This window comes from Vibrio hyugaensis (assembly GCF_002906655.1).
Taxonomy (GTDB): domain Bacteria; phylum Pseudomonadota; class Gammaproteobacteria; order Enterobacterales; family Vibrionaceae; genus Vibrio; species Vibrio hyugaensis.
In genome coordinates, this window is record NZ_CP025794.1 from 2,303,673 (window position 1) to 2,360,886 (window position 57,214).

Annotated in this window: 52 protein-coding genes, 5 tRNA genes, 3 rRNA genes, 1 pseudogene and 1 riboswitch (2 of these 62 only partly in view); of the genes and pseudogenes, 44 read left to right on the plus strand and 17 right to left on the minus strand. The window is 45.8% G+C overall.

The window, feature by feature from the left end; translation table 11 throughout:
* The 3 genes from xerC to C1S74_RS11360 all read left to right on the plus strand — a co-directional run.
* On the plus strand, positions 1–461 hold the 3' portion of the coding sequence (gene xerC / locus C1S74_RS11350) for a tyrosine recombinase XerC (RefSeq protein WP_045402040.1). It extends 481 nt beyond the left edge of the window; 461 of the gene's 942 nt are visible here — the last part of the coding sequence; its start codon lies off the left edge, out of view; the stop codon is at positions 459–461.
* 13 nt (positions 462–474) lie between these two features.
* Positions 475–1,191 (plus strand): 5-amino-6-(5-phospho-D-ribitylamino)uracil phosphatase YigB, encoded by a 717-nt coding sequence (gene yigB, locus C1S74_RS11355; protein WP_045402042.1) that lies wholly within the window; start codon positions 475–477, stop codon positions 1,189–1,191.
* Positions 1,192–1,317: 126 nt separating this feature from the next.
* The gene (locus C1S74_RS11360) at positions 1,318–3,804 is read left to right on the plus strand and encodes a bifunctional diguanylate cyclase/phosphodiesterase (RefSeq protein WP_045402043.1); all 2,487 of its coding nucleotides are present in this window, start codon (positions 1,318–1,320) and stop codon (positions 3,802–3,804) included.
* A gap of 108 nt (positions 3,805–3,912) precedes the next feature.
* Here the strand turns inward: C1S74_RS11360 and C1S74_RS11365 are convergent, their stop codons facing one another.
* Both C1S74_RS11365 and C1S74_RS11370 read right to left on the minus strand, forming a co-directional pair.
* Positions 3,913–4,509, minus strand: a complete 597-nt coding sequence (locus C1S74_RS11365) for a tRNA-uridine aminocarboxypropyltransferase (RefSeq protein ID WP_045402045.1) — start codon at positions 4,507–4,509, stop codon at positions 3,913–3,915.
* Entirely contained in the window at positions 4,509–6,059 is a 1,551-nt protein-coding gene (locus tag C1S74_RS11370) for a COG3650 family protein (RefSeq protein WP_045402047.1), read from the minus strand. The genes C1S74_RS11365 and C1S74_RS11370 overlap by 1 nt, the downstream gene beginning before the upstream one ends.
* Before the next feature lie 204 nt (positions 6,060–6,263).
* Between C1S74_RS11370 and C1S74_RS11375 the strand changes: the two genes are divergently transcribed.
* Complete coding sequence (locus C1S74_RS11375; protein WP_045402049.1) at positions 6,264–6,734, plus strand: EVE domain-containing protein; 471 nt, start codon at positions 6,264–6,266, stop codon at positions 6,732–6,734.
* 71 nt (positions 6,735–6,805) lie between these two features.
* On the opposite strand, the gene C1S74_RS11380 is transcribed toward C1S74_RS11375, so the two are convergent.
* Positions 6,806–7,630: a Cof-type HAD-IIB family hydrolase gene (locus C1S74_RS11380; protein ID WP_045402052.1), complete on the minus strand. Its 825-nt coding sequence runs from the start codon at positions 7,628–7,630 to the stop codon at positions 6,806–6,808.
* A 172-nt stretch (positions 7,631–7,802) separates the two neighbouring features.
* Positions 7,803–8,792: an alpha/beta fold hydrolase gene (locus C1S74_RS11385; RefSeq protein WP_045402055.1), complete on the minus strand. Its 990-nt coding sequence runs from the start codon at positions 8,790–8,792 to the stop codon at positions 7,803–7,805.
* A 65-nt stretch (positions 8,793–8,857) separates the two neighbouring features.
* Between C1S74_RS11385 and rhtB the strand changes: the two genes are divergently transcribed.
* The 6 genes from rhtB (at position 8,858) to arsJ (ending at position 14,173) form a co-directional block, all read left to right on the plus strand.
* On the plus strand, positions 8,858–9,472 hold the full coding sequence (gene rhtB / locus C1S74_RS11390; RefSeq protein ID WP_045402058.1) for a homoserine/homoserine lactone efflux protein: 615 nt from the start codon (positions 8,858–8,860) through the stop codon (positions 9,470–9,472).
* A 28-nt stretch (positions 9,473–9,500) separates the two neighbouring features.
* Positions 9,501–10,724 carry an EAL and HDOD domain-containing protein gene (locus C1S74_RS11395; protein ID WP_045402060.1) on the plus strand — a complete coding sequence of 408 codons (1,224 nt, stop codon included), beginning with the start codon at positions 9,501–9,503 and terminating at the stop codon, positions 10,722–10,724.
* A gap of 102 nt (positions 10,725–10,826) precedes the next feature.
* Positions 10,827–11,162, plus strand: a complete 336-nt coding sequence (locus tag C1S74_RS11400; protein ID WP_009705162.1) for a metalloregulator ArsR/SmtB family transcription factor — start codon at positions 10,827–10,829, stop codon at positions 11,160–11,162.
* A gap of 27 nt (positions 11,163–11,189) precedes the next feature.
* A complete protein-coding gene (locus C1S74_RS11405) occupies positions 11,190–12,191 on the plus strand; it encodes an ArsJ-associated glyceraldehyde-3-phosphate dehydrogenase (RefSeq protein WP_005430364.1) in 1,002 nt (333 codons plus the stop codon).
* A gap of 11 nt (positions 12,192–12,202) precedes the next feature.
* Entirely contained in the window at positions 12,203–12,697 is a 495-nt protein-coding gene (locus C1S74_RS11410) for a cyclin-dependent kinase inhibitor 3 family protein (RefSeq protein ID WP_038881516.1), read from the plus strand.
* 258 nt (positions 12,698–12,955) lie between these two features.
* The gene (gene arsJ / locus C1S74_RS11415) at positions 12,956–14,173 is read left to right on the plus strand and encodes an organoarsenical effux MFS transporter ArsJ (RefSeq protein ID WP_020197735.1); all 1,218 of its coding nucleotides are present in this window, start codon (positions 12,956–12,958) and stop codon (positions 14,171–14,173) included.
* Positions 14,174–14,262: 89 nt separating this feature from the next.
* Here the strand turns inward: arsJ and C1S74_RS11420 are convergent, their stop codons facing one another.
* Complete coding sequence (locus tag C1S74_RS11420) at positions 14,263–14,643, minus strand: cystatin domain-containing protein (protein ID WP_038896757.1); 381 nt, start codon at positions 14,641–14,643, stop codon at positions 14,263–14,265.
* A gap of 250 nt (positions 14,644–14,893) precedes the next feature.
* Between C1S74_RS11420 and C1S74_RS11425 the strand changes: the two genes are divergently transcribed.
* Complete coding sequence (locus C1S74_RS11425) at positions 14,894–15,907, plus strand: acyltransferase (protein WP_045402063.1); 1,014 nt, start codon at positions 14,894–14,896, stop codon at positions 15,905–15,907.
* Between the two features lies 1 nt (position 15,908).
* On the opposite strand, the gene C1S74_RS11430 is transcribed toward C1S74_RS11425, so the two are convergent.
* The gene (locus C1S74_RS11430) at positions 15,909–16,238 is read right to left on the minus strand and encodes a DUF2500 domain-containing protein (protein WP_045402066.1); all 330 of its coding nucleotides are present in this window, start codon (positions 16,236–16,238) and stop codon (positions 15,909–15,911) included.
* A 241-nt stretch (positions 16,239–16,479) separates the two neighbouring features.
* Between C1S74_RS11430 and C1S74_RS11435 the strand changes: the two genes are divergently transcribed.
* The 4 genes from C1S74_RS11435 (at position 16,480) to C1S74_RS11455 (ending at position 19,474) form a co-directional block, all read left to right on the plus strand.
* Positions 16,480–16,845 carry a hypothetical protein gene (locus C1S74_RS11435; RefSeq protein WP_045402069.1) on the plus strand — a complete coding sequence of 122 codons (366 nt, stop codon included), beginning with the start codon at positions 16,480–16,482 and terminating at the stop codon, positions 16,843–16,845.
* 1,020 nt (positions 16,846–17,865) lie between these two features.
* Positions 17,866–18,486 carry a lysoplasmalogenase gene (locus tag C1S74_RS11445; RefSeq protein WP_045402071.1) on the plus strand — a complete coding sequence of 207 codons (621 nt, stop codon included), beginning with the start codon at positions 17,866–17,868 and terminating at the stop codon, positions 18,484–18,486.
* A gap of 69 nt (positions 18,487–18,555) precedes the next feature.
* A complete protein-coding gene (locus tag C1S74_RS11450) occupies positions 18,556–18,777 on the plus strand; it encodes a YecH family metal-binding protein (protein ID WP_045402074.1) in 222 nt (73 codons plus the stop codon).
* A gap of 112 nt (positions 18,778–18,889) precedes the next feature.
* Complete coding sequence (locus tag C1S74_RS11455) at positions 18,890–19,474, plus strand: YhgN family NAAT transporter (protein WP_045402076.1); 585 nt, start codon at positions 18,890–18,892, stop codon at positions 19,472–19,474.
* 65 nt (positions 19,475–19,539) lie between these two features.
* On the opposite strand, the gene C1S74_RS11460 is transcribed toward C1S74_RS11455, so the two are convergent.
* Both C1S74_RS11460 and rsmD read right to left on the minus strand, forming a co-directional pair.
* Positions 19,540–19,806, minus strand: a complete 267-nt coding sequence (locus tag C1S74_RS11460) for a DUF1145 domain-containing protein (RefSeq protein ID WP_045402079.1) — start codon at positions 19,804–19,806, stop codon at positions 19,540–19,542.
* Between the two features lie 25 nt (positions 19,807–19,831).
* A complete protein-coding gene (rsmD, locus tag C1S74_RS11465; RefSeq protein WP_045402081.1) occupies positions 19,832–20,431 on the minus strand; it encodes a 16S rRNA (guanine(966)-N(2))-methyltransferase RsmD in 600 nt (199 codons plus the stop codon).
* A 223-nt stretch (positions 20,432–20,654) separates the two neighbouring features.
* On the opposite strand from rsmD, the gene ftsY reads away from it, so the two are divergent.
* The 6 genes from ftsY (at position 20,655) to glpG (ending at position 26,279) form a co-directional block, all read left to right on the plus strand.
* Entirely contained in the window at positions 20,655–21,965 is a 1,311-nt protein-coding gene (gene ftsY, locus C1S74_RS11470; protein ID WP_103415282.1) for a signal recognition particle-docking protein FtsY, read from the plus strand.
* A 22-nt stretch (positions 21,966–21,987) separates the two neighbouring features.
* The gene (gene ftsE, locus C1S74_RS11475; protein ID WP_005535654.1) at positions 21,988–22,662 is read left to right on the plus strand and encodes a cell division ATP-binding protein FtsE; all 675 of its coding nucleotides are present in this window, start codon (positions 21,988–21,990) and stop codon (positions 22,660–22,662) included.
* Positions 22,652–23,620 carry a permease-like cell division protein FtsX gene (ftsX, locus tag C1S74_RS11480; protein WP_045402087.1) on the plus strand — a complete coding sequence of 323 codons (969 nt, stop codon included), beginning with the start codon at positions 22,652–22,654 and terminating at the stop codon, positions 23,618–23,620. The genes ftsE and ftsX overlap by 11 nt, the downstream gene beginning before the upstream one ends.
* 175 nt (positions 23,621–23,795) lie before the next feature.
* Complete coding sequence (gene rpoH / locus C1S74_RS11485; protein WP_038872559.1) at positions 23,796–24,653, plus strand: RNA polymerase sigma factor RpoH; 858 nt, start codon at positions 23,796–23,798, stop codon at positions 24,651–24,653.
* Between the two features lie 466 nt (positions 24,654–25,119).
* On the plus strand, positions 25,120–25,440 hold the full coding sequence (gene glpE, locus C1S74_RS11495; RefSeq protein ID WP_038872561.1) for a thiosulfate sulfurtransferase GlpE: 321 nt from the start codon (positions 25,120–25,122) through the stop codon (positions 25,438–25,440).
* Positions 25,440–26,279 (plus strand): rhomboid family intramembrane serine protease GlpG, encoded by an 840-nt coding sequence (gene glpG, locus C1S74_RS11500; protein ID WP_038872563.1) that lies wholly within the window; start codon positions 25,440–25,442, stop codon positions 26,277–26,279. Before glpE ends, glpG begins: the two co-directional genes overlap by 1 nt.
* A gap of 97 nt (positions 26,280–26,376) precedes the next feature.
* Here glpG and C1S74_RS11505 read toward each other — a convergent pair whose 3' ends face one another.
* On the minus strand, positions 26,377–26,787 hold the full coding sequence (locus tag C1S74_RS11505; protein ID WP_045402090.1) for a flagellar basal body-associated protein FliL: 411 nt from the start codon (positions 26,785–26,787) through the stop codon (positions 26,377–26,379).
* A gap of 153 nt (positions 26,788–26,940) precedes the next feature.
* Between C1S74_RS11505 and C1S74_RS11510 the strand changes: the two genes are divergently transcribed.
* The gene (locus C1S74_RS11510; RefSeq protein ID WP_045402092.1) at positions 26,941–27,480 is read left to right on the plus strand and encodes a chorismate lyase; all 540 of its coding nucleotides are present in this window, start codon (positions 26,941–26,943) and stop codon (positions 27,478–27,480) included.
* The gene (gene ubiA / locus C1S74_RS11515) at positions 27,481–28,335 is read left to right on the plus strand and encodes a 4-hydroxybenzoate octaprenyltransferase (RefSeq protein WP_038872570.1); all 855 of its coding nucleotides are present in this window, start codon (positions 27,481–27,483) and stop codon (positions 28,333–28,335) included.
* An 87-nt stretch (positions 28,336–28,422) separates the two neighbouring features.
* Here the strand turns inward: ubiA and plsB are convergent, their stop codons facing one another.
* Positions 28,423–30,849 carry a glycerol-3-phosphate 1-O-acyltransferase PlsB gene (gene plsB / locus C1S74_RS11520; protein WP_045402095.1) on the minus strand — a complete coding sequence of 809 codons (2,427 nt, stop codon included), beginning with the start codon at positions 30,847–30,849 and terminating at the stop codon, positions 28,423–28,425.
* Between the two features lie 368 nt (positions 30,850–31,217).
* On the opposite strand from plsB, the gene lexA reads away from it, so the two are divergent.
* The 3 genes from lexA to dinF all read left to right on the plus strand — a co-directional run bounded on the left by lexA (position 31,218) and on the right by dinF (position 34,526).
* Positions 31,218–31,838, plus strand: coding sequence for a transcriptional repressor LexA (lexA, locus tag C1S74_RS11530; protein ID WP_005438488.1), 621 nt, complete (start codon positions 31,218–31,220; stop codon positions 31,836–31,838).
* A gap of 213 nt (positions 31,839–32,051) precedes the next feature.
* Positions 32,052–32,846 (plus strand): class I SAM-dependent methyltransferase, encoded by a 795-nt coding sequence (locus tag C1S74_RS11535; RefSeq protein ID WP_045402098.1) that lies wholly within the window; start codon positions 32,052–32,054, stop codon positions 32,844–32,846.
* Positions 32,847–33,182: 336 nt separating this feature from the next.
* A complete protein-coding gene (dinF, locus tag C1S74_RS11540) occupies positions 33,183–34,526 on the plus strand; it encodes an MATE family efflux transporter DinF (RefSeq protein WP_045402101.1) in 1,344 nt (447 codons plus the stop codon).
* 67 nt (positions 34,527–34,593) lie between these two features.
* Here the strand turns inward: dinF and sthA are convergent, their stop codons facing one another.
* Positions 34,594–35,994, minus strand: a complete 1,401-nt coding sequence (gene sthA, locus C1S74_RS11545) for a Si-specific NAD(P)(+) transhydrogenase (protein ID WP_045402103.1) — start codon at positions 35,992–35,994, stop codon at positions 34,594–34,596.
* Between the two features lie 291 nt (positions 35,995–36,285).
* Between sthA and fabR the strand changes: the two genes are divergently transcribed.
* Together fabR and C1S74_RS11555 are read left to right on the plus strand one after the other, a co-directional pair.
* Positions 36,286–36,927 carry an HTH-type transcriptional repressor FabR gene (gene fabR, locus C1S74_RS11550; RefSeq protein ID WP_010444457.1) on the plus strand — a complete coding sequence of 214 codons (642 nt, stop codon included), beginning with the start codon at positions 36,286–36,288 and terminating at the stop codon, positions 36,925–36,927.
* Positions 36,927–37,292 (plus strand): YijD family membrane protein, encoded by a 366-nt coding sequence (locus tag C1S74_RS11555; RefSeq protein ID WP_038872582.1) that lies wholly within the window; start codon positions 36,927–36,929, stop codon positions 37,290–37,292. The genes fabR and C1S74_RS11555 overlap by 1 nt, the downstream gene beginning before the upstream one ends.
* 64 nt (positions 37,293–37,356) lie before the next feature.
* On the opposite strand, the gene trmA is transcribed toward C1S74_RS11555, so the two are convergent.
* A complete protein-coding gene (trmA, locus tag C1S74_RS11560) occupies positions 37,357–38,466 on the minus strand; it encodes a tRNA (uridine(54)-C5)-methyltransferase TrmA (protein ID WP_045402106.1) in 1,110 nt (369 codons plus the stop codon).
* A 184-nt stretch (positions 38,467–38,650) separates the two neighbouring features.
* A riboswitch (cobalamin riboswitch) is annotated at positions 38,651–38,851 on the plus strand.
* A gap of 58 nt (positions 38,852–38,909) precedes the next feature.
* On the opposite strand from trmA, the gene C1S74_RS11565 reads away from it, so the two are divergent.
* The 3 genes from C1S74_RS11565 (at position 38,910) to murI (ending at position 42,398) form a co-directional block, all read left to right on the plus strand.
* Positions 38,910–40,784 (plus strand): TonB-dependent receptor domain-containing protein, encoded by a 1,875-nt coding sequence (locus tag C1S74_RS11565; protein WP_045402109.1) that lies wholly within the window; start codon positions 38,910–38,912, stop codon positions 40,782–40,784.
* Positions 40,785–40,867: 83 nt separating this feature from the next.
* Positions 40,868–41,551 (plus strand): Dph6-related ATP pyrophosphatase, encoded by a 684-nt coding sequence (locus C1S74_RS11570; RefSeq protein WP_045402111.1) that lies wholly within the window; start codon positions 40,868–40,870, stop codon positions 41,549–41,551.
* Positions 41,552–41,591: 40 nt separating this feature from the next.
* A complete protein-coding gene (gene murI / locus C1S74_RS11575; protein WP_038882251.1) occupies positions 41,592–42,398 on the plus strand; it encodes a glutamate racemase in 807 nt (268 codons plus the stop codon).
* Here murI and C1S74_RS11580 read toward each other — a convergent pair.
* A complete protein-coding gene (locus C1S74_RS11580; RefSeq protein ID WP_038873069.1) occupies positions 42,361–42,816 on the minus strand; it encodes an RNA-binding protein in 456 nt (151 codons plus the stop codon). The two genes, murI and C1S74_RS11580, sit on opposite strands and share 38 nt — an antisense overlap.
* 607 nt (positions 42,817–43,423) lie before the next feature.
* Between C1S74_RS11580 and C1S74_RS11585 the strand changes: the two genes are divergently transcribed.
* The 4 genes from C1S74_RS11585 to C1S74_RS11600 all read left to right on the plus strand — a co-directional run bounded on the left by C1S74_RS11585 (position 43,424) and on the right by C1S74_RS11600 (position 48,486).
* A 16S ribosomal RNA gene (locus C1S74_RS11585) occupies positions 43,424–44,976 on the plus strand.
* Positions 44,977–45,281: 305 nt separating this feature from the next.
* Positions 45,282–48,172, plus strand: a 23S ribosomal RNA gene (locus C1S74_RS11590).
* Between the two features lie 88 nt (positions 48,173–48,260).
* Positions 48,261–48,377, plus strand: a 5S ribosomal RNA gene (gene rrf, locus C1S74_RS11595).
* Together the 16S, 23S and 5S rRNA genes with 1 tRNA gene alongside form the textbook arrangement of a ribosomal RNA operon.
* 32 nt (positions 48,378–48,409) lie before the next feature.
* Positions 48,410–48,486: transfer RNA gene (locus C1S74_RS11600), tRNA-Asp, on the plus strand.
* Between the two features lie 89 nt (positions 48,487–48,575).
* Here C1S74_RS11600 and C1S74_RS11605 read toward each other — a convergent pair.
* From C1S74_RS11605 to C1S74_RS11615, 3 genes and pseudogenes are all read right to left on the minus strand, one after another.
* Positions 48,576–48,860: pseudogene (locus C1S74_RS11605) on the minus strand (transposase); the annotation flags it as partial.
* Between the two features lie 387 nt (positions 48,861–49,247).
* Positions 49,248–50,588: a CDP-diacylglycerol--serine O-phosphatidyltransferase gene (gene pssA, locus C1S74_RS11610; protein ID WP_045401106.1), complete on the minus strand. Its 1,341-nt coding sequence runs from the start codon at positions 50,586–50,588 to the stop codon at positions 49,248–49,250.
* Positions 50,589–50,659: 71 nt separating this feature from the next.
* Positions 50,660–51,091 carry a GNAT family N-acetyltransferase gene (locus tag C1S74_RS11615; RefSeq protein WP_045401117.1) on the minus strand — a complete coding sequence of 144 codons (432 nt, stop codon included), beginning with the start codon at positions 51,089–51,091 and terminating at the stop codon, positions 50,660–50,662.
* A gap of 101 nt (positions 51,092–51,192) precedes the next feature.
* Here C1S74_RS11615 and murB point away from each other — a divergent pair, with 101 nt between their 5' ends.
* Positions 51,193–52,236: a UDP-N-acetylmuramate dehydrogenase gene (murB, locus tag C1S74_RS11620; protein WP_045401109.1), complete on the plus strand. Its 1,044-nt coding sequence runs from the start codon at positions 51,193–51,195 to the stop codon at positions 52,234–52,236.
* Complete coding sequence (gene birA, locus C1S74_RS11625; protein ID WP_045401112.1) at positions 52,233–53,198, plus strand: bifunctional biotin--[acetyl-CoA-carboxylase] ligase/biotin operon repressor BirA; 966 nt, start codon at positions 52,233–52,235, stop codon at positions 53,196–53,198. Before murB ends, birA begins: the two co-directional genes overlap by 4 nt.
* A gap of 16 nt (positions 53,199–53,214) precedes the next feature.
* Here birA and coaA read toward each other — a convergent pair whose 3' ends face one another.
* Entirely contained in the window at positions 53,215–54,138 is a 924-nt protein-coding gene (gene coaA / locus C1S74_RS11630; RefSeq protein WP_038873865.1) for a type I pantothenate kinase, read from the minus strand.
* A gap of 206 nt (positions 54,139–54,344) precedes the next feature.
* Here coaA and C1S74_RS11640 point away from each other — a divergent pair.
* The 7 genes from C1S74_RS11640 to nusG form a co-directional block, all read left to right on the plus strand.
* Positions 54,345–54,420, plus strand: a tRNA-Thr gene (locus C1S74_RS11640).
* 52 nt (positions 54,421–54,472) lie between these two features.
* Positions 54,473–54,557, plus strand: a tRNA-Tyr gene (locus C1S74_RS11645).
* A gap of 35 nt (positions 54,558–54,592) precedes the next feature.
* Positions 54,593–54,667 (plus strand) — tRNA-Gly (locus C1S74_RS11650).
* A 13-nt stretch (positions 54,668–54,680) separates the two neighbouring features.
* A tRNA-Thr gene (locus C1S74_RS11655) sits at positions 54,681–54,756 on the plus strand.
* Positions 54,757–54,857: 101 nt separating this feature from the next.
* Positions 54,858–56,042, plus strand: coding sequence for an elongation factor Tu (tuf, locus tag C1S74_RS11660; RefSeq protein ID WP_103415287.1), 1,185 nt, complete (start codon positions 54,858–54,860; stop codon positions 56,040–56,042).
* A gap of 266 nt (positions 56,043–56,308) precedes the next feature.
* Positions 56,309–56,689: a preprotein translocase subunit SecE gene (gene secE, locus C1S74_RS11670; RefSeq protein WP_005440549.1), complete on the plus strand. Its 381-nt coding sequence runs from the start codon at positions 56,309–56,311 to the stop codon at positions 56,687–56,689.
* 13 nt (positions 56,690–56,702) lie between these two features.
* Positions 56,703–57,214, plus strand: the 5' portion of a protein-coding gene (nusG, locus tag C1S74_RS11675) for a transcription termination/antitermination protein NusG (protein WP_005440551.1). Its footprint extends 37 nt past the window's final position; only the first 512 of its 549 coding nucleotides appear in the window; the start codon lies at positions 56,703–56,705; its stop codon lies off the right edge, out of view.

Here is a 57,214-nt window from a genome sequence, read left to right on the forward strand (position 1 = left end):
TGGTGAGTATTGATGTGCGCGATGTTCAGCTTCGCAGCGGTGAACTGCGCGTCATTGGTAAAGGCGACAAAGAACGTAAAGTCCCGTTCTCTGGCATGGCAACAGAATGGGTCGGCAAGTGGTTACGTGTACGTGGTGATTTGGCCGCGCCGGGCGAGCCTGCGTTGTTTGTTTCCAAGCTGGGTACACGTATCTCACATCGCAGTGTGCAAAAGCGTATGGCGGAGTGGGGGCAGAAGCAGTCGGTAGCGAGTCACATCAGCCCACACAAACTGCGTCACTCGTTTGCGACTCATATGTTGGAATCGAGCAATAACTTACGTGCGGTGCAAGAGCTATTGGGTCACGAGAATATCTCGACTACACAAATCTATACTCACTTGGATTTCCAGCATTTAGCGCAAGCCTATGATCAGGCGCACCCAAGAGCGCGTAAGAAAAACGACGACAAGTCGGACTAACTCAAGGAATCCCATGAAATTCTACCGCCGTATCGCGCCTGTAAAGGCGATGACGTTTGATCTTGATGACACTCTCTATGATAACTATCCAGTGATAGTTCGTATGGAGCGTGAGTTGCTATCTTGGCTTAAACACCATCATCCGGCGGTAGCACACATGGATAAGGCTGATTGGTTCGATATCAAGCATCAAGTTGTGCAAGCGCAACCAGAGTTGAAAAGCGATGTTACGCTTTGGCGTTTAGTACAGCTTAAACAAGCTTTTTCTCAAGTGGGTTATGACGACGAGGTTGCGCACGCCGCCGCTCAAGCCGCAGTAGACGTCGCGTTGGATTGGCGCAATCGTGTTGACGTCCCGCAGCAAAGCCTTGATGTGCTTGCAGAGCTTAGTCAAGCCATTCCGTTGGTGGTGATCACCAATGGCAACGTGGATTTGGACAGAATCGGGCTGACGCCTTATTTCCAACAAGTGCTGAAAGCCGGACCGGATGGCAGCGCGAAACCCGCGCCAGATATGTTCAGCAAAGCACAACAGTTTTTGGCGTTACCAAGTGAAAACATTCTCCATGTCGGCGATCATTTGGTGACGGATGTGCAAGGAGCCAAACTGTCGGGTTTCGGCGCATGTTGGTTTAATGATATGAATAAAAATGTCATTACTCACGCAAAAACGCGTACGTTACCTGATATTGAAATCAATGACTTGCAGTCGTTGCTTGCGCTTTTGTAATCACTTTCGCATTAATCCATTCTAACGTCCTACTCCCCCTAGAAAAGCCATCTAAAGCCACGTAAATTACTCACATAAAACACCATTCTCAGTGGTGGTGGCATGATGACGGCAGTGGCAGGGTAGATGCGAGCATTCTCTCAACTGGTTCAAAATGTGGATCAGCTTAATGACTTTTTAGTCACTTCTCAGTGGCGTCTAGATAAGCATTATCTGGTGCAAATCCTCTCGACTCAATCACGTGATCTTGCAACCGCTTTAGCTCGGGCAGTCTTAGATAAGCTTCCCGAGGCTCACATCATTGGTCATAGTACCCGCCATGTTATTTTAGAAGGTGAAATCATCAATCACGGTTGTTTGGTTTGTGTGATGGAGTTTGACCAAGTCACGCTGACCTCTGCGGTTCAGAACTACTCTTTTTCTCCTGACATCGATGGCTACGATTTAAAACAATCCCTTCAACTGCAAGATAACTCCAAAGCTATTATCAGTTTCTCAGTTCAACTTGAACGTCGAGATTACCCTGTTTATCGAGTCTTTAATGCTGAGGGACCGATGGTATCCGGTGGGCTTGCTCAGGCAGTTGATGATGGTTGTTGGGTTCTGCATCAAGACCTAGTTTATGACGAGGCCGTTGTTGCTGTTGCCCTCCATAGCGATACCTTAAAAACGTGGACCAGTGCGTATTCAGAATGGAACCCAATTGGTATGCCACACAAGGTGACGCACGCAAAAGGAACGCGTTTATATCAGTTGGGTGAGCGTAAAGCTCTGGATGTTTACAAACACTACCTCGCCGATGGGCGTGACTTGACCCTCAATCAGTTATTAAATTTCCCTTTGTATCGCGAATTTATCGGTCGTAAAGAAGTGTGTGCAGTGACAGAAATTCACCCTGATGGCAGCATGAGCTTTGATAAACCTTGGTGTTTAGGTGATGAAGTTCAGTTTTGTTATAACCATCCATCGCTAACACTTGAGCAAGTTCGACATGGTGTCGTCGAGTTAGCCATGCATCAGCCAGAAGTGGTCATGATTTATAACTGTGCGTCGCGGCTCGACTTTATCGATAGCAGTGATGAGGTGCAGGCGTTTACCGATGTTTCTCATACTTCGGGCAGTTATTGCATGGGTGAGTTGTACGGAGAGAATCTTCAACAAGAAATCTTGCATCATAGTCTGACGTATTTGGCGATGCGCGAGCATGATGATGTTGCCTCACTGAATTTACCGAAGCAGGAGGTCAGTGCTTCAATTTCGCCATTGTTCAGTCTGATCCGAAATGCGATTGGTGACCTGAACAACATGAATGCGCACATGGGTTACCAACTTGATCGGCAAGCGAGAAAGTTAGAGCAGAGCTTTCGACGTGATAGTCGTACTGGTCTGCAAAATCGCGTTGCGCTGCAAGAGCGCTTGATCAGCATTGATACCGATGAGCATCTTCTGACGCTGAAGTTACTGAATTTTAGCCACATTAACGAAAAGTACGGTTATCGCGTTGGGGATCAGTTGCTTAAAGACCTGTCGATGCACTTCAGTAATCGACTTCGTAAGCGTCTTGGTAAACCTGCGGCTTTGCAGCTGTATAGCATTGGTGTCGGGGAGTGGGCGTTCTTATTTAAAGCTGATACCAGCAGTGAAGCGATCAAACAACACTTCACTCGCTTTGCTGATGCGGTCGAGCAAACCAACTTTGAGCCAAGTGGCTTACGAGACATTGATTACCTTTCGATTTCATTGTGTGGTGGCTTAGTCAGCCGTCGTGATTTCCCAACTGCATCACCTGATGAATTGCTACTGAAAGGCATTGAAGCGCGAAGAGCAGGGGTGCGAAGTAATACTCACATCTGTAATGCCAAAGACATTGAGATAAATGAAGATGTGCGGAAAGAGCAGCTTGGTTGGTTGAGCTGTGTGAGCCGTGCCATCCTTAAGCAGAACATCATTACCTACAGCCAGCCAATTGTGCATGCTTATAGCCATCGTCCAGCCAGTCAAGAATGTTTAGTACGTATCATTGAAGAGGATGGCAGCGTTATTGCTCCTGGGCGTTTCTTACCAATTATCTCTGATACGCATTTGTACACGCGTTTGAGCCGTCACATGATTCGCTCGACGCTCAACTACATGCAAGACCAGCATGGTGACTTCTCAATTAACTTGTCGCCTCAGGATTTACTCAGCGATAAAACGTTGATGTTGCTTGAACATGCCATTACCCAACTTAACGACCCAAGACGGATTGGCTTGGAAGTGTTGGAATCTGAGCAAATTAAAGATTACGGAAGGATGATTGAGGTGTGCAGCCACTTTAGAAATCTGGGCGCACGCATTATTGTTGACGACTTTGGCTCGGGTTACTCCAATATTGATGAGATCCTGAAGTTAGAGCCAGAAGTGATTAAGCTCGATGGCAGTTTGATTCGCTACATCGACAAAGACCAAAAGCAGCGCAAGATTGCCTCGCAATTGGTGCGCTTGTGTCAGGTGTTTAATGCCAAGACCGTTGCTGAGTTCGTGCACAACAAAGAGGTGTGCGATATTGCTCAGGACATGGGGGTGGACTATCTGCAAGGTTATTACTTGGGTGAGCCGACACGTTTGTTCTAATGTGCTTTGCTCTAATTGTGCTTAAGTGCTCTAGAGTTTTGTTTCACGTGAAACAGCAGCTAATAAAAAACGCAGCAACTGGCTGCGTTTTTTGTACTTTTTGGGGTGTTAGGCTTTGAGCTCGTGACCACTTTTCTCGGCTTGGAAACGAGGAAGGTATTGCTCGAAGAACGCTAGCATTTGTTTCTGGTTTTGCTCTTCACCAAGTTGTTCTAGCAATTGAGCGGCCACTTCAAAGGTACATAAGTTGCCTTCTTGTTGGTTTCGACGCAGTTGATACTGGGAATCGACTTGAGTGGTTAAACCCATCATCGCAACGCCTTCTAGCCAACGGCTTTTGTTGATCATCTTGCGCGCTTCTTGCCAAGTCGCATCAAGAATGATGTACCGTGGTTGTATGTCTTGTTCGTTGCTTTGTTGCTGCACTTGCTCAAGCGTCAGGCTTTCTTCACTTGGGAAAAGCAATACCGGCAGCAGGCTTGGCTCAGCAAGCGTTTCTAATAACTCCGCTGGTGGTGCTTTTCGATCCCAAACGACTTGAGTGACATTCAATTGGCATTGGGCGAGCAGTTTTCCGGTGTTGGTATCTCGCGTCAGTTCATTGGGGTGCATCAGCAACATAAGTGTATGCTCACTGTTTAACTTTGGCAGCAGTGAACAGATGCAGTTAAACTCGAAGCCGCAAGTTGAGCACGGTTGAGCCATTATAAATGTACTCCGTCACGAACTGGGCTGATGCCATCGGAGAACAGGCGCACGCCGCTGACTTGTTCTTTGCTCGCTTTTGGCGCCAAGCTTGGGTTGATTGGGTAACTTACGCCTGTGTATTGCATCACGTGTTGCCCCGGCGTTGCGCCGCCACCGCTGATATTGAAAATAAGATCACGCCAGCCGTGCGAGGTTTGTTGACCAAGCATAATTGGGCTTTGCACTAGCGTCATACGGCTGTTGAAACGCCACTCTTTCTCGTGGTTTTCGAATATCAACAGAGTACAACCGCCAGAGCCACACCAATCAAGTTGCACCAGTAATTCTTCATCGCCATCGCCATTCAGATCGTAGGTCAGCCAACGGTATTGGTTATTGCTTGGGTTGGTTTGATTAATGAAAAAGTAGTTACGTACCGCCGCATCCACTTTTGAATTAAATTCGGCACTGGATGGAATGTCCGCAGCTGCAATTGGAGCGCTACCGCGTTCAGGAGCCTCTTGTTCAATGCCTGAGTGACGCACTGTTGCTGGGTACAGCACTAAGCCGCCATCGGCGATGGGATATACCAGGTTGCCCACTTTCTCTTTTACTGCTTTCAGTTGGTTGCCTTCGCGAGTGAAAAGACGCTCGGTCATTAAGCGTTGTTGCTGGTGGTGGGTCATCAACACTTGTACTTGCGATGGACTCAGTTGCTGCCAGTAGCCACGTTCAACTAATGGTGGTTGCCCATCTGAGTAGCTGTATTTGGTGATGGCACTGTGGTCGCTGTTCAGTGTCATTTGCACTTCGAAACCTTGTGACTGGGTCGACGTCGCGACATAAGTATTCACCCACTCCAGTGTTGAATCTACATTGGCAGTCATACCACAACCTTGGTAGGTTTTATCGCTATGCTCTAAGGTTGCCTTCCAACCATAGAGAGAGTTGCTCATGGTGTCAGAACACAAGTTCTCGGTCATGCGCAGTTCGCCGGCATCCAGTTGGTAAGTACGCTGACGAGGTTGCAATTTACTGCTGTCGATCTCGAGTGTTTGTGTCGATTTGCCCATTTGCTGGAACTTGAGTGTGTTGCCTTCAAAACTGGCAGCCCAAGACGGTTCATTACCAAATACGCGAGTAGGTTTGCTGGTCTGTTTGCAGCGATGCGGATTTTCTGTGGTGAGGAAGTTCACCTGCTCAACCACAAAGTTAGCGTCGAAATCTGCAGAAAAACCGTCGACGCCTGGTGGGTTGAGGTGACCAATCACTTCACCATACATGGTTTGATAAGGTTCGTTGGTGATGGCCACTGCACGCTGGATTTGTTGTGGTGACAGTTGCAGCCAGTATTGTTTGTCGCTGCCACAAGGTGTGATGTATTGGCTCTCGTGCCCAATCACCACTTCGCCACGCAGCATAAAGGTTTGAGGTAAGATGGTCTCTGGCTTATCTAGGGACGCAGGCGGGGTAGTTGGAGAATCTGCGTCTGACTGCGATGGTTGCATGCTACATGCTTGCAGGACCAGCAGTGTGGCTAATGCCACTGGGTTTTTCAAAGCCTTCATGTTATATCTTCCTTATTATACCAATCGTAGTAAATAACTGTTCATCACAGCTTGTTAAAACGTTCGATAACTGCGTTAAAAATTTTGACTGTAGAATAACTACTTATCGAAAATTTTTGCCTTGTTCTCAAGCGTTTTTCCTACGCTATTTCTGAGCACTTACTTACTGTGATTGGTCTTACTAAATTTGCATCGGATGGCATTATGGCATATTGGTTATTTAAAACTGAACCAGATACCTTTTCTATTGACACGCTTCGAACCCAAAAGGTTTCATGTTGGGAGGGAGTTCGTAATTATCAGGCGCGTAATATGATGCGTGACCAAGTCCAATTGGACGACTTGGTGCTGATTTACCATTCTTCTTGCAAGAACGTGGGTGTGGCTGGCATCGCAAAAGTGACTCGTGAAGCGTATCCCGATCATTTCCAGTTTGACCTAGAGAGCGACTATTATGATCCGAAATCCGACCCAGAAAACCCACGTTGGATGATGGTGGATATCGAGTTTGTACGTAAGACTGAGCGCTTGATTCCGTTGTCGGTAATGAAGGCGATGCCAGAGCTAGAAAACATGCCATTGGTTAAGCGTGGTAATCGTTTGTCGATCATGCCGGTCAGTGAGGAAGAGTGGGAAGCGATTTTGGAAAAAGAGAAGCTGCCAAGTCAGCGATAAAAAGAAAAAGGGCTGCATTGAGCAGCCCTTCGTAATTTTGTTGATAACCCGTCATTGATAACAAATGCAGGTTATAGCAAATGGTCTTGTAAGTAATGCGCAACGGCATCATTTTCATTACTGCCAATCACTTCATTGTTTGGTAGCGCTTTCATCACTTTTTCATGAGATGTGCCCATTACCAAGCCTTTACCTGCCATCGACAGCATCTCTACGTCATTCATGCCGTCACCGAATGCGATGGTGTTCTCTAGGGTTAAGCCAATCGATTCTGCCACCGCTTTTAGTGCATCACCTTTTGAGACGCCTGCGCTCATCACTTCTAGGCACCAAGGTGTTGAGAAAGCGATATTTAGCTTGTCACCAAACTTTGCACGTAATTTGTCTTCAAAGACGACTAAGTGGTCATGATCTTTTGCTGGGTGGGTGAAGAAAACTTTTGCAATGCCGTCTGTTGGCGCATTTTCTTGGTCGTACAACTTGTAAGTGAATTCTTCGTGGAAATCACGCAGTTGTTCGTCGTCTTTGTTCAACAACCAATCATCGTTTTGATACATGTGGATAAGTATCTCTGGATCCGTTTTGATCGTGTCGATCACCAATTGCACCAAATCTTCTGGTACGTTCTGGCTGTACATCTCTTGATCATTTTGGTCGTGCACACGAGCACCGTTTGAAGTGATCATATAAGCCGGAATGCCCACTGTGCGACGGATACTTGCTACGTCTACGTGGTGGCGACCCGTTGCAAAGACAAATGTGTAGCCTTGTTCATGCAGCGCTTTGAGCGTCTCTTTCGAGTAAGTACTTAGCTGGTGGTTTGGTGCGAGCAAAGTGCCATCCAGATCTGAGGCAACAATTTTAGTGATCTCTTTGCAAGGTAACGATGTGGTCATGAAGCCCTCGTAAACGGTTTGGATAGAGTGGAACAGGTTGATTGCACACGGAGCGCTGTAGGATTGACTAGGTCTTACTGCTCCGAGTGCGGGGAACACGATAAAGTTTACGCCAAAATGAGGAGGAAAAAGAGGGTAAATCGCGGACCTCGTATTTCCTCTTTAATCTCTTTTATTCGCAAAGCTGGTTCATAAAGCCAAAAATCGCATCCAGCGCTTGGTTACGATATTGATCTTTTTCGAACAAGATTTCGTGTTCTGCACCAGCAATAGAAACCAGGCTAGCATTAGGGTTAGTCTTGTTGAGCTTATCGATAAAGCGTTGCTGAGATTGGTTGTTCACGATGCGATCATTGCCTGATTGAACCAATAAAACCGGAACTTTAATTTGGCGTGTCAGCAAAATACATTGCTTAGCAGCCATTAACCCTTGCCATACCCAGCGAGTGCTTGGCCCACCAACTTGCAGTTCGGGTTTGTCGTTGTATAAACCACGGAACCAATGATAACGATCGTAGCTTTGGCTAAGGGGGTTATCTTCAAACGGTTTTGTGTAATACGCCTTATGTCCCGGAGCATAGCTTGGTTGCGGAGACACTGCGGCTAAGACTTGGCTAACAGGAATAGCGATAGGGCTGAGATACCAAGGCAGGTTGATGCCAAACATCGGTGAACTCAGAACTAATCCATCAAAGTGATGTTCTGGGTGAGTTTGTAGGTAACGTGTCGCGATTGCACCACCCATAGAATGTGCAATGATGAAGCGCTGTTGGTATCCGCTTAAATCAAGTTGCTGTAACACCAATTCCATATCTTCAATGTAATCATTAAAGTCATAGACGTGACCCATGTCTGAGTCTGGTAGCAAACGATCTGATAAACCTTGTCCTCGATGGTCAAACGAATACACGTCATAACCCTGCCTGTAAAGGTCGTAGAACAGTTCTTGATATTTCCAAGAGGCTTCAATCCGACCATTGACGATCAGTACGGCTTTTGTGTGCTCAGGGTTGGTGAGTTTGCACCAGTAGATTTTCTTTTTCTCTGTCCCTTTTATAAAGCCTTCTTGGCGTTCTTGCCAAAGTGCTGCGATTGGACCACCTATTGCTTGCTCAAATAAAGTCTCTTGAGTATAAGTCAAAGGTGAATGGTTAATAGCCATTAGTCGATTACCTAAAGATACGTTGTTACCGCGACGTATCATCGAAGAATTATTGAGGAAATGCAATGGATACCCATGTTTGGTTAGCCTATGTGGTAACAGCAATTGTTTTTAGTCTGGCTCCGGGATCTGGTACCGTCAACTCGATCAGTAATGGTCTGAGTTACGGGACGCGTAAGTCATTGGGTGCCATCGTTGGTTTACAAATTGGTTTGGCTATTCATATTGCGCTGGTTGGTGCTGGTATTGGTGCGTTAGTCGCACAGTCGGCAACGGCGTTTACCGTTATTAAATGGGTAGGTGCGGCTTACCTTGTGTGGTTGGGCATTCAAAAGTGGCGTGATACGTCTGGCTTGGTCGCTACTGAAAGCCATAACGCCATGTCAGGGACTTCTCTGTTGTACAAAGCCATTCTTATTAACTTGACTAACCCGAAATCCATCGTGTTTTTGGTCGCGCTGTTTCCACAATTTATCGATCCAGCGAAAGACCAACTAACTCAGCTGTTGGTATTGGGCGTGACGACGGTGACCATTGACGCGTTTGTGATGCTGGGCTACACCAGTTTGGCCGCACAAATGGGACGCTTTATTCGCTCAGATAAGATCATGGGCAAAATTAATAAAGTATTCGGTTCAATGTTCATGGGATGTGGTGCATTATTAGCGGCAGCTAAGTAACAAGTTATAAAAAGCACAATAATTTCGAATGAAAAACGCATATGTCGCCCGCCAGCCAATCTTTAACCGTAAAAGACAGACGCTGGGATATGAGTTGTTGTTCCGTGATGGTGAAAGTAATGCCTATCCTGCGCACATCGATTCAAACAGGGCGACATACCGATTGATTGTAGAGAACTTTCTCTCGGTCGGAACCAATCCTCTGATCGCATCGTCGCGATGCTTCATCAATTTTCCTCACCAAAGTTTGTTGCGTCGGCTGCCAAGAAGCTTGCCGAAAAACAAAATCGTGGTTGAGGTACTTGAAACCTGCCAACCAACCGATGAACTGCTTGAAGCCATTCGCGAACTGTACCGTGAAGGCTATTTGATCGCGCTTGATGACTTCACTTTGACTGATGAATGGCGTCGTTTCTTACCGTATGTCCATATCGTGAAACTCGATATCATGGCGATGGGGCTAAAAAAGGCATGCGACTTAGTTAAGAAGCACACCAAAAAGCGCACCAAATACCATTTCTTAGCTGAGCGAGTAGAAACCGAAGCTGAGTTTGAAGTGACCAAAGAGGCGGGCTTTAAATTCTTCCAAGGCTACTTCTTCAGCAAGCCCGAAGTGATGCAGACCAAATACGTGAGCCCCGAGCAAGTGTTGGCGCTCAAGCTATTTCGAGAAGTGTGTGTCCCCGATCCAGACTTTGACCGGATTGAAAACATCATTACCCAAGATGTCACGCTGTCGTACAAGTTACTGCGTTTTGTGAATACACAATCGACCACGCTAGAAGTGACCATCACTTCATTCCGCCAAGCTTTGATTTACCTTGGGCAAGAAAAGCTCAAAATGTTTGTCTCGCTGGTGGTTGCGTCTTATATCTCCGGGCAGAAGCCGCGTGAGTTGTACAATTTATCTTTGCAACGCGCTCAATTCTGCGAAGCTATGTCACGCTATCAACCTTTTGCGCATCTCAACGAGCAGGGTTTTATGGTTGGCTTGTTATCGATTCTCGACGCCATGCTCGATTTGTCTGTGGAATCTTTAGTGGGACAGCTGCCTTTAAGTCCTTCCGTGCAGCAAGCCTTGTTGCATCGCCAAGGTGAATACGGTGCGTTGTTGGCAATTGAAGAGTGCTACGAACGTGCCGATTGGGCAGGCGTGGAGCAATTCTCCCAGCAACTCGGCCTTTCTGTGGATGATGTTAAGTCTGAACTTGGCGAAGCCGTTCGCTGGAGCCAGACCTTTTCTGGCGCCTAATCTGATCAAATATTAAACTTTTATTACACTTGAGCGTGATCGCTTGACGGCATCCAATTTTTTAATAACTATATACGCATGTCCATATATAGGTATGTAAGTATGCTTCCACATCAGTTTTTCAAACTTCTTTCCGACGAGACTCGTGTGCGTTGCTTAATGCTGGTGGTTCGTGAAGGGGAAACTTGTGTTGGTGATTTAGCCCATGCGCTACAAGAAAGCCAACCAAAGATTTCTCGCCATCTGGCTCAGCTAAGATCAAATGGTATTTTAGTTGATAAACGCCAGGGGCAATGGGTGTACTACGAGCTGTCAGATCAATTACCGGGATGGATGCAAAAATTGATTGATGACTTGGTGGCCTCGAACTGCTTGAAGCAAGAGTACCAAGACGATATTTCACGTTTGCAAGACAAAGCTCGTGCAGCGTGCTGTTAACCAGCGAAAGCTTATAGGTAGAAGATTATGACGATTAAAGTAGGTATTAACGGTTTCGGTCGAATTGGTCGTTTGGCATTACGCGCAGCGTTTGATTGGCCAGAACTGGAGTTCGTGCACATCAACGATGTAGCGGGTGATGCAGCGACTCTTGGCCACTTACTTGAGTTCGATTCAGTTCAAGGTCGTTGGAACCATGCAGTGCAAGTTGAAGGCACAGACATGGTGATCAATGGTAAGCGCATCACGACTTCACAAGAGCGTGATATCGATGCTGTGAACTGGGGTCAATGTGATGTTGTGATTGAAGCAACGGGCGTTCATCGCAAAACCTCATTCCTAAACAAATACCTAGAACAAGGCGTAAAACGTGTTGTTGTTAGCGCACCAGTAAAAGAAGACGGCGTAGCTAACATCGTCGTGGGTGTGAACGACCACATCTTCGACCCTGCGCAGCACCGCATCGTAACCGCAGCGTCTTGTACAACGAACTGTATTGCACCAGTAGTGAAAGTGATTCACGAGAAACTGGGCATTGAACAATCGTCATTCACAACGATTCACGATTTAACTAACACACAAACGATTCTGGATGCGCCGCACAAAGACCTACGTCGTGCACGTGCATGTGGCATGAGCCTGATCCCAACCACAACGGGCAGTGCAAAAGCGATTGTTGAAATCTTCCCTGAGTTGAAAGACAAGATTAACGGTCACGCGGTTCGTGTTCCTCTAGCAAACGCCTCACTTACTGACATCATTTTTGATGTGAAACGTGATACCACGGCTGAAGAGGTTAACGCACTACTGAAAGAAGCTTCTGAAGGCGAGCTAAAAGGCATCCTTGGCTTTGAAGAGCGTCCATTGGTTTCTATCGATTACAAAGGCGACCAACGTTCAACGATCGTTGATGCGCAATCAACCATGGTTGTGGGCTCTCGTATGGTGAAGATTTACGCTTGGTACGATAACGAAATGGGTTACGCGACGCGTACTGCAGAATTGGTTCGTAACGTTGGTATGGCATAAGGAGTTTTAAGATGTCTCATCCTACATGGCAATTAGATTTAGAAACGGGCGCTTTAGTACTGACTCCATGTCCTGGTACCAAAGGTGTTGAACTGCAAGCTTCGCTAGAGCAGCTAAAAGCGCAAGGCGTAGAAGCGATTGTTACTGCTCTGGATAATGCTGAACTAGCAGCAAAAGACGTGTCTGCGTTGGGTGAATTGACTCAACAATTGGGCATGAAATGGTTCCAAATTGAGATTGAAGATGACTGTGCTCCGGGCGAAGAGTTCGCGGCAAAATGGTCACAAGCGAGTCCTGAACTGCACGCGATTCTTGCTCAAGGCGGCAAGGTTGCAATGCACTGTATGGGTGGCTCTGGTCGTACAGGTTTGTTCGCTGCGCACCTACTGCTAGAGAAAGATTGGGCGCTAGAAGACATCGTACGTGAAGTGCAAGCGCTGCGTCCTGGTGCTTTCACTAAACCAGTACAAGTTGAGTACATCGAGCGTGTAGCTCAAAACGCTTGATCAGCTCATAGAGCTTTTGGAACATCATGATCTAAAAGCTCTCTTTATGCCGTAATGGCTTACCAATTTATGTGATTCTTGCTTACTGATTCTATGTTTAAATCATTGTTTATTAATAAATAATATTTAGATTTCTCATCAGTTCTTGTTTCACAATTTAGCGCCAGTATTGAGATGACTCAATGCTGGTGTTCAGGTCATAGAGCATTTGGAACATCATGATCTAAATGCTCTAAACGCTGTACATCTGAGGTCGTTATGATTTCAAAACTAAGCAAAAGTATCCGTCAGTACATGCTGGTGACGTTCAACTACTGGAACTTCACTGTGACGGATGGTGCACTCCGTATGTTGGTGGTGCTTTACTTCCATGACTTAGGCTACTCAAGCTTGGCCATTGCTTCGCTGTTCCTTTTCTATGAATTTTTTGGCGTAGTGACCAACTTGGTTGGTGGCTGGCTAGGTGCTCGACTTGGTTTGAACAAAACCATGAACGTCGGCTTAGGGATGCAGATTTTTGCCTTGCTGATGTTGGCAGTGCCCAATGCTTGGTTGACCATTCCTTGGGTAATGGCGGCGCAGGCAATCTCGGGTATTGCCAAAGACTTAAATAAGATGAGTGCCAAGAGCGCGATCAAAACTTTGGTGCCAGACGAGCAGCAAGGTGCACTTTATAAGTGGGTTGCGATCTTAACGGGCTCGAAGAATGCGCTGAAAGGTGCGGGTTTCTTTGTTGGTGGTTTGTTGCTGTCGGCGTTTGGTTTCCAAACTTCGATGGTCATCATGGCAAGTGTGCTGGCTGTTGTGTTTGTATGCAGCTTGATCTGGCTAGAAGCGGATATGGGTAAGGCGAAGAGCAAACCTAAGTTCCGTCAGATTTTCTCTAAGTCAGAATCGGTGAACATTCTTTCCGCTGCACGTATGTTCCTATTTGGCGCTCGTGATGTGTGGTTTGTTGTTGCACTCCCGATTTATCTTGGCAGCGTGTTTGGTTGGGATCACTTGATGGTGGGTGGCTTCCTTGCGGCTTGGGTGATTGCTTACGGATTCGTTCAAGGTTTTGCGCCTCGTATTACCGGCAAAGCGCAAGGTCGAGTGCCAGATGGCAGCGCGGCATTAATTTGGGCAGGTATCCTTGCTGTCATCACTGGTGCGATTGCTTATGGCGTGCAAATCGGTTGGCAACCAGAGCTTGTTATTGTAGTGGGCTTGATGATTTTCGGCGCTGTGTTTGCGGTGAACTCATCTCTGCACTCTTACCTGATCGTTAGTTATGCGAAAGGCGATGGAGTATCACTGGATGTTGGCTTCTACTATATGGCGAATGCGATGGGACGTTTGATCGGTACGGTTCTGTCTGGTTGGATTTACCAAGAAGCGGGTCTAGCGGCATGTCTGTGGGTGTCATTTGCTTTCTTAGCGCTAACAACGCTAATTTCTATCAAGCTACCAAAGGCCAAAGTGGCTACGGCTTAAATCGGTTTACGACTTAGAAATAAAAAATGGCTCCATATTGGGAGCCATTTTGTTTTTACGATTCAGTATCGCAAATCAGCAAGTCTTGCTTATGGGCAAAGACGACCTTGTTGTGCTGGTTGCGTCATTTCCATATCACCTTTCAGTGAGCGGTAAACGATGGTGTTCCATACTTCACCATTGTCCATTTCGAATTCAATGGCGTAGTTAAGACCATTAACCACTTGAGTTCGTACGCTCAAGATCTCTTTTAGCTTAGCCGCGGTATTCATCTGACCAAGCACAAAGTCGAGTGCTTGCTGAGCTTCAGGTGTTACTTCACCTTGTGACCAGCCGCCAGCAAGATTTTCAGCGCTGCAGATAGGGTTCGCTTCCGGTTGCGATTGTGTTGGTGCCACGGTCTCTTCCTTTTGATTACATCCAGCTAAAGCCACTACACAAACCAGTGACGCTAATAATGTTTTCTTCATAAAGACCTCTCTTAATAATCTGTCCAGCATCCTAATGGAATAAAACGGTTAAATCTGTTTCATATCCGAGAAAGCTTAGGGGTGCTGATCCTATTTGTACAATAGGATTTATCGCTAACCATTGTGCAAATCAATGATATTGGTGCGTCATCGCTGAGTTAAAAATAAGCAAAAACAGATTGTTAACTATTTCACTGGATGAAAATTACCCTATGCTATAGACGTAAAGCCAATCAAAGTAGGTAAGGGTATGAGAGAAAGGGTTCTGTTTTTCGACTTATTACGTTGTGTCGCTGCGGTCGCGGTGATTGCCATTCATGTGTTAGCGCCATATCGTAATGAGTTGGGAGTGATTCCATTTGACCAATGGTTGACAGCGGTAGGCGTAAACAGTGTGACTCGCTGGGCGGTGCCCGTATTCATTTTGATCACTGGTGCGCTGATGCTCAGTGACACTCGTCCTTTTGATGCCAAGTACTATGTCAAACGGCGTTTAGGTAAGGTGCTTGTGCCTTTTTTAGTGTGGTCGATGTTCTATGCGTATTTGTCAGGTTGGACGGCGCAAGGTTTTGACTTTGAAACGGTTAAAGAAGTGGTCGACAATAGCCCGCATCATGCGACTTACTACCATCTCGGATTCTTCTACTATTTTATTCCGCTCTATTTTGTTATTCCTTTATTCCAATGGGTAGTCCGCAATTGTGATGACAACGTCATCTATGCGTATCTGGCCATTTGGCTGTTCACCAGTACCTTATTTTTATTCAAAATCGATGGGCCGTGGAGCAACCAATATTGGCTGTACATGGGGTATTTGCCCTTGGGTTATGTGTTGTTTAAGAAAGTACCTCTTAGCCGCGCCACAGTCAGCATATTCACAGGGCTTGGTTTAGTTGCATTGGCTGTGACCTTTACTATGGTCGTGACCAACAGCTTAGAAGCGGATAAGTACACGATAGGGCGCTGGCTCTCATATAAGACACTGAATGTGATTTTAGCCGCGTCGATGATCTTTATGTTGTGTCGCTACTTTGGTGAAGGTCTAACACCTAAAGTGCAAAAAGTGGTGAGCTTTATTAGTCAGCACAGCTTAGGAATTTATTTGTTGCACCCAATCTTCTTGTGGCCAATGAAAGCGTTCGGATGGTATCAAGGTCACCCTGCGTGGGTTATTCCTGTATGGATCGTATTGAGTGGAGCCGGAGCCTTGGCGATGAGCTATTTGTTCTCTAAATCCGCCAAGACTCGTTGGTTGTTGCCGTAGATTAGCGTTTAAGAGCGAAATGTAAGAACTTGTCGCCGCAGTAAGTCAGTGTGCCTTTATCACCCGGATTCAGAGCGTGGTAATAGTGCACACCGATTTGAAATTCACGTTTCGGACCAATCGAACCGCGCTGCACATAAATCCAGTACTCTTGATCGTCTTGGCCAGGTTCAGCATCTGGTACTTCTATCGCTTGTTTGTCGAGGATGGTGACTTGGGCGCTTTGTTCAGGCGCATCCTCGCCAAAGTAGTGCTTGCTGTAGAAGCGAAAGAACACCCATGCTCCGAGAGCAATCAGGGCGAATAAGGCCAAAATAAGTGAGATTGGCATGATAACCTCCAATGTTTCATTGGCGTCTATTTTACAGAACTCCCTGATTAAACTATGAGTTGAGATAAATTATTCGTGATCTAGTAAAAGGGATGTAGATTTTATTCGGCACACTTCACATTTTATATGCGTGCAAGAGCACAATTTAAAAGGAAATTTGCACTTAACGGCTCGAAAAAGCTCTAAATTTGTAGAAGAATGAAATGACAGACACAGGAAGGGTCAAGTAAGGAGGGTTACGATGTCAGATATTGAGAAAGTAGTCATGCGTACCCGAACGATCGAAAAGCTTCTGCGTACCCAATACCACGCAGAGGGGAAAGGGTTACATCAACTGATCACCAGTTGTGAAGAGCGCTTGCCGCATGACGTCGTTGCAAAGCTGCGCTTTATTGCGACAGTTCGTAACAAAGTTGTCCATGAAGAGGATTACAAACTGGACGATCGAAAAGGTTTCTTGGCGGCATGTGATGCATGTGAAAAGGAGCTTACACCGAGAAGTTCACGTTTTATTTGGCGAACTGCGATTTTGTTAATGGCTTTGATTACACTCGCCGCACTCGGTTTTTACTACATGCATTGGGACATACTAGTTAAGCATCTGTAGACGGCAAAATTTGAATAATAAAAAAGGGACGCGAAAGCGTCCCTTTTTTATTGGAAACAGTAACTTAGTACATCATTGGCAGTGTCATTAAACCAACAACCACTGCAATCATTACCAGCCCTTGTTTTTGAGAAGAAGAAATCATAACACTACCCCTAAAATCATTGATGAACTCGATGTAAATAATATAGCACTGTTTTTGAGCTTTGATCAACTTCAAAGCGGAAAAGTTTTCAAAACTCGCACTTAACTAGGGTATTTTTACCCTAAATTGACTAATAAAACTGTGTTTTTTGTGCTGCTCTTTAAATGTTCGACTTGTTGGTTTTATCTTCTTTTTGTTTTTAAGTTGCTGATTTTAGTGTGTTAAATATGAGTAATCTTATGATGAAATAGTGTTTCTTGTATCAGTGTTGATGTTGGTTGACTATTTTTGCTGAATTTCTCAAAAGTTGAGAAAATTATGTTTTGTGTTAACGAGAGTCACTCTTGTAGACGTCTATCGTGCTCAACTTTTCCTATCTGATGAGAAAATCTCAATGCGACAAGGGTGTAGCTATAATCCATGCTGGTTAAGGTTAGGTTTTGATGGTTTTTCTTATTTATACTTATTTATATCAGTTACTTATGTGTTTTTGATTGAACTTTTATACTCTCGGATTATTGGGCTAATCGCGGTTTGTATTGTTGATAGGAGGCATTTTTGCCTTTCTGAGTGGTCAGAGGTGGTGGATCTGACTTTTGTGTTGGTTATTTGCCCGCAATGGTTGTATGGCGAACAAATTGGTGGTTTGTTTTTCAATTTCTGAAGGTTAGAGTTCTGATGAAAGTATCGATAACAAACAGATTCAGATAGCTCAGTTCAATGATTGTGAGAAAAACGATAATCAGAAATTGAGCCAGTTACGTTTACAAAATGTTGTGATTCGCTAGCGAGATCCAACTTTCGCCGATAATGCCTTTACATCAAGATTGGTCTACCTAGACTAGCGGCGAGGTTAAGTGAAAGGTGTATACGGCATGTGGAGTTGGTTAGCGATTGGGCTATCAGGGTTATATTCCGTGTTGGGGGCGAAGCAAGCCAATCCGACGCAGTCTCTGGCATTTAAAATCTTTACTCTATTATTGCTGCTGGTTCTTGCTCTTACTGAAGGTGCATCAGCTCCTTACACCTATTGGATCGCAGGTGGCTTATTGGTATCGATGTTTGCAGATACCCTTCATTCGTTTAAATCTCGTAAGCCCCTCTATTTTGCTGGCTACCTGCTTGCTCAAATTTTTTATAGTAAGTCGTTCTGGGTGCAACTCAATGGCGAAATTGTCTGGTGGTTGCTGGCATTGTTGCTTGCCGCCAGCGTGGTGGCTTTCTTCTTATTACTTCCGCAGCTAGATTCATTGGTTTTTCCGGTGGTGATCATGGGCATCATGCTGGTTCAGTTGGCTTGGGCTGCAGGAGAGGTTTGGCTGCAAGTTCCAAGCCTTGCCAATGCGCTCGGTTTTAGCGGCACCTTAGTCATGATTTATTCTGCTTTGGCCTATGCAATACATGGCTATCGTAAGCCGATGAAACGTGCCTATGTATGGGTGAGTGGCAGTTACTTCTTTGCGCATGCTTTAATTGTTGCCTCAATCATTTACTAACTCAGGTCAAAGCAGCAGGCGAGGTTTTGAGTAAACTGGTCTGACTTAATTTGATGACTGGAGTCGATGATGGCTGAAATTCATGCTCATAACCTATTAAACCTCCTACGTGAAACGCCAATGAATCGTGATGAGCTTGCGGCTCACTTCGGTACGGGTGTGCGTTTTCATACTTGTAAGCTGAATGATCTAGACTTAGATGCATTGCTAGAGTTTTTGCTAAAGCGCGAAAAAGTACGCGAGCTTGAAGGCAAGTTTGTGGTAAACATAGCGCGCGTTTGCAATCACTGAGCAGCGGCTAGAAAATCTTTAGTGAAGGTGAACCACTCATTTCACCTTCAATCATATCTTCCCAAAATGACTTTGTTATACTGGCCGCCATTTTTTTAGTCGAGGTCAGAACATGGATATTCTTTCAGCAGCGACCATGCTGTTTCTTATTATGGACCCACTCGGAAATCTTCCGATTGTGTTATCCATTCTCAAACACCTTGATGCAAAACGCCGCCGTAAGGTGCTGATCCGTGAATTACTGTTTGCCTTGATGATTCTGATGCTGTTCCTTTTTGCGGGACAAAACATCATGAGCTTCCTTCATGTTCAACCGGAAACGTTGAGTATTTCTGGCGGGATCATTCTTTTCATCATCGCGATTAAGATGATTTTTCCAAGCGCAGGTAGCATTACTGGCCTTGCTGCAGGTGAAGAGCCGTTTATTGTGCCGATGGCGATTCCTATGATTGCTGGCCCTTCAGTGATCGCAGCGTTGCTTTTATTGTCTTCTCAGCATCCAGACAAAATCATGGAGCTGTCTGCTGCTGTGTTGATCGCTTGGGGTGCAACTTTCTTCATTTTGATGTTCTACAGTTTCTTCCACCGCATTCTTGGTGAGCGCGGTCTGAAAGCGATTGAGCGTTTGATGGGTTTACTGTTGGTGATGATCTCAACCCAGATGTTCCTTGATGGCGTGAAGAGCTACATGGGCTGAACCTCCGTCAATTTGATGAATACAAAAAAGCCGCTCTTGTGAGCGGCTTTCGTTTATTTGTCTTTTTACATCATATGCTTGCGGCGAATGTCGAGCAGAGCAAAGATGCCGAAAATCAAAATCGAATACTTTTCCCAACTGCTCATCTTAATCTTGTCGCCAAATGCGCCAATGAAGATCGCCATTTGCAATCCATGCATGATGAACAGAAAAGCCGTCATGATGTACAACGCAATGGCCGCTTTGCCAGGGAAGGGTATAAAGAAGTTGAGGATCAATATGAACCAGACGAAGGCGATGGCTGCTTTAGCCAGTATCAATAATGCTTTCATTTAACTATCCTTTTAAATTGAGGCTTTAAGCTGATGTGCGTTCATACAGACGGTAACTGACCTGGCCTGCGGTTTTCTCTCGGTGCAGTCGCCAGTTGTCAGGAAGCCCAGCAATGCTTAGCTCTTTTTCAGTTTCAATATAAATCATCGCATCTTCTGCAAGCCAGCCGTTTTGCTCCAGCAAGGTCACGGTTTCATCTAATAAGCCTTTGCGAAACGGCGGATCAATGAATACTACGTGATGCGGTGTACCTGGTTGCTTTAAAAAGCTCAGTGCGTCGGTGTTGACGACTTTAATGTTGCTAGTATTCAACGAGGCAACATTTTTCTGCAATTGCTGAAACGCTTGTGGGTTCAGTTCCACCATCGTCACTTGGTCTGCTTGGCGAGAAGCTGACTCAAAGCCTAAACCACCAGAACCTGCGAATAGGTCGAGACATTTCGCTTGCGGCACATCTTGAGCTAACCAGTTAAATAGGGTTTCTTTCACACGATCCGTGGTTGGGCGTAATCCTTCTGCACCATGAACAGGGAGTTTTCGACCTCTCCATAAACCACTAATAATGCGAACAAAGCCCGTTGTTGGCTTTTTTTGTGATGAGTTTTGCTGGCGACGTCTTACCATAGATTTTTTGACCGCTAATAAAGTGATACTATATCCAATCGCCCAAGCTTTGAGCTTGGATATAGCCCAGAATATTCAAGATGACAGAGTGTAACACTAATAAGATTAGATTCACCTAATTGGAAAGTTTTCACAACTTTGTCATTAGCCTTTTCTGTAAAGATAATAATCTTGTCAGAAAAGAGTCATTAATAGATAAGAGCACAATCTAGGATAGCCCCAGATGACGGAAAAAAAGAAGCGCGGATTACTTTCGTGGCTAGGTTTTGGTGATGAAGAACAGACCCAAAAACCGACAACAGATGAATCAGTAAAAGAAGAAGTAGTAGAAGCGCCTGCTGGTGAGCAACTGCCGGTGGAAGAGGCTGTCGAACAAGCAGAAGAGAAAACCACGCTTGAAGAAGAGCCGGAGAAGGTTGAACCTGTCCTAGCAGAAGCAGAAGCAGAAGCAGAAGCAGAAGCAGAAGCAGAAGCAGAAGCAGAAGCAGAAGCAGAAGCAGAAGCAGAAGCAGAAGCAGAAGCAGAAGCAGAAGCAGAAGCAGAAGCAGAAGCAGAAGCAGAAGAGCCACAAGTACCGGTTGCGCCTCGTGTTCAAGAACAAGAAAAACCAACGGAGAGCTTTTTTGCTCGCCTTAAGCGCAGCCTAAGCCGCACCAAAGCGAATATCGGCGCAGGCTTCTTCGGGCTATTCAGCGGTAAAAAAATCGATGACGATCTTTTTGAAGAATTAGAAGAGCAACTGCTTATCGCTGACGTGGGTATGAACACCACGACGAAAATTATCAATAACTTGACCGAAAAAGCGTCTCGCGGTGATTTGAAAGATGGCGAAGCACTCTACGGCCTGTTAAAAGAAGAGATGGCAGAAATTCTAGCGAAAGTAGAACAGCCACTTGAAATTGATAGCAGCAAAACCCCTTACGTTATCTTGATGGTTGGCGTTAACGGCGTCGGTAAAACAACCACAATCGGTAAGCTGGCGAAGCAGTTCCAAAGCCAAGGCAAGAAAGTCATGCTGGCGGCGGGTGACACCTTCCGTGCTGCAGCGGTTGAACAGCTACAAGTATGGGGTGAGCGTAACAACGTTCCTGTGATTGCTCAGCACACTGGCGCAGACAGTGCTTCGGTTATCTATGATGCGATTGAAGCGGCAAAAGCGCGTGGCGTCGATGTGGTGATTGCCGATACCGCAGGTCGTCTACAAAACAAAGCTAACCTGATGGAAGAGCTGCGTAAGATTGTTCGTGTCATGAAGAAGATTGATGACTCTGCACCACATGAGATCATGCTGACGCTAGACGCAGGCACTGGGCAAAATGCCATTAGCCAAGCGAAACTTTTCAGTGATGTTGCCCCTCTAACCGGGATTACATTGACTAAGCTGGATGGTACAGCGAAAGGTGGCGTTATCTTCGCTCTTGCTGATCAGTTCGAAATTCCAATTCGCTACATTGGTGTTGGTGAAGGTATCGAAGACTTGCGTCCATTTGAAACTCAAGAGTTCATTGACGCTCTGTTTAGTCGTGAAGAGTAATTAGAGTTAGAGGAAATCAACGGTGATCAAATTTCAGCAGGTAAGTAAAGCTTACCGAGGTGGGCGACAGGCATTACAGAAAGTCGACTTTCACCTTCGACGCGGAGAAATGGCTTTTTTAGGCGGGCATTCCGGTGCAGGTAAAAGTACCTTGCTGAAACTGATATGTGCGATAGAACGTCCTACTGATGGCAAAATCCATTTTAATGGTCATGACATCACACGTATTTCTAACAAAGACATTCCGTTTTTGCGCCGCAATATCGGGATTGTTTTCCAAGATCATCGCTTATTGATGGATCGCAGCGTGTTCGATAATGTCGCGCTGCCGATGCGCATAGAATCGATTTCTGAAAATGAAATCAAACGTCGTGTTTCTGCGGCGCTAGATAAAACGGGCTTGCTCGATAAAGCCCGTTGTTTGCCAAGTCAACTATCAGGTGGTGAGCAACAACGTGTAGGTATTGCACGCGCTGTCGTTAATCGACCAACGCTGCTAGTGGCGGATGAACCAACCGGCAACCTTGATCCAGAACTGTCCAACCGTGTGTTGCGATTGTTCGAAGAATTTAATCGTGCTGGCGTGACGATTCTCCTCGCGACGCACGATATCGGGTTAGTAAATACTCGCCCACAATATCGTCATTTCGAATTGAACCAAGGCTTCCTAAGTGAGGTAGAAGACTATGGTAGGTAACAAGCGCACCCAAAAGAAAGGGAAAGGTCGCAGTGCCACGCGTGCTAATACCGATGGTTTTTTCTCTGTTCATATCAAACAAGCTAAATCTTCTTTCGGCGCATTATGGCGTCGTCCTCTAGGTAACATTCTGACCTTGGCTGTTATCTCCATGGCGTTAGCAATGCCAGCTTGTTTGTATTTGTTAGGTAAGAATGTGGCTGGCGCAGCGCAAGATGTTGCATCACCATCGCAAGTTAGTGCCTACTTAGTCGAAGGGATGCCTGACGCGCGCGTTATGGTGCTCAAAGATCAGATTGAAACATGGCCTTCTGTAAAAGAGGTGGAATATATTTCCCCGCAACAAGGTCTATCTGATTTAAGCCAGTACGCAGGGTTTGACCAAGCGCTAAGCCTATTAAGTGGTTATGCCTTGCCTGGCGTGTTGGTGATTACGCCTGATTCCGAACAAAAAAGCGCAATTCAGTCGCTTGCTAAACAAGTTCGTGAGCAACAAGACGTGACAGACGTTCGACTAGATGAAGATTGGTTGGCACGGCTTGATGCGATAAAAACCCTTGCTGGCATTATTGTCATTACCCTGACAGTGCTGATGTTGGGTGCTGTATTTTTAATCGTCGGCAATACATTGCGCTTTAATGTGCTGGCGAACAAAGAAGAGATTCAGACGATGAAGCTGATTGGTGCGACCGACAGTTTCATTCTTCGTCCTTACTTATACACTGGCATGTGGTTTGGTGTGCTTGGGGCGACCATTGCATGGTTAGTGACGGCATTGATTACGGTTGTCATGAATAACGCAGTTGAGCAATTGGCATCGTTATATGATAGCCAATTTCGTTTGATTGGCTTGAATTGGGATGAATCTCTACTGTTGATCATCACTGGTAGCTTGCTAGGTTGTATCGCCGCGCGCTTTTCAGCGCAGCGTCACTTGAAAGAAATTGAACCAGTTTAGGTGATAAGGGTCTTATACTTGGAATTTATTAGCACAAGCTAATTTTTACCCCTTGTATAGACCATTTGTTTATGGATAATTACTCGCCCTTCTTGAAACTTGTTCATTTTGAGTTCAAGATGGCCAAGCTAAATTGCAATGTAATGCTCCAGATCAGAGATTGATGAGGAATTGAATGACAAAAGAAGCGTATCCGATGGCTCTAGTCACGCAAGATAGCCTTGACAGCTATATCCGTTCTGTAAACAGCTACCCAATGCTGACACCAGACGAAGAGCGTGGGCTGGCAGAACGATTACACTACAACGGTGAGATAGATGCGGCGAAAGGCCTGATCTTGTCACACCTACGATTCGTTGTTCACGTTGCTCGTGGCTACTCAGGCTACGGCTTGCCAATGGCAGACCTAGTTCAAGAGGGCAACATCGGTCTTATGAAAGCGGTCAAGCGTTTCAACCCAGAAGTGGGTGTGCGTTTGGTGTCTTTCGCTGTTCACTGGATCAAAGCAGAAATCCATGAATACGTGCTACGTAACTGGCGTATCGTGAAGATTGCGACAACCAAAGCGCAGCGTAAACTGTTCTTCAACCTACGTAAGTCTAAGAAGCGCTTAGGCTGGTTTAACAACGGTGAAGTAGAAACAGTAGCACGTGAGCTAGGTGTTGAGCCTTCAGAAGTACGAGAAATGGAATCCCGTCTAGCGGCAGTGGACTCAACGTTCGATATGCCAATGGATGATGACGACAGTTCAAATTCGTACACAGCACCAATGGTGTACCTAGAAGACAAATCATCTGATGTTGCCGATAACATTGAAGCAGCAAACTGGGAAACACACACCAATAACCGTCTAGGCCATGCGCTTGCAAGTCTGGATGAGCGCAGTCAACGTATTGTTCGTTCTCGTTGGTTAGACGATGAGAAAGCAACACTGCAAGACCTTGCTGATGAGTTTGGTGTTTCTGCTGAGCGTATTCGCCAACTAGAAAAGAACGCAATGAAGAAACTGAAACTTGCTGTTGGTGAGTTCTAACTTCTGCTTCTAATATAAAGTAAGATTTTCATAGAAAGCCGAGATCATGTGATCTCGGCTTTTTTATTTCCGATCCAAAATCGATAGCGTTTGCGATCTATTTTATCTGTGCTACCTGTGCATAACTCTGTGAAGTAATTATTCATCAACTGTTCGAAAGCCGGACAAAATAAGGCTTTGTCGTGGTTTTACTGCTGGGGATAGTTCTAAATATACACACAGTTAGATCAAGATCATCACTACATCTTGTGGATCAAAAGATCAAAATATACTTTATCAACGCAATTCACAGCTTTATCCACAAATGGTTGGAATGTGAACAGTTTAGAATGACCGGACTATCTCTGTGTCTAAGTTTGGCTTTGGATAGGTTACAATGGCGTCACTATACGCAAGTGACTTTAAGCGCCTAAATTTCGGTGCCATGAGGTTGCTTGGGTATATTAATAAGACAATGAGAAAGCAAATGGACCAGTTTCAGCATATCGATGTACAAGGCGCGCAAACATTACTTGAGCAAAGTGAAGCTCGGCTTGTTGATATCCGCGATCCTCAATCCTTCGCAGTCGCTCATGCAGAATCGGCATTTCACCTTACTAACGATTCGATCGTGTCGTTTATGGACGAAGTCGAGTTTGAACAGCCTATTCTAGTAATGTGCTATCACGGCATTAGTAGCCAAGGTGCAGCACAATATTTGGTTAACCAAGGCTTCGAACAGGTGTACAGTGTTGATGGTGGCTTTGAAGCCTGGCAACGAGCAGAACTACCGATAGTGAGAAGTTAATGAAGAGATTGGTAACGTTAAATAACCCACGTATGGCGCAAGCCTTCATCGATTACATGGCATCACGCCAGGTTGATATCCAAATCATGCCGGAAGGTGAAGGGCAGTTTGCGCTTTGGTTGACGGATGCGCAGCACGAAGTTGAAGTTGAAGCAGAGCTCAAACAGTTCTTAGCCAACCCTTCTGATCCTAAGTACAGTGCCGCTTCGTGGAACGTTGCCGATACGCGAAAAAGTAAGTTTCATTATGCTAGTCCAAGCATCATGGGCATGATCAAAGCGAAAGCAGGTCCGGTTACGCTCGCGATAATGATCACTTGTGCTGCTATTTATTTGCTTCAACTACTCGGTTTTGGACGAGGTGTATTTGATTGGCTGCACTTTCCTGCATTTGAAGGACAGCAATGGCAATTGTGGCGTTGGATAAGTCATGCACTGTTGCACTTTTCGATAACACACATTGTTTTTAACCTGCTTTGGTGGTGGCAATTTGGTGGGGACATTGAACGTCGCTTAGGTTCCGGTAAGCTCTTACAGCTCTTTGTTATCTCAGCTGCCCTATCTGGCGCAGGTCAGTTTTATGTCGAAGGTGCAAACTTTGGTGGCTTATCTGGCGTGGTGTACGCTTTGTTGGGGTACTTATGGATTCTTGGTTACCGCTTACCTCACCTTGGATTAACGTTACCAAAACCGATTATTGGTTTTATGTTGGTGTGGCTGGTATTAGGTTTTGTACAACCATTTATGGCCATTGCCAATACGGCGCATTTAGTGGGGTTAATTTCTGGAATGGCCATCGCGGTATTCGATTCTGGTAAGCAGAAATACCAACAAGCTTAGGTATGTAAAAGCATTCTAAGGTTACTGACATAGAGATGCTTTGCTGACAATAAAAAAGACCGCCGATTGGCGGTCTTTTTTATTTTGAAAAGCGGACTTATTGGTAAAGGTATTTGGTAAACAGTAAGTCGGCAATGATGGTTTTGCCTGTTTCTGGTAGTAAGGTCTCGTTGAGTTCTTGGACCAACGTTTTTCGTAGGTCTTCACGACCAGACAACGACTTAATCGTATCTTCGGTTTGCTTACCGAGCAGTTCAATTGCTGCATCGCGGATTAATGGTTGATGATGCTCTACCACAGCAAGGTCTTGCTGGCTCATGACCATAATATCGATACGTACCTGCACATAGCCCAGTTTATTCCCTTTGGTGTAGAAGTTGGTGGTTAAGTCTGGTTCTAAGGTGAAGTACGCGAGCTGTGGTCCAGTTTCTTCTTTTTCGGCCCATGTAGGGGATGAAATAAGCAAGCTTAACGCGACAATAATTTGGGCTACATAACGTTTGTACATATTTATAACTTTTCTTTCTCTGGATCGCGATATTCGAATCGCTTCAGTCTTGGTACAATAGACCGTCTAAAACAAATAACGGAACTTACAGTTTCAATAAGACGGTAAGTTGTTGCTTTATTGTACGCATAAAGCCACCAATTGAATACTAGTATGAATCAGCCGACATCACTCTATCTTACTTCTTTATTGGAAGTAGAGTGGCAAAACCCCGAAGAATTTGAATTCCCTAACGAATTCGCCAAGCATTGGCTTGAAGAACAGGGCTCTTTGTCACGTCGTTTAGGTCAGCATTGCCAACGTTTAACGGTGGAATTGCTGCATAATCAGATCGTCACTGCTAAGACGTTAAAACAGGATGAGAGCCAGCTATTGTCTGAGCAAGATTGCCTATTGAGAGAGGTGATTTTATGTGGTGACAATACGGATTGGGTCATTGGACGCACGCTTATCCCACGTACAACTTTGGTCGATCAGCAATATGACTTGGCTCAGCAAGGTGATATCCCGCTGGGCTTAACGGTATTTAGCGCTGACAATGTCGAGCGTGACGCATTACAGATGGGCTGGGTAAGTCTACCTCATGGCCGTTTTTTGGCGCGTCGCTCACGATTGTGGATGAATCACAAGCCGATGTTGGTTGCCGAGGTTTTCCTACCTAATTCACCAGTTTACGCTAAGGAGAAGGTGTAAATGTCCGCAGAAAAAGCCAAAGCATATTGGCAACTGATGCGAATGGATCGTCCAATTGGCTCACTATTGCTCTTGTGGCCAACAGTCTGGGCGCTTGTCATCGCCGCTCAAGGCATGCCTAGTTGGAACGTTCTGATTGTTTTTGTGTTGGGCGTATTTCTGATGCGTAGTGCAGGATGCGTGATTAATGATTTTGCTGACCGTAAGGTTGACGGCCATGTAAAACGCACCAAGCAACGCCCATTGCCCTCAGGTAAGGTGACATCAAAAGAGGCCATTGGCCTGTTTTTAGTATTAGGTGTGAGTTCTTTCTTACTCGTCCTCACCATGAACCCACTAACGATTCAACTTTCGTTCGCGGGCATCTTCTTAGCCTTCATCTACCCATTCATGAAGCGTTATACCCACTTACCACAACTGTTTTTAGGCTTAGCATTTAGCTGGGCAATCCCGATGGCATGGGCAGCACAAACCGGTGAACTGCCTTGGATTGTATGGTTTGTCTTTGCGATTAACGCACTGTGGACTATTGCTTATGATACCCAATATGCGATGGTTGACCGCGATGACGATTTGAAGATTGGCATCAAATCAACGGCGATTTTGTTTGGTCGTCACGATAAGTTGGTGGTTGGGATCTTACAGCTCATTACGCTGGCAATGCTGGTGTTGTTAGGCCAACACTATGAACTTGGTCAAAGTTACTATTGGATGATTTTGGTGGCCGCTTCGTTGTTTGTTTACCAACAGCATTTGATTCGTCATCGCGATCGCGATTTATGTTTTAAAGCTTTCCTCAATAACAATTATGTGGGAATGGTGGTCGCTCTTGGGTTGTTTATCGCATTTTGGTAAGCGCTCAGAAAACGCTCTGTGGCCAGTCCTGATATGAAAAAGGCATCCAATTGGATGCCTTTTCTGTTTGTATCGAGGTTCTGCTATTTATGCGTGAAGTTGGTGGATGCTCTCTTCGATGGTGAGCTTCACTTCCGGATAAAGTAGAACAAACAGCAGTTTGGCAAATTGCTGCGTCTTTTCTAGGTCACAGTTACCATCACAATCTAAGTACTGCTGTTCTTTCAATGTATTGAACATTGCAGTGAACACACCTTTGTCGAAGAACTCTGGCGCGTTAATACCGTGTAGGCGACCCAAACGCTGTGCAATATCTTGGCTCTTCTGTTCAAGGTCAGATTTACCAAGTTCTTGGTCTGCAACGAGCAGGTTCATTGCAATTGAGTAGCGTTGCAGTGTTTCAGTGATAGTACGACCCAACAATACCAAGGATTGGTTGTTTGACTGGTTGATTTCCAGTTTATCGCCGTCTTGGCAAACCATCTTCTGTTCAATGAACTCGTTCAACGTCTTAACCACAAGCTCATTCAAATCCTCTTCCTTATAGCTTAAGAACAGCTCTTTTTTCAGGAATGGGTAGATTTGAGCAACGTTCTCTTGAATCTTTTCTACGGTCACGTTGCGCTGACGGATGATCATTTGAGCAATCAATGAAGGTAGAGCGAACAAGTGAATGATGTTGTTGCGGTAGTAAGTCATCAGAATTGACTGGCTACGATCCAGCGAAATGATGTCACCCATGGTGTCGGTTTCAATCACAAACTTATCAAGTGAGATTGCGTGATCCACCAACTCTTCAGCACTTTCTGTTGGAACCGTTGAAGTGTTTGAATATGGGTTGTTCTTAAGCAGTTTCAGGTAACATTCAATCTGGTTGATCAGAGAGTCACGAGACAATGCACGCTGGCGAGAAGCCAATAGCGCGGTCGCACATAGAGTTAGCGCGTTAGTCGCTGCCGCATCGTTAATGTGCGTCATCATCTTGTTTGCCAGACCGTTCACCACTGGGTTCATCCATTGTGGTTTACTGCCACCCATACGATCGATGTCTTTTGTCCACTCAGGAGCGTGTTCATTCAGGTATTGGTTTAGCTGAATCGGCTCACCAAAGTTGACGTAACCAAGGCCAAAATTGCGCAGTTTACGCAGAGTACGCAGCACAAGACCGGCGTTTTCTTTCTCTTTGCGCGAACCACGAAGTTCTTTGGCGTAAGTACCCACTTCCATTACGTGTTCGTAACCGATGTAAACAGGCACCAGTGTTACAGGGCGGTTTAGACCGCGAAGCATGGCTTGAATCGTCATGGCCAACATACCGGTTTTCGCTTGCAGCAGGCGACCAGTACGCGAACGACCACCTTCACTGAAGTACTCAACCGAGTAACCTTTAGCAAACAGTTCTGATAGATACTCACGGAAAATCGTTGAGTACAGCTTGTTGCCTTTAAAGCTACGACGAATGAAGAATGCACCGCCACGACGGAAGATTGGACCTGCCGGGAAGAAGTTCAGGTTAATACCAGCAGCAATGTGCGGCGGCACCATACCTTCATGGTACAAAACGTAAGAAAGTAGCAAGTAGTCCATGTGACTGCGGTGACATGGCACGTAAACAATCTCATGGCCGTCTTGCGCTAGGCGACGCACCGTTGATGCGTTGTTGATGTGCAGACCTTGGTACAGCTTCGTCCATAGCCAGCCGAGGATACGATCACCATTTTTCACTAAGCCATACGAAAAGTCCGCGGCAATTTCATCCATGATGCTGTGCGCTTCTTTGCGCGCTTTTTCAATCGAGATGTCTTTGCTTTGTGCTTCGTCTTCAATCGCTTTTTCAATCGCAGGGGATTTCATTAGACGTGCGAACAACACTTGGCGTTGTGGCAAGTTCGGCCCCGATGCGGCAAGCTTTTGACGAGAGAAGTGAATACGAGCCACGCGCGCTAGCTTATGCGCAATGGCGCTGTCTGTACCGTGAGAGTCCGCCATGTAGCGCAGTGATACTACGGGGCTAAAACGCACCAAACAGTCACGACCAGCACCCATTACCGCTTTCGCTTTTTGCGGACCATTCATTGGTTGCAGGTACGGCTTATGGTTTTCTTCTTTACCAGGTTTACGACCCCAAAGCACAGTTGCTGGGATCATTTGCACGTCAAGCTCGCTGTCGAGTTTGTGCAGTTCTAGTAACTCTGTAAATAGAGAAACAGACTCGCTTGGTACATCGTTATCGTTGCTCATCACGGTTGGACGAGAGGCGATAAATACGTAACGAGTTAATGTCTTTCCATTGATTTCCAATGGATTGAGCGGGTCAGGCAGACCAAGACTCAAAGCTTGTTTTTGCAGTGTCAGCAAATCCACGTTCGAACGGAACGGCAAGGCATACACAATCGGTTTAGTGAGGTCGATGTTGAGATCATCAATCGGATTCGATGGGATTGTGGTGCCCTTTACCATTACCGATAAAGGTAGTTTTAGTAATGAACGTGAAAATGATTGTCCAGAAGACATAAAGTTCACAGCCTCAATAGGTATTCAAACAAGCCTAACCTTATTTCAGTGTCCGCTTCCTTTTCATCAACAGGAAAAGAAATAGGTACGGCTATAGAAATAAGCCTAGGCGATAAATTTTAAGCGCTGCAAGGATAACAGAAACTGGTCAAACCTTTTAATTTTATTGAGTGGAAATTAGTCGAACCCATAGGTTGTTGCTTTCTTTAGACTAAGGAAATCTTCGCTGTTTAAAACGCCAGTTAACTTGAGGTTTGTGGTGGCGTTCATAAAGCGGCGGAAATAAATTAAAAAACAACCAATTGGGTTTTCATTTGTCCATTTACTGGATATACTCACAGTTAGCTGTATAAAAAGACAGGTGACATATGAAGCCGTTAACGCCACGCCAACAACAAGTCTTCGATTTGATTAAAAGCAAAATCGAAGACACCGGAATGCCACCAACTCGTGCAGAGATTGCGCGTGAGCTTGGCTTCCGTTCTGCGAATGCCGCAGAAGAACACCTAAAAGCGCTTGCTCGTAAACAAGCGATTGAAATTATCCCAGGCGCATCTCGCGGGATCCGAATCCTACTTGAAGATGCAGCTAACGATGATCAGGGGCTGCCTCTGATTGGTCAGGTTGCTGCGGGTGAGCCAATCCTAGCTCAAGAGCATGTGGAATCTCACTACCAAGTGGATCCTGCTATGTTCAAGCCAAAAGCAGATTTCTTACTTCGCGTAAACGGCGAAAGTATGAAAGACATCGGTATTATGGACGGCGATTTGCTGGCTGTGCATAAAACTCAAGACGTACGCGACGGTCAAGTTGTGGTTGCGCGTGTTGATGACGATGTGACGGTGAAGCGTCTAGAGCGCAAAGGCTCTACGGTTCTACTGCATGCAGAGAACGAAGAATTTTCACCAATCCAAGTTGACCTAACGTCGCAACATCTGACGATTGAAGGTCTAGCGGTTGGCATCATCCGCAACACTGACTGGATGTAGGTTTTTACCTCAAGTATTCTACTAAAGCCCAGCGCTCTGCTGGGCTTTGTGTTTTCTGCGCTTTCTTTTCCCATTTTTATTTTCTTCAAAGCATAGTTACGTTCGCACTGACTCAGAGTTTTTGGCTGTTACGTTAAAACTTGCAAGTGATATTGAGATTTATTATCATCTAATTCCATTTAACCATTTTCTTTTCGGCGCAAGGAAATGCCCATGTCCAAGCCTCAACATCACGTACCTAACCATCTGTTGAAACCGTTATTTTTGCGTAGCCGCGAAAGCTTGGTCGATAACGGCTTGGTGTACGATCCGATCGCTGCAAAAGCGTGCTTGAGTTGCAAGATGGCGCCAGATTGCATCAGTGGCGACGTCGATCAGAAGCAGCTACTGCACGTGACTTTAACTCAGTTGTGTGATCAGCAAGTCAGTCATTTTCTTCAACAACACTCAGATGCTTGGATCATCAACGTAGGTGCAGGCTTAGATACGCGTTTCTACCGCTTGGACAATGGCCGTTGTCACTGGATTGAACTGGATGTCACCGAGAATCTGGTTTGGCGTCAGCGTTTATTCCACAAAAACGAACGTTACGAACATCGTTGTGGCAGTGTAGAAGACATGAGTTGGTTGGACGAACTGCGCATTCCAGAAAAAGCACCAGTACTGATTTTGTGCGAGATGGCTTTACTCGATTGCGATGAATCGCGCGTTGCGACCTTTATCCAGACATTGGGTCGTCATTTTGTTTCGGCAGAAGTGTGCATGGTACTCGCGGGCGACCTAACTGAAAGTAAATGGGGCCAGAAGCTTGGCTCGGACACTTATGCTCACGGTTTTGAAGCTCCGGCAGAGCAAGTCTTGCATTGGTTACCATGGGCACAATGGGTAAAAGCCTTCTCACCATTCGACCGGTTCTGCTCGCGTTGGAAAGCATGGCAACGTTGGCTGAATAAGATCCCAATGTTGAAGCATCGCCTCACGCCAGTCCTCGTTCACATCAAGTGGTAATTGAATAGGCACGAGGGTCTGTTTACCTTTTGCGGTTAAATTTTGTTCGAGATAAAAGCGTTTTAATCGCGACGATAGGCGGACGGCTAGTTGTTAGCCGCCAGTCACTCTAAGCAAATGACCTATCAACAAAGAGTAAAGCGCTTTTAGTGGGGGCGCCCAGCTCGAACCTTTGGGCAGCTTTGTGGCTCTCCTGTACTGAGTTGCTGCATTTCAAACTTTTTTCTTTTTTTGATTGAATAGTAAGAACCCACAAACAGCTGCAAAAATAAGCTCTAAAGGTCAACAGACCCTTAGTACTCAGGTACACTCGCTGATCTAAACAACGAGGTGCCTGTGACAAACTCTATCTTTTCTCCTTTATCGAACCCTCAAGTGCATCGCCAAGTGTTAGCGCTCGCTATCCCTATGGTGCTTTCGAATATTACTGTTCCACTATTGGGCTTGGTTGACGCTGCGGTGATCGGTCACCTTGAACACGCTTGGTATCTCGGCGGTGTTGCGCTTGGTAGCACCATGATCAGCGTGACGTTTTGGTTGCTTGGTTTCTTACGTATGTCGACTACAGGGTTGGCGGCGCAGTCTTATGGCGGTGAAGACCGAAAACAACTCGCTTTGGTGCTTATGCAAGGCTCACTAATGGCATTGCTGTTTGCGTTGGTCTTTCTTATTGCTCATAACCCAATCGCGGACCTGATCTTTGGTTGGAGTGATGCCAGTGCTGAAGTGAAGCACTATGGCATGGAATATTTCTCTATCCGCGTATGGAGTGCACCTGCTGCACTGATGAACTTTGTTTTGTTGGGTTGGCTGCTTGGAACACAAAATTCCAAAGCACCAATGTGGATGGTGATCATCACCAACGTGACCAACATCGCGCTCGATTTACTGTTTGTGATTGGCTTGGGCTGGAAAGTAGAAGGCGCAGCGCTGGCATCGGTGATTGCTGATTACTCAGGCATGGCGTTTGGCTTGATGTGTGTGTGGAAAACATGGCGTGCACGTCAGTTACCATCTCCGAAGAGCCTGCTAACCGATACTCAACATGGGCTAGGGCGTTTCGTAAAACTCAATCGCGATATCTTCTTACGTTCGCTCTGTTTACAAGCTACGTTTAGCTTTATGACTTTCCAAGGCGCGAGCTTTGGCGATGACGTGGTTGCGGCCAATGCAGTATTGATGAGTTTCTTGATGATGATTTCTTATGGCATGGACGGTTTTGCTTACGCTATGGAAGCCATGGTTGGTAAAGCGATTGGCGCGAAAGACCGAGCGCAACTCAGTGCTTCGCTGATTGGTACTTTCTTTTGGAGCCTGATCATCTGTTTAGGTTTGACTGCGGTATTTGGTTTGGCAGGATCGCACTTGATCGCCATGATCACTTCGATTGACGCGGTGCAGCAGCAAGCGTCGGTGTATCTGCCATGGCTGGTGGTCATGCCATTAGCGTCGATGTGGTGCTTCCTGTTTGATGGCATTTTTGTTGGTGCTACTAAAGGTAAAGACATGCGAAACAGTATGTTCGTGGCGACTTGCTGCTTTTTCGCGATTTTCTTTTTGTTCTCTGGTTGGCAAAACCATGCGCTGTGGTTTGCGATGACCAGTTTCATGGCAATGCGAGGGATTGGACTCGGCGCTATCTTCTTCTATCAATGGCGCAAGGGAAGCTTCCTTGCCTAGTTATACATAAAAAACAGCAGGTCGAGACCTGCTGTTTTAGCTTTTGGATCATGACAACCCAATTGAATTAGAATAATCGGTTCAAACCGTTCAATGCCGCTACGCGATACGCTTCTGCCATCGTCGGGTAGTTGAAGGTGGTATTGACGAAGTATTCAATCGTATTAGCTTCACCTTTTTGTTCCATGATGGCCTGACCGATGTGGATGATTTCTGCAGCGCGCTCACCAAAGCAGTGAATACCAAGAATTTCTTTGGTTTCACGATGGAAGAGGATTTTCAAGCTGCCGATGTCTTTACCTGCAATCTGTGCACGAGCGAGATGTTTGAACGAAGAGCGTCCCACTTCGTAAGGCACTTTCGCCGCGGTCAGTTCTTGTTCGGTTTTACCCACTGAGCTGATTTCTGGAATGGTGTAGATACCTGTTGGGATGTCATCAATCAGATTGCCGTCAGCTTGTCCTTTAGTGATGGCTTGTGCCACGAAACGACCTTGGTCATACGCTGCACTTGCTAGGCTAGGGTAGCCAATCACATCACCGACTGCGTAGATGTGTTCCACTTCTGTACGGTAGTTACCATCTACTTTGAGTTGTCCGCGTGAATCACCTTCAAGTCCAACCACAGGTAAGTTGAGTTTGTCTGTGTTACCCGTTCGCCCGTTCGCATACAGTAGGCAATCGGCTTTCATCTTCTTACCCGATTGAAGATGTACGATAACGCCATCTTCGGTGCCTTCAATTTTCTCGAATGTTTCATCGTTACGAATCACCACGCCACTGTTCCAGAAGTGGTAAGACAATGCATCTGAGACTTCGTTATCGAGGAAAGAGAGTAGGCGATCGCGAGTATTAATCAGATCAGTTTTCACGCCTAAGCCGCGGAAGATTGAGGCGTATTCACAACCGATCACCCCAGCTCCGTAAATGATGATGTGGCGAGGGTCGTGTTTTAAGCTCAAGATAGAGTCGCTGTCGTAGATGCGTTCGTGCAAGAAGTCGACGTCGTTCGGTTGGTAAGGGCGGGAGCCCGTGGCGATGACGAACTTATCTGCCGAATAGATTTCTTCTGTTCCGTCACTTTGCATCACGGCAATGGAGTAATTATCGATAAAACGCGCAGTGCCGAATAATAACGAGCATGAGTTGCGATCATAAAAGCCCTGACGAAGTCGCGTTTGTTTGTCGATGACCGATTTTGCGTGGCCTAAAATGTCAGAAAATGTTGCATGAAGGCTGGTGTTATTACGACAGAATAGCGGGTTGCTATTGAATTCAATGATCCGGCTAACGGCGTGACGCAATGCTTTAGATGGTATGGTTCCCCAGTGCGTACAACCGCCACCAACACTGCTTTCCTTTTCTACGATGGCAACATTTAGGCCTGCTTTGGTTAACCCCATTGCCGCCCCTTCTCCGCCCGGGCCACTACCAATTACGATCACGTCATAGTGATTAGCATGCGCCATGATGTCTTCCTTGTTATATTTGTTTAACATTGCTGTAGCGGGATTTTAACTCATTTACTCTAGGAGGAACATGTTATGCCGACTAGAGAGTGGAAGTGATCACGCAGAATCAACCAAAAGAACGAATTGGTATGTTGCATGTCTACTATTTGGATGGAGAGGATTGCAATTAGATGCATGCCAGTAGTAACGTGCTCGCCGCTTATTGGCAGACAACGTTACTTTATACGTGGGGTCGATATGCGTTATATTGAGGTTCTTGTACCCGATAGAAAAAGAGCAAGTTTAAGAATGAAATCGATGGGAATCCGCGCGCAGCAAAAAGAAAAAACACGTCGATCACTGATCGATGCGGCATTTAATCAACTCAGTGCGGACCGCAGCTTTTCTAATCTCAGCTTGCGAGAAGTCGCCCGAGAGGCTGGAATTGCGCCAACTTCTTTTTATCGTCACTTCAAAGACATGGATGAGCTTGGCTTAACCATGGTAGATGAAGGCGGTTTGTTGTTACGCCAACTGATGCGTCAAGCGCGTCAGCGTATTGTCAAAGAAGGCAGTGTGATTCGAACTTCGGTTGAAACCTTTATGGAATTCATTGAAAGTAGTCCTAACGTATTTCGCTTATTGTTGCGTGAGCGCTCTGGCACTTCTTCTGAATTTCGTACTGCCGTCGCTCGAGAAATCCAGCATTTTGCGGCAGAATTAACCGAGTATTTAATAAGCACTGGCATGACCAAAGAAGAAGCGTTTACTCAAGCAGAAGCGTCAGTCACTTTGGTATTCAGTTCTGGTGCTGAAGTTTTAGATTTAGATCGACGCGAGCGCGATGAACTCGCCGAGCGATTGATCATGCAATTGCGAATGATAGCCAAAGGGGCCTATTGGTATCGCAAAGAACGTGAACGTAACCGATTAAAAGGCGGGATAGAATAATGTCGAATGGAAATAAATCTGAAAAGAAAACGCTGATTTTGGCACTGGTTGCAGGTATGTGTGGTGATGCTTTATTGTCATGGTTGACCATGAGTGAAGTATCTTTCTCAATCTTCCCTTTGATTGCACTCGTGCTAGCAGTACAGGCGCTTTACCAAGAATACCTTAACAACCCTGTATCAGAAGATATCCCGCTAGTTGGTTTGGCGTGTTTCTTTGTCGGTGCATTTGGCCACTCTGCTTTCATCAAAGCACAATACCCAGAAGCCGGCTCTAACTTCTTCGCGATTCTGGTTTCAATGATTCTGTTGGCTTGGGTTGGTAAAAAGCTGGGCTTTATGGAGAAGAAAGCTTCTGCTGAATAAGCAAAACAAATTCAATAAAAAGCGAGCCAATGAGCTCGCTTTTTTTGTATTTGACGCTGGTGGATTACGCTTTACGTTCTAGTAAAACGCCCGCTTCCATATGGTGTGTGTAAGGGAACTGGTCAAACAGAGCAAAACGCGTCACGTTGTGCGTTTCACATAGAATGTCCAAATTCTCTTTCAGAGTCTCAGGATTACAAGAGATGTACATGATGCGTTCGTAACCTTGCACCATCTTACAAGTATCGACATCCATACCTGAGCGTGGTGGATCGACAAAAATCGTGTTGCAGTTGTAGCTCTTCAGATCCACTCCTGCATCTTGTAGGCGGCGGAATTCACGTTTACCTTCGATTGCTTGAGTAAATTCTTCTGCTGATAGACGTAGGATTTGTACGTTATCAATCTCATTTGCTGCGATGTTGTATTGCGCAGAAACCACAGATGGCTTCGCCAATTCAGTTGCAAGAACGCGATCGAAGTTTTGTGCCAGCGCCAGAGAGAAGTTACCGTTACCACAGTAAAGCTCTAGTAAGTCGCCAGTGCTTTCTTGAGTGCAGTCGACCGCCCATTCCAGCATCTTCTCTGCTACTTTGCCGTTTGGCTGTGTGAAGCTATTTTCAACCTGCTGGTAAATGTAGCTTTGACCGTTTACGTCCAGCTTTTCGATCACGTAGTCGCGGTCTAAGACAATCTTCATCTTACGAGCACGACCAATGATGTTTAGGTTGAAGCCTTCATCATTTAAACGTTGCTTAAGTGCTTTTGCGTTTTCAATCCACTCTTCATCAAGTTGGCGATGGTAAAGCAGTGAAACCAGAATCTCGCCACTTAAGGTCGATAGAAAATCCACTTGGAACAGCTTGCGACGCAAGGATTCATTGTCTTTCATCGCATCCACTAAGAGTGGCATTAGGTCGTTGATCAGACGGCTAGCTGCTGGGAATTGGTCTACTCGATATTTCTCACGAGTTTCCTGATCGAACATGATGTAGTACAGGTCTTCACCTTCATGCCAAACACGAAATTCAGCACGCATACGGTAATGCTGCTCTGGTGATTCAAACACTTCCAGCTCTGGCACGTTGTATGGCGCGAACATATCCGTGAGACGTTCGACTTTTTCAGCCAGTTGTTCTTGGTAGCGTTGTGGATTTACATCAAGAGTAGCCATGATCTTACCTTTTATGGTGCATTCAATTTTAGAGCGCAGATTTTATTCAATCTCAACAGTATGTCCAGTTTTGTACTCTATTTGGTTTAAAGATAGTGTGTTCTGTGTCAGTTGATACGCAAATGAACCAAAACGTTACAATTGTTAGGGCTAATATTGGCTGGACAAATAATCAATAGCTTAATAGTATTTGCCCCAAGCTGGTGCTATCTAGCAATCTAGATGGCTGAAATGGGAATCTGGTGAGAATCCAGAACTGACGCGCAGCGGTAAAAGAGAACGAACGCTCATCAAGACACTGCATTAGTTTATGTGGGAAGTCGAGCAATTAGGTGGTACTGCCATGCTCTTGAGTCCGAATACCTGCCAGCAACTGAGCCACAGCACTGGACTACTCAAGATGAGTAGGGCTCGGTAGGAATTACGCGAATTAGGACAATACAATGAGAAAAACGTTTCTTGCGATCACGTGTGCATCGCTGCTTTCACCTACCTTTTATTTACAGGCTCAAGAAGCCTCTGCAGACGAAACGGTTGTGGTTACCGCAAACCGATTCCAGCAAATTGATGGTGCGGTTCTCGCACAAACCGTTACGGTAACCAAAGAAGATATTGAGCGCCTGCAAGCGAATAGTCTGTTTGATGTGTTCCGTACACTACCGAGTGTTGAAGTTGCTCAGTACGGTGGACGTGGTCAATCTGCCTCTATTTATGTGCGAGGTGGTAGTTCATCCCAAGTTCTTGTTTTAGTCGATGGTGTGCGCATGCCTCGCGCGATAATGGGCGGCGTCGATTTTAATCAATTTCCAATCAACTCTATAGAACGTATCGACTACATTCGTGGTGCGCGTGCTTCTATTTACGGTTCAGAAGCGATTTCTGGCGTCATCAACATTATTACTCGTGCGAACATTGATAGTGATGCAAGTCGTGTGTCCGCTGGTTATGGTTCGGACAATCATAAGAAAGGAACGTTTGTTGTCTCTAAGCCAGTCGGTGAAGGTAAACACTTTAAGGGCGTGTTAGGTTACGAGAAAACCGATGGTTTCAATGTGAAACCGTTACCAGGAGTGAATGACGGTGATGAGCACGGCTTTGAAACGCTCAACCTTAAATTGGGTTACCAACAAAACTTCTCTGATAACTTATCTGGCTACGTTGGTCTGAGTGCTTACAATAATGAGTATGACTACGACAACAGTAGTTATGGAAACCCAGCTTGGGGCACCGTTGATAAACACGAGAAGAAAACCGGTGAAGTTGAGTATGTTGGTGCAGACCTATCATTGGAATACAACAAAGACGTGTACTCATCTGAATTGAAACTGGCTTATGGTCAACAAGACAACTACGACCACAAATCAGGTCAAAGTAAATCGACAGGCGATCACGTCGCTATTGAGCAGTTCAATGCTATTTGGTTGAACTCGTACAGCATTAGCGAAGCATTAAGCGTGGGCGGAGGTTTGGATTACCGCACTGAGAAGCTAGCCAAGGGTTATATTGCCCCAAGTGATTGGGGACCTGCTAAAGATTACGACCCAGAAAAGAACCCAAGAACCAACTTTGGTGCTAGCGCAATTGCTCAATATGCTTATGACGTATGGACATTAGAAGCGAGCGTACGTAACGATGAAAACAACCAATTTGGTAACAACACCACTTGGCAAACTGCTGCGGGTTGGAAGTTTTACCAAGGTTATGAATTAACGCTAAGCCACGGTACAGCCTTCCGAGCTCCGAGCTTTGTTGATTTGTATTATCCAGGCTACGAAATGCCAAATCTAAAACCTGAAGAATCAGAAAATACCGAGCTGTCACTATCGGGTGCTGTATCGATCCTTGATTGGACGGTAACGGGTTACTACAACCAAATTGAGAACATGCTAATTTGGGAAGGTGCGGGCATGCAAAATGTCGGCGAAGCAGAAATCAAAGGTGTAGAACTAGAGGTGAAATTCGATACAGATATCGTTTCTCATGAGTTTTACTTAGATTACAAAGACCCAGTCGATAAATCTGGTGCAGAAGATACTCAACTGGCATACCGCGCTAAACGTGGTGCCAAGTGGAATGCTTACGCGACGTTTGACCAATGGACATTGGGCTCGCAGTATCTTTACCAAGGTGAACGTTTTAATGGCAGTACAAGATTATCGAGTTACAGCCTATGGAACTTCACCGCTTCTTACGCGGTGAACCAAAACTGGGATGTTAATGCGAAGCTAAGTAATGCCTTCGATAAAGATTACGAGATGTACTCAGGTTACGCGACGCCAGGGCGTCAGTACTTTGTCTCGGCGGACTACCGCTTCTAATCGAGTCTAATAAGACCGCCACATCGGCGGTCTTTCTTATTGTGAACAAAGAAGCTGGTGTAAATCGGTAACGAGGCAAGTAAATGACAAAGGCAAAACGTGTTGTGATCAGCTGGTCGAGTGGTAAAGACTCTACGTTAACGTTAGAGCGTCTAAACGAAAGTCCGCATTATCAGGTGGTTGGCTTGTACACCACTTATGTTGATAAAGAAGTACCTTTCCAAGCAACGCCACTTGAGGTTGTGCAAATGCAGGCGGACTTACTTGGTCTTTCGCTCATTACTATCGAGCTGCCTGAAGTCTTCCCGAGTAACGACATTTATCAATCGACCATCGTTCATGCATTGGAAAATAGTGGGCTGAATGTAGAAGCTGTCGCGTTTGGTGATATGTTCTGCAATGGTATAGCTGATTATCGACGTAGCTATATTGAGCCTGCCGGTTGGGAATGTGTATTCCCATTACTGGGGGAAGAGAGCAAGGCATTGGCATTTGAAATTGTCGAGCGTGGTATTCAAACTATGCTAATCACCACCGATGGAGAAGTATTGCCGTCGGAGTGGTGTGGACGTTGGTATGACAAAGCGCTGATTGAGTCATTACCCGGTCATATTGATCCCTGCGGAGAAAATGGCGAATTCCATACATTGGTGACATCAACTCCATCATTTCAAGGACATATAGAATTGACTAAGCTTGAAGTGGAAATAGGGGAGCGATTCAGCCATCAAAGATACCAAGCCAAAGCATTGCCAAAACAAATCTAACCAGTATGATCGCCGAGTCTCTAATTTGCAGGTAAGACTCGTGCGAGCATCAAGTAAGAAAAAAGTCCTAGTGTTTGACTCCGGTGTTGGAGGGCTATCGGTCTTTCAAGAAATCCACCGACTTCTTCCACACATGGATTACTTGTATCTATTCGACAACGAAGCTTATCCATATGGCGAGCTCGATCAAGATGTACTGATCACTCGTGTCAATCAGTTAGTAGCGGCATTGGTGGAAGAGCATCAAGCCGATATCGTGGTTATTGCGTGCAATACGGCAAGTACCATTGTGCTGCCTTCCTTGCGCGCTAATCTATCCATTCCAGTGGTTGGAGTGGTCCCAGCAATAAAGCCTGCTTCTTTACTTGCCTCTCTAGGTGTCGGACTCATTGCTACGCCAGCGACCGTCACTCGTCAGTATACTCATGAACTGATTCGCGATTTTGCTCAAGGAAAACCTGTTGAATTGCTAGGCTCTACTCGCTTAGTGGATATGGCGGAAGAAAAGCTGCGCGGGGAAAGTATCTCTTTAGTAGAACTCGAAAGCATTCTTCTACCGCTCCGCAATAAAGTGGATGTTGCAGTACTTGGCTGTACTCACTTTCCTTTGATTAAAGATGAAATCAATCAAGCGTTAGGTGGAGAAGTCACGCTAGTTGATTCTGGTGAAGCGATTGCTCGTCGAGTAAAAGCGTTACTCATGAGTGATATGAAGCAAGAGAGTAAAGAGGAAGGGAGCAAGAAAATTTATGCCAGTGCACCTCCTTGGCAAGAAGATGCACTGAATATCTGTCTGGCAGAACTAGGTTTTAATCCTGTTCAAGTTTACCGCCATCCGGATGTTTAGGGTCGTTAGCAATTCGAACTTTCAGAGTTCGCTCCATATATTCCTTTTCATTGAGTTTCGCGATCGCCGGTTTGGCATCAGCCGCGGCCATCACGACAAAACCAAACCCTCTTCTTTTACCGGTGCGTTTGTCTTTCATTAAACGCACCGCATAAACCTGCCCATACTCCGCAAACAAATCACGAACGTGACTCTCATTTGCTTTATAAGGCAAGTTGCCGACATACAGTGTTTTGGTCGAAGGATCGGAATCAGAAGGTTGAATAACAGGTGTCTTGCTAGAAAGTGAAAACAGAAAAGCAGTAGCGACAACACCAATAACAAAGCTCAAGGCTGGTGGAACCGGTAATTGAGAGAAGATAACTCCCCCGATAACCGCTAACCCAGCACACAAGGTCAGATTTTTTTTAGACGTCATTTTGATTACTACATATAGATGATAAAGAAATTGTCTGTCTATTAACAAAGTAGACACATGGATCTTACGTATATGGTTGGTGTTTTTCCAACCAATTGCTGTGATATGTCTCAAATGTGACGAAGAAATATGCAGATATAACGCATTTGATGGATAAGTGAGCGCTTGAATTGTTTTTTTCAAAAAAGGGGTTGCGCTCATTTCTGAATTCCCTATACTGCGCATCCACCGACACGGAGTGAGACGAAAGTCACACAGCGAGTCGGGAAGAGAGAAAAAAGAATTTGAAAAAAAATGCTTGACTCTCTCACGGTGTGAAGTAAGATACGCACCCCTAACGACGAGCAACTAAGTTGCTGAAAATGTTAGAAAAGCTCTTTAAAAATAAGAACCTATCAATCTGTGTGGGCACTCGTTGATGATAATCCAATTAGAAACTTCGGTTTCAAATTAGGTTTCAATGAACTGAGTGACCAATCAAGTCTTCGGACTTGGCACAGTCAATTCATTATCATTCTGTTGGAATGATAATAGCTTTAAAATTACTTCTTACTTTCGAGTAAGGATGAGTTTTGAAGTCAGTATTCGTTGAGCCGAACAAAATCTTAAATTGAAGAGTTTGATCATGGCTCAGATTGAACGCTGGCGGCAGGCCTAACACATGCAAGTCGAGCGGAAACGAGTTATCTGAACCTTCGGGGAACGATAACGGCGTCGAGCGGCGGACGGGTGAGTAATGCCTAGGAAATTGCCCTGATGTGGGGGATAACCATTGGAAACGATGGCTAATACCGCATGATGCCTACGGGCCAAAGAGGGGGACCTTAGGGCCTCTCGCGTCAGGATATGCCTAGGTGGGATTAGCTAGTTGGTGAGGTAATGGCTCACCAAGGCGACGATCCCTAGCTGGTCTGAGAGGATGATCAGCCACACTGGAACTGAGACACGGTCCAGACTCCTACGGGAGGCAGCAGTGGGGAATATTGCACAATGGGCGCAAGCCTGATGCAGCCATGCCGCGTGTGTGAAGAAGGCCTTCGGGTTGTAAAGCACTTTCAGTCGTGAGGAAGGTAGTGTAGTTAATAGCTGCATTATTTGACGTTAGCGACAGAAGAAGCACCGGCTAACTCCGTGCCAGCAGCCGCGGTAATACGGAGGGTGCGAGCGTTAATCGGAATTACTGGGCGTAAAGCGCATGCAGGTGGTTTGTTAAGTCAGATGTGAAAGCCCGGGGCTCAACCTCGGAATAGCATTTGAAACTGGCAGACTAGAGTACTGTAGAGGGGGGTAGAATTTCAGGTGTAGCGGTGAAATGCGTAGAGATCTGAAGGAATACCGGTGGCGAAGGCGGCCCCCTGGACAGATACTGACACTCAGATGCGAAAGCGTGGGGAGCAAACAGGATTAGATACCCTGGTAGTCCACGCCGTAAACGATGTCTACTTGGAGGTTGTGGCCTTGAGCCGTGGCTTTCGGAGCTAACGCGTTAAGTAGACCGCCTGGGGAGTACGGTCGCAAGATTAAAACTCAAATGAATTGACGGGGGCCCGCACAAGCGGTGGAGCATGTGGTTTAATTCGATGCAACGCGAAGAACCTTACCTACTCTTGACATCCAGAGAACTTTCCAGAGATGGATTGGTGCCTTCGGGAACTCTGAGACAGGTGCTGCATGGCTGTCGTCAGCTCGTGTTGTGAAATGTTGGGTTAAGTCCCGCAACGAGCGCAACCCTTATCCTTGTTTGCCAGCGAGTAATGTCGGGAACTCCAGGGAGACTGCCGGTGATAAACCGGAGGAAGGTGGGGACGACGTCAAGTCATCATGGCCCTTACGAGTAGGGCTACACACGTGCTACAATGGCGCATACAGAGGGCAGCAAGCTAGCGATAGTGAGCGAATCCCAAAAAGTGCGTCGTAGTCCGGATTGGAGTCTGCAACTCGACTCCATGAAGTCGGAATCGCTAGTAATCGTGGATCAGAATGCCACGGTGAATACGTTCCCGGGCCTTGTACACACCGCCCGTCACACCATGGGAGTGGGCTGCAAAAGAAGTAGGTAGTTTAACCTTCGGGAGGACGCTTACCACTTTGTGGTTCATGACTGGGGTGAAGTCGTAACAAGGTAGCGCTAGGGGAACCTGGCGCTGGATCACCTCCTTATACGATGATTACTCACGATGAGTGTCCACACAGATTGATAGTTCACAAGCGCAAGCTTGTAGCTAACATAGCTCTTTAACAATTTGGAAAGCTGACAAAGTAATCTTTAAGATTACTTGTAAAGTTCTCAATGTTTGTCTTTATGACAAACACCAAAAAACACATTCAAGTGTTCTTGGGAATATCACTTTTAAGTGATTATTCGAAATTGAGTCCGGCAAAATCGATATGTCTCTCGCTCATTCAAATAATGAGAGACAACTTTGGTGATTTGAACATCAACTCGAAACTCCTTCGGGTTGTATGGTTAAGTGACTAAGCGTACACGGTGGATGCCTTGGCAGTCAGAGGCGATGAAGGACGTATTAACTTGCGATAAGCCCAGATTAGGTAGTAAAAACCACTTGAGTCTGGGATTTCCGAATGGGGAAACCCACTAGCATAAGCTAGTATCGCTGCGTGAATACATAGCGCAGCGAGGCGAACCGGGGGAACTGAAACATCTAAGTACCCCGAGGAAAAGAAATCAACCGAGATTCCGAAAGTAGCGGCGAGCGAAATTGGACTAGCCCTTAAGCTTTATATGCGTTAGACGAACGGTCTGGAAAGTCCGGCAATAAAGGGTGATAGCCCCGTAGTTGACAACGCACATTCAGTGAAATCGAGTAGGGCGGGACACGTGATATCCTGTCTGAATATGGGGGGACCATCCTCCAAGGCTAAATACTACTGACTGACCGATAGTGAACCAGTACCGTGAGGGAAAGGCGAAAAGAACCCCTGTGAGGGGAGTGAAATAGAACCTGAAACCGTGTACGTACAAGCAGTAGGAGCACCTTCGTGGTGTGACTGCGTACCTTTTGTATAATGGGTCAGCGACTTATATTCAGTGGCAAGGTTAACCATCTAGGGGAGCCGTAGCGAAAGCGAGTGTTAACTGCGCGACTTAGTCGCTGGATATAGACCCGAAACCAGGTGATCTAGCCATGGGCAGGTTGAAGATTGAGTAACATCAATTGGAGGACCGAACCGACTAATGTTGAAAAATTAGCGGATGACTTGTGGCTAGGGGTGAAAGGCCAATCAAACCTGGAGATAGCTGGTTCTCCCCGAAAGCTATTTAGGTAGCGCCTCGGACGAATACTACTGGGGGTAGAGCACTGTTAAGGCTAGGGGGTCATCCCGACTTACCAACCCTTTGCAAACTCCGAATACCAGTAAGTACTATCCGGGAGACACACGGCGGGTGCTAACGTCCGTCGTGGAGAGGGAAACAACCCAGACCGCCAGCTAAGGTCCCAAATTATTACTAAGTGGGAAACGATGTGGGAAGGCTCAGACAGCCAGGATGTTGGCTTAGAAGCAGCCATCATTTAAAGAAAGCGTAATAGCTCACTGGTCGAGTCGGCCTGCGCGGAAGATGTAACGGGGCTAAGTAATAAACCGAAGCTGCGGCAATGAAGTTTACTTCATTGGGTAGGGGAGCGTTCTGTAAGCCGTTGAAGGTGTGTTGTAAAGCATGCTGGAGGTATCAGAAGTGCGAATGCTGACATGAGTAACGATAAAGGGGGTGAAAAACCTCCTCGCCGGAAGACCAAGGGTTCCTGTCCAACGTTAATCGGGGCAGGGTAAGTCGACCCCTAAGGCGAGGCCGAAAGGCGTAGTCGATGGGAAACGGGTTAATATTCCCGTACTTCTTACAATTGCGATGGGGGGACGGAGAAGGCTAGGTGGGCCTGGCGACGGTTGTCCAGGTTCAAGTGCGTAGGCTGAAGAGTTAGGTAAATCCGGCTCTTTTTAAGGCTGAGACACGACGTCGAGCTACTACGGTAGTGAAGTCATTGATGCCATGCTTCCAGGAAAAGCCTCTAAGCTTCAGATTGTAAGGAATCGTACCCCAAACCGACACAGGTGGTCGGGTAGAGAATACCAAGGCGCTTGAGAGAACTCGGGTGAAGGAACTAGGCAAAATGGTACCGTAACTTCGGGAGAAGGTACGCTCTTGATGGTGAAGTCCCTTGCGGATGGAGCTGACGAGAGTCGCAGATACCAGGTGGCTGCAACTGTTTATTAAAAACACAGCACTGTGCAAAATCGTAAGATGACGTATACGGTGTGACGCCTGCCCGGTGCCGGAAGGTTAATTGATGGGGTTAGACTTCGGTCGAAGCTCTTGATCGAAGCCCCGGTAAACGGCGGCCGTAACTATAACGGTCCTAAGGTAGCGAAATTCCTTGTCGGGTAAGTTCCGACCTGCACGAATGGCGTAATGATGGCCACGCTGTCTCCACCCGAGACTCAGTGAAATTGAAATCGCTGTGAAGATGCAGTGTACCCGCGGCTAGACGGAAAGACCCCGTGAACCTTTACTACAGCTTGGCACTGAACATTGACCCTACATGTGTAGGATAGGTGGGAGGCTTTGAAGCACAGTCGCTAGATTGTGTGGAGCCGTCCTTGAAATACCACCCTTGTAGTGTTGATGTTCTAACGTCGACCCCTAATCGGGGTTGCGGACAGTGCCTGGTGGGTAGTTTGACTGGGGCGGTCTCCTCCCAAAGAGTAACGGAGGAGCACGAAGGTGGGCTAATCACGGTTGGACATCGTGAGGTTAGTGCAATGGCATAAGCCCGCTTGACTGCGAGAATGACAATTCGAGCAGGTGCGAAAGCAGGTCATAGTGATCCGGTGGTTCTGTATGGAAGGGCCATCGCTCAACGGATAAAAGGTACTCCGGGGATAACAGGCTGATACCGCCCAAGAGTTCATATCGACGGCGGTGTTTGGCACCTCGATGTCGGCTCATCACATCCTGGGGCTGAAGTCGGTCCCAAGGGTATGGCTGTTCGCCATTTAAAGTGGTACGCGAGCTGGGTTTAGAACGTCGTGAGACAGTTCGGTCCCTATCTGCCGTGGGCGTTGGAAGATTGAAGGGGGCTGCTCCTAGTACGAGAGGACCGGAGTGGACGAACCTCTGGTGTTCGGGTTGTGTCGCCAGACGCATTGCCCGGTAGCTAAGTTCGGAATCGATAACCGCTGAAAGCATCTAAGCGGGAAGCGAGCCCTGAGATGAGTCTTCCCTGATACTTTAAGTATCCTAAAGGGTTGTTCGAGACTAGAACGTTGATAGGCAGGGTGTGTAAGCGTTGTGAGGCGTTGAGCTAACCTGTACTAATTGCCCGTGAGGCTTAACCATACAACACCCAAGGGGTTTTGATGGACTCAATGCAAGAACGATTGAATGTGTAAGAACTTAGAAACAGCTTTCCGAATTAAAGAATTTGCTTGGCGACCATAGCGATTTGGACCCACCTGACTTCCATTCCGAACTCAGAAGTGAAACGAATTAGCGCCGATGGTAGTGTGGGGTTTCCCCATGTGAGAGTAGGACATCGCCAGGCTTTAAATTTAGACTTAAATGTCTAACCAGTGCGGAGCGGTAGTTCAGTTGGTTAGAATACCGGCCTGTCACGCCGGGGGTCGCGGGTTCGAGTCCCGTCCGCTCCGCCACTTATTTAGAAAGCCTTGCTAGAAATAGCAAGGCTTTCGTCGTTTCTAGAGCCATAAATCTCCTACCTGTTTTATACCAATCTGGAAAATTAACTGGTCAGGTTAATCCATTCTCTTCTGCACATATCTGTCACCCTATCAGTACTTTCCAAGAATCGATCCCATGCGCTGCACACCTTGTCTACAATATCGTTGTAGTTCGTAAAGATCTGGTTCGCTAAATAGTGTTGTCGTAGCCAACTCCATACTTGTTCTATTGGGTTCAACTCTGGTGAATAGGGTGGGAGCTTGATGATACTCACATTGTTAAATTGCTCGGCAATGTCATCTGTATGCCATCCAGCCCCATCCATGATCACGACAGCATGACGGCCATCCTAGTATTCTCGAACAAGAAGTTATAAAGCTAATTAGATCATATTCTTACTTAGATTGGTATTATCGAATCTCCGGAGTGCCGGCCCAGCCCACCTCTTTTATATACTAAGCTTCAGTTGAGAGCCTGAGGGTTGTTTGCTTTTGGATTTTAGAAAATACCCAATTCCACCGTATTAGTATCAGTGTGTCGGATGCTGGATCGTTAACTCACTTGATGCTCTATCCTACATTTAGACTCGGTTCTTTCTTCTTCGGGAAGAATAAGCGTCTGCTATCCGAATACTTGGCTATTTAGTTCGTTGGGCGAACCATGATCTGCAACCTACAAAAAAGCCCAGTACTTTCATACTGGGCTTTGAATCTTTATTTGGTTTTATTAGTTTCTAAAGGATACGCTTAAGTACGCCGTCAGCTTTGATGCGAGTGATCTTACGAACAAGCTTCTGAACGCTTTCTGGGTAATCTTCTACCTTTTCTAACTGTCGGTAAGTACAGATAAGTTGAGTATGCTCGAGAATGTTTGCTACTTCTTGCTCAAACTTATACGTCATCTTAGCGTAGTTATCTTGCACCAATAGTCCATTTTCTAAGTCTAGTGACCATGCGCGTGGGTTCAGGTTATTACCTGTCATGAGCATGTAGCGTTTATCTACCCAGATACCTTTTAGATGGAAGCTATTGTTGTCGTGCTTCCATAAGTGGATAGAAAGCTTACGAGCTGCAATGTTCGCTTCGTTGGCTTTTGCAAAACGGCGAAGGTTCAATTCGTAAAGATATGGCAAACCACCAATAGTTTTAAATTCTTCTTCCGGAGCAATATAGAAGTCATTTGCTGTTTTATCACCAACAACAATCGTTACTTTCACCCCGCGTTTCATTGCACGTTTTACCTCACGATGAATCGCTTTAGGAAAGTTGAAGTAAGGTGTACAGATGAAGATTTCGTTTTGAGCGGCAGCGAGTAACTTAACGATTTTCATGTTGAGCTGATTACGTCGCTTACCCAAGCCAACAAGAGGAGTCACTTTTACCTCTTCTTCTGTTGCACTCTCTGGCGAAAACTCATAATCAGCACGAGCGAGAGAAGAACGCAGTTGACGAATCGCGGCTTTGATTTTTTTAGTTTCTGGTTTGTCCTTACCAGCAAGGTCGTTCACTGCTGGGTGAGCTATCATCTCACTCTGGATGAAACCGACCATGGAGTCAGCAAGTGCTTTATGTTGAATCACATGGTAACGGTCGAAACGATAACGACCATTGTATTGAAGATAGACGTTGTTTAAGCTAGCGCCGCTATAAATAACGGTATCGTCAACAATAAAACCTTTTAAGTGCAGTACGCCGAAGACCTCTCTTCCTCGTACAGGAATGCCGTATACCGGAATCGAATGTTGGTATTTTTTAGCGAATGCTTTGTATAGCGCGGAATTGCCCTCTGATGACTCTGCACCAATGAGACCACGTTGAGCTCGGTGCCAATCTACACAGATATTGATGTCCAATCCAGGGTTGCGCTGTTTCGCCTCATAAAGCGCTGTGAAAATTTCACGTCCAGCTTCATCATCTTCCAGATATAGAGCGACTAGGTAAATTCGCGACGTTGCTTTGCTGATCGCATCAAGAAGACGAGTTCTGAAAGTTTCTGCTGCGTGCAGAACTTCAAAGTCTTCAGGCTTGACTGCGAGACTTGGCAACTGTTCGAATGGGTTCCTACTTACTATCATACCGGTGTGAGTACCTTAATTAAGTGCAATATTGCGAACCTGGTATTTTACCAAAGATATGAATTCTCTGGCTACAAAACCACGTCGTTTAGAACGTCAGAAATGGTGAATTGCATTGGAATGAGATCTTTACCACTGTCTACGTACCGTAAATAAGCAGTTTTTAACGAGTTTGGCAATTCAGAGCTATCAATGGTTTCAAACCCATGCTGAGCGTAATAATTCTCTAAATGTTTAAAAGCGAAGCAATAATCACCACTGGCGAAAACTGTGTTTTCGCAATAAGTAAGCAGTGCATTGCCGACGCCAGTCCCACGAAATTCTGGCACGACTAGCATCCCAGTAAGCAGTCGTGATTTTTCGATGGTTTTCATTCGTAATAGCGCAACAATGCCATTATTCACGCTGGCGGTAATGATTAACTCATCCCGTTTAGCTCGGCCTGCCGGATAATGCGCTTTATACAACCTCTTAATGAGAGGAAGTTTGATCGGATTTAACACTTCTATGATTAATGAGTCTGGTATTGTCACTGCGGCTAAAAGATAACTAATGTAGAATGTCCATAGTTTAAGAGAATCTCATCTGGCGTTGCAAATCCACTATGGAAATTAAGAAACACGCGAGCCTTAAGGCTTTTCATACATTTGGTATCGAGCAAACTTGCGACTATTTGGCAATTGTTGAATCTGTAGAAGATGTCATACAGTTGTTCAAGGACGACACCTTTAAAGAATTACCAAAACTGTTTTTAGGTAAAGGGAGTAACATGCTCTTTACTCAGCATTATGAAGGGCTTGTGATTATCAACCGGTTACTTGGTAAACAAGTGAGTGAAACGGATGAGTATTACAAGCTGCATATTGATGGTGGTGAAGATTGGCCCGCATTAGTGGAATGGTGTGTAAAACAAGATATTGGTGGCCTTGAAAACTTAGCTCTTATTCCCGGCTGTGCGGGTTCTGCACCGATTCAGAACATCGGAGCGTATGGAGTCGAACTCAATAACATCTGTGATTATGTCGATGTTCTTGACCTCGAGACTTTTGAAACTACACGTATGAGTGCAGAAGAATGTCTGTTTGGTTATCGTGATTCGATATTCAAGCATTCTCTGTATGAGAAGTGTTTTATCACTGCGCTTGGCCTTAAACTGCCCAAAACGTGGCAACCCGTCAATCAATATGGCCCTCTACAGTCTATTCCTGAAAAAGAACTTAGCCCTAACGCAATATTTGAGCGAGTTTGCCAAGTGCGCATGGAGAAGTTACCTGATCCAACCAAAGTGGGTAATGCAGGGAGTTTCTTTAAAAATCCAGTGATCAGTCAAGATCATTATGATCAACTCATTCAACAGCATGACACCATGGTCGCCTATCCTGCAAAAGGTGGGATGAAAGTGGCAGCTGGTTGGCTGATTGATCAGTGTGGGCTAAAAGGAGCCTCGGTTAACGGCGCCCAAGTGAACCCATTACAAGCTTTAGTTCTTACCAATGTGGATAACTGTACCGCGGAAGATGTGGTGACTTTGGCTTCTCTTGTAAAGAAAACGGTTTGGGATAAGTATCAAATAGAGCTTGAGCATGAAGTGCGTTTTATGAATGGTCATGCCGAGACAACCCTTTCTGAGATAGAGACCGCTCGATGAGAAAAGAACATACCGCAAAGCTCCATATCCTCAAAGCGTTAAGCGACGGCGACTTCCATTCAGGTGAAGCACTTGGAGAGAGCCTTGGCATCTCTCGAGCAGCAATCGCAAAGCACATTAAAGGGTTAAATGAGTGGGGTGTGGATATCTATCGTATCCAAGGCCGAGGTTATCAACTGGCGCACCCCCTACAACTATTAGACGGAGATACACTCAAAGCGAAACTTGATAGTCAAATCGAGCTGATCTCTGTTATCGATTCAACCAACCAGTATTTGCTGGAAAGGGTGAATGAGTCAGACAAAGGAAGAGTTTGTTTAGCGGAATACCAAGCTAAAGGCAGAGGACGTCGTGGCCGTCAGTGGATTTCACCTTTTGGGACAAATCTCTACTTGTCTATGTACTGGCGACTAGACGCAGGTATGGCTGCAGCAATGGGATTAAGCCTTGTTGTTGGTATTGCGGCAGTAGAAGCGCTCGAAAGTATGGGCGTTCAAGGTGTGAAGTTGAAGTGGCCCAATGACCTCTATTTCCAAGATAAAAAACTTGCAGGTATTTTAGTAGAAATGTCAGGCCAAGCCGGTGGTGCCGCTCATCTTGTTATTGGGATGGGGTTGAACATTGGGATGCCGGACATACAGCCTGAGATTGATCAGCCTTGGACAACGTTGAATCAAGTCAGTGATGGTTTAACAATCGACCGCACCGTTCTGGCACTCAACCTTATCGAACACTGGAAGACCGCACTAGAAGAATATGAAATGACTGGTCTGGCGGGGTTTGTTGATCGTTGGAATCGTTTAGATAATTTTATAGACCGTCCGGTTAAGCTACTTATGGGGCCAAGAGAGATTCATGGCATTGTAAAAGGTATCGATCAACAAGGTGGGGTAGTTCTAGAAACCAACAATGGTTTGGAGACCTACATTGGCGGCGAGATCTCCTTAAGAAAAACCGATTAACATTAACGAGTCAGCACTACTTTCTCAACGATACTTTATCAACCAAATGGCTTGGCCCTTTATGCAGTATTAAGTGGGCCCTTTCTCGAGTAGGAAGAATGTTCTGTTCCAAATTGAGTCCATTAATATCATGCCAAATCTGCTTCGCCTTGTTCCTAGCTTCTTCTACTGAGAGTTGGGTATAGTGGCTAAAATAGGAGCCAGGTTTGGTGAATGCTCCTCGACGGAATTTCAAAAATCGTTCTACGTACCATTGCTCGACGGTCTCTGTTTCAGCATCAACGTAAATAGAGAAGTCTAGAAAATCCGACACAAACACTCGATGTGGATCGTGTGGGTAATCCATACCGCTTTGCAAAACATTTAAACCTTCAATGATCAATATATCTGGCTGCTCAACGGTTTTAAGCTCTTCGGTAATGTCGTAGGTAATGTGGGAATAGACTGGCACTGTAAGGTCAGGTTTACCTGCTTTCACATCGGAAACAAACTCAACTAAACGCTTTATGTCGTACGACTCTGGAAAGCCTTTGCGATGCATGATGCCCTTATCTTCCAGTTCTTTCTTTGGATATAAGAAACCGTCGGTTGTCACTAACGCGACTTTTGGATGATTCTCCCAGCGAGATAGAAGGGCCTTCAGCAGCCTCGCAGTCGTACTTTTCCCTACCGCAACGCTACCAGCAATACCGATGACAAATGGAGGAGCATGCTCTTCTGTATTGAGAAATTGCTGTAATACTGAGTTGCGACTCTGACGAGCTTGAACATATAAGTTCAATAGACGAGACAAAGGAAGGTAAATCTCTACCGCTTCCTCTACAGTGAGGTTTTCATTAATGCCTTGAAGCGCGGTTAAGTCGTCTTCAGAGAGTGTCATCGGGACAGAATTTCGTAGTTCTGCCCATTCAGCACGGTCAAATGACAAAAATGGACTCATGAGTCTCTTTGATCCTTGGTTTAATAGAGAGCAAGAACATACAACAAGCATCGTTTAAAGCAAACGACAAAGCTCGAAAGTTTGCTTTAAAAAGTGAGGTTTGTATGAATTTGCAGCAATTGAATCTAAAAAGCTAAATTTTACGATTTTTTTTAAAATACCTATTGCAACCTAGAAAATCATTCAATAGAATGCGCACCACTTATGCCGACTTAGCTCAGTAGGTAGAGCAACTGACTTGTAATCAGTAGGTCACCAGTTCGATTCCGGTAGTCGGCACCATTCTTTCCTGCTTCTTTAAGAAGCAATTGTAGTAAGAATGGCATGAAATTTTGGAGGGGTTCCCGAGTGGCCAAAGGGAGCAGACTGTAAATCTGCCGGCACTGCCTTCGATGGTTCGAATCCGTCCCCCTCCACCATATTCTTTAGGAAATAGCTCTCAGAGTTACGTGTTGCGGGCATCGTATAATGGCTATTACCTCAGCCTTCCAAGCTGATGATGCGGGTTCGATTCCCGCTGCCCGCTCCACTCTAATTTGAGTGCTGATATAGCTCAGGTGGTAGAGCGCATCCTTGGTAAGGATGAGGTCGGCAGTTCGAGTCTGCCTATCAGCACCAGCTCTCAAAGTTATTTCCTTTTGATATAAGATTTACCAATTATCTTTTTTGGTTGCGTGGTCAATTCGGGCCACCTAAATCCGTACCTAGAGGGACTACTCATGTCTAAAGAAAAATTTGAACGTGTAAAACCGCACGTAAACGTTGGTACTATCGGCCACGTTGACCACGGTAAAACAACTCTTACAGCTGCTATCTGTACAACACTTGCTAAAGTATACGGCGGTGCTGCTCGTGACTTCGCATCTATCGATAACGCTCCAGAAGAGCGTGAGCGCGGTATCACAATCGCTACTTCTCACGTAGAGTACGACACTCCAACTCGCCACTACGCGCACGTTGACTGTCCAGGACACGCGGATTACGTTAAAAACATGATCACTGGTGCTGCACAGATGGACGGCGGTATTCTTGTAGTTGCTGCTACAGATGGTCCAATGCCACAAACTCGTGAGCACATCCTACTAGGCCGTCAGGTTGGTATCCCTTACATCATCGTATTCATGAACAAATGTGACATGGTTGACGATGAAGAGCTACTAGAACTAGTAGAAATGGAAGTTCGTGAGCTTCTATCTGAGTACGATTTCCCAGGTGATGACCTACCAGTTATCCAAGGTTCTGCTCTAGGCGCTCTAAACGGCGACGAGCAATGGGAAGCTAAGATTGTAGAACTAGCTGAAGCGCTAGATTCATACATCCCTGAGCCAGAGCGTGCAGTAGATATGCCATTCCTAATGCCTATCGAAGACGTATTCTCAATCCAAGGTCGTGGTACAGTAGTAACTGGCCGTATCGAACGTGGTATCCTAAACGTAGGTGACGAAGTTGCTATCGTAGGTATCAAAGACACTACTACTACTACATGTACTGGTGTTGAAATGTTCCGTAAGCTTCTAGACGAAGGTCGTGCTGGTGAGAACGTTGGTGCACTTCTACGTGGTACTAAGCGTGACGAAGTTGAACGTGGTCAAGTACTAGCTAAGCCTGGTTCAATCACTCCACACACTAAGTTCGAGTCAGAAGTATACGTACTTTCTAAAGACGAAGGCGGCCGTCATACTCCGTTCTTCAAAGGCTACCGTCCACAGTTCTACTTCCGTACAACTGACGTAACTGGTGATATCTCTCTACCAGAAGGCGTAGAAATGGTAATGCCTGGCGACAACATCCAAATGCAAGTTGAGCTAATCGCTCCTATCGCTATGGATGAAGGCCTACGTTTCGCTATCCGTGAAGGTGGCCGTACTGTAGGTGCTGGTGTTGTTGCTAAGATCTTCGACTAATTCTTAACGAATTAACGAATGTCTTCGGAAAATCTTGAATTAGATTTGACGAACCAGTATCAAAAAGGGCATCATTTGATGCCCTTTTTCTGCGCTCAACATTATTTTAGCTGTTTTCTTGTTCAGAATTTGGTTGAGAGTAGAGCAAGATTAGGCAGAGAAGCTTAATCTTAAGAGAGTAGCGCTGATTTTTTCAGCGATATGGAGTTTGCCCTGCAACAGCGGGGTTATTGTCGTCTATATTAAGACTTGTGACAGGTTGGTTTATGAAAGCAAATAATGCTGAAACTCCTGATAGCTCAAACGCAGCAGATACGTTTAAGTGGATTGCCGCTTTCGTATTAGCAGCGGCCGCTGTTGTGGGTAATTACCTGTATGGTGAGATGTCTGTAGTTGTTCGTGCTGCAGGCGTTGTTGTTCTTATTGCAGCTGCCCTAGGCGTTGCAGCGACAACGACTAAAGGTAAAGCAGCGATCAGTTTTGCAAAAGAATCTCGTATGGAAGTTCGTAAGGTTGTTTGGCCTACACGCCAAGAAACCATGCAAACAACACTGATTGTTTTAGCTGTAAGTATTGTAATGGCTCTAGTGCTATGGGGAATTGACGGCATCATGGTTCGTTTAGTTGCTCTAGCAACTGGGGTATAGAGGGTAGTGATTCATGAGTGAAGCTCCAAAAAAACGCTGGTATGTAGTTCAAGCCTTCTCTGGATTTGAAGGTCGTGTAGCTCAATCTCTACGTGAGCATATCAAAATGCACGCTATGGAAGAGCTATTCGGTGAAGTACTAGTTCCTACTGAAGAAGTAGTGGAAATGCGCGCGGGTCAGCGTCGTAAATCTGAACGTAAGTTTTTCCCAGGCTACGTCCTTGTTCAGATGATTATGAACGATGAATCATGGCACCTAGTACGCAGTGTGCCGCGTGTCATGGGCTTCATTGGTGGTACCTCAGACCGTCCAGCACCTATCACAGATAAAGAAGCTGACGCGATTCTTAACCGTCTTGAGAAAGCGAGTGAGTCTCCTCGTCCTCGTACAATGTACGAAGCGGGTGAAGTGGTACGTGTTAACGAAGGTCCATTTGCTGACTTCAATGGTACTGTTGAAGAAGTAGATTACGAGAAGAGCCGCCTGAAAGTGTCTGTATCGATCTTTGGTCGTGCAACACCAGT

Bases quoted from the DNA above. Each gene is read 5' to 3' on its own strand.
- C1S74_RS11570 (WP_045402111.1), top strand. From the start codon at position 40,868: ATGACAAAGGCAAAACGTGTTGTGATCAGCTGGTCGAGTGGTAAAGAC.
- C1S74_RS11505 (WP_045402090.1), bottom strand. From the start codon at position 26,787: ATGTACAAACGTTATGTAGCCCAAATTATTGTCGCGTTAAGCTTGCTT.
- C1S74_RS11455 (WP_045402076.1), top strand. From the start codon at position 18,890: ATGGATATTCTTTCAGCAGCGACCATGCTGTTTCTTATTATGGACCCA.
- coaA (WP_038873865.1), bottom strand. From the start codon at position 54,138: ATGAGTCCATTTTTGTCATTTGACCGTGCTGAATGGGCAGAACTACGA.
- C1S74_RS11380 (WP_045402052.1), bottom strand. From the start codon at position 7,630: ATGACCACATCGTTACCTTGCAAAGAGATCACTAAAATTGTTGCCTCA.
- rpoH (WP_038872559.1), top strand. From the start codon at position 23,796: ATGACAAAAGAAGCGTATCCGATGGCTCTAGTCACGCAAGATAGCCTT.
- C1S74_RS11425 (WP_045402063.1), top strand. From the start codon at position 14,894: ATGAGAGAAAGGGTTCTGTTTTTCGACTTATTACGTTGTGTCGCTGCG.
- C1S74_RS11410 (WP_038881516.1), top strand. From the start codon at position 12,203: ATGTCTCATCCTACATGGCAATTAGATTTAGAAACGGGCGCTTTAGTA.
- fabR (WP_010444457.1), top strand. From the start codon at position 36,286: ATGAAATCGATGGGAATCCGCGCGCAGCAAAAAGAAAAAACACGTCGA.
- secE (WP_005440549.1), top strand. From the start codon at position 56,309: ATGAAAGCAAATAATGCTGAAACTCCTGATAGCTCAAACGCAGCAGAT.
- C1S74_RS11435 (WP_045402069.1), top strand. From the start codon at position 16,480: ATGTCAGATATTGAGAAAGTAGTCATGCGTACCCGAACGATCGAAAAG.
- arsJ (WP_020197735.1), top strand. From the start codon at position 12,956: ATGATTTCAAAACTAAGCAAAAGTATCCGTCAGTACATGCTGGTGACG.
- C1S74_RS11430 (WP_045402066.1), bottom strand. From the start codon at position 16,238: ATGCCAATCTCACTTATTTTGGCCTTATTCGCCCTGATTGCTCTCGGA.
- birA (WP_045401112.1), top strand. From the start codon at position 52,233: ATGAGAAAAGAACATACCGCAAAGCTCCATATCCTCAAAGCGTTAAGC.
- glpG (WP_038872563.1), top strand. From the start codon at position 25,440: ATGAAGAGATTGGTAACGTTAAATAACCCACGTATGGCGCAAGCCTTC.
- trmA (WP_045402106.1), bottom strand. From the start codon at position 38,466: ATGGCTACTCTTGATGTAAATCCACAACGCTACCAAGAACAACTGGCT.
- plsB (WP_045402095.1), bottom strand. From the start codon at position 30,849: ATGTCTTCTGGACAATCATTTTCACGTTCATTACTAAAACTACCTTTA.
- murB (WP_045401109.1), top strand. From the start codon at position 51,193: ATGGAAATTAAGAAACACGCGAGCCTTAAGGCTTTTCATACATTTGGT.
- C1S74_RS11375 (WP_045402049.1), top strand. From the start codon at position 6,264: ATGGCATATTGGTTATTTAAAACTGAACCAGATACCTTTTCTATTGAC.
- rhtB (WP_045402058.1), top strand. From the start codon at position 8,858: ATGGATACCCATGTTTGGTTAGCCTATGTGGTAACAGCAATTGTTTTT.
- C1S74_RS11405 (WP_005430364.1), top strand. From the start codon at position 11,190: ATGACGATTAAAGTAGGTATTAACGGTTTCGGTCGAATTGGTCGTTTG.
- C1S74_RS11360 (WP_045402043.1), top strand. From the start codon at position 1,318: ATGCGAGCATTCTCTCAACTGGTTCAAAATGTGGATCAGCTTAATGAC.
- C1S74_RS11395 (WP_045402060.1), top strand. From the start codon at position 9,501: ATGAAAAACGCATATGTCGCCCGCCAGCCAATCTTTAACCGTAAAAGA.
- glpE (WP_038872561.1), top strand. From the start codon at position 25,120: ATGGACCAGTTTCAGCATATCGATGTACAAGGCGCGCAAACATTACTT.
- C1S74_RS11580 (WP_038873069.1), bottom strand. From the start codon at position 42,816: ATGACGTCTAAAAAAAATCTGACCTTGTGTGCTGGGTTAGCGGTTATC.
- C1S74_RS11400 (WP_009705162.1), top strand. From the start codon at position 10,827: ATGCTTCCACATCAGTTTTTCAAACTTCTTTCCGACGAGACTCGTGTG.
- rsmD (WP_045402081.1), bottom strand. From the start codon at position 20,431: ATGGTAAGACGTCGCCAGCAAAACTCATCACAAAAAAAGCCAACAACG.
- ubiA (WP_038872570.1), top strand. From the start codon at position 27,481: ATGTCCGCAGAAAAAGCCAAAGCATATTGGCAACTGATGCGAATGGAT.
- ftsY (WP_103415282.1), top strand. From the start codon at position 20,655: ATGACGGAAAAAAAGAAGCGCGGATTACTTTCGTGGCTAGGTTTTGGT.
- yigB (WP_045402042.1), top strand. From the start codon at position 475: ATGAAATTCTACCGCCGTATCGCGCCTGTAAAGGCGATGACGTTTGAT.
- C1S74_RS11420 (WP_038896757.1), bottom strand. From the start codon at position 14,643: ATGAAGAAAACATTATTAGCGTCACTGGTTTGTGTAGTGGCTTTAGCT.
- C1S74_RS11535 (WP_045402098.1), top strand. From the start codon at position 32,052: ATGTCCAAGCCTCAACATCACGTACCTAACCATCTGTTGAAACCGTTA.
- lexA (WP_005438488.1), top strand. From the start codon at position 31,218: ATGAAGCCGTTAACGCCACGCCAACAACAAGTCTTCGATTTGATTAAA.
- C1S74_RS11385 (WP_045402055.1), bottom strand. From the start codon at position 8,792: ATGGCTATTAACCATTCACCTTTGACTTATACTCAAGAGACTTTATTT.
- C1S74_RS11365 (WP_045402045.1), bottom strand. From the start codon at position 4,509: ATGGCTCAACCGTGCTCAACTTGCGGCTTCGAGTTTAACTGCATCTGT.
- C1S74_RS11370 (WP_045402047.1), bottom strand. From the start codon at position 6,059: ATGAAGGCTTTGAAAAACCCAGTGGCATTAGCCACACTGCTGGTCCTG.
- pssA (WP_045401106.1), bottom strand. From the start codon at position 50,588: ATGATAGTAAGTAGGAACCCATTCGAACAGTTGCCAAGTCTCGCAGTC.
- C1S74_RS11510 (WP_045402092.1), top strand. From the start codon at position 26,941: ATGAATCAGCCGACATCACTCTATCTTACTTCTTTATTGGAAGTAGAG.
- C1S74_RS11555 (WP_038872582.1), top strand. From the start codon at position 36,927: ATGTCGAATGGAAATAAATCTGAAAAGAAAACGCTGATTTTGGCACTG.
- tuf (WP_103415287.1), top strand. From the start codon at position 54,858: ATGTCTAAAGAAAAATTTGAACGTGTAAAACCGCACGTAAACGTTGGT.
- C1S74_RS11460 (WP_045402079.1), bottom strand. From the start codon at position 19,806: ATGAAAGCATTATTGATACTGGCTAAAGCAGCCATCGCCTTCGTCTGG.
- sthA (WP_045402103.1), bottom strand. From the start codon at position 35,994: ATGGCGCATGCTAATCACTATGACGTGATCGTAATTGGTAGTGGCCCG.
- C1S74_RS11450 (WP_045402074.1), top strand. From the start codon at position 18,556: ATGGCTGAAATTCATGCTCATAACCTATTAAACCTCCTACGTGAAACG.
- ftsX (WP_045402087.1), top strand. From the start codon at position 22,652: ATGGTAGGTAACAAGCGCACCCAAAAGAAAGGGAAAGGTCGCAGTGCC.
- C1S74_RS11565 (WP_045402109.1), top strand. From the start codon at position 38,910: ATGAGAAAAACGTTTCTTGCGATCACGTGTGCATCGCTGCTTTCACCT.
- C1S74_RS11445 (WP_045402071.1), top strand. From the start codon at position 17,866: ATGTGGAGTTGGTTAGCGATTGGGCTATCAGGGTTATATTCCGTGTTG.